This is a genomic window from Micromonospora haikouensis, assembly GCF_000876225.1.
Classification (GTDB): Bacteria; Actinomycetota; Actinomycetes; order Mycobacteriales; family Micromonosporaceae; genus Micromonospora; species Micromonospora haikouensis.
This window is the reverse complement of sequence record NZ_JXSX01000001.1, coordinates 3,044,786-3,102,456: the sequence shown is the minus strand read 5'-3', so window position 1 is coordinate 3,102,456 and position 57,671 is coordinate 3,044,786. Positions and strand designations below refer to the sequence as shown.

The 57,671-nt window shown below is 72.3% G+C and carries 48 protein-coding genes (2 of these 48 running past the window's edge); 32 read left to right on the top strand and 16 right to left on the bottom strand.

Translation table 11 applies throughout. From position 1 onward, the window contains the following. The 4 genes from TK50_RS12895 to TK50_RS12880 form a co-directional block, all read right to left on the bottom strand. A protein-coding gene (locus TK50_RS12895; RefSeq protein WP_082106410.1) for a family 43 glycosylhydrolase crosses the window boundary here: on the bottom strand, positions 1-1,810 show its 5' portion. It extends 5 nt beyond the left edge of the window; 1,810 of the gene's 1,815 nt are visible here — the first part of the coding sequence; the start codon lies at positions 1,808-1,810; its stop codon lies off the left edge, out of view. A 40-nt stretch (positions 1,811-1,850) separates the two neighbouring features. Beyond that, positions 1,851-3,221, bottom strand: coding sequence for a glycoside hydrolase family 43 protein (locus tag TK50_RS12890; protein ID WP_199486013.1), 1,371 nt, complete (start codon positions 3,219-3,221; stop codon positions 1,851-1,853). A gap of 571 nt (positions 3,222-3,792) precedes the next feature. Then, entirely contained in the window at positions 3,793-4,506 is a 714-nt protein-coding gene (locus tag TK50_RS12885) for a hypothetical protein (RefSeq protein ID WP_043962969.1), read from the bottom strand. Positions 4,507-4,540: 34 nt separating this feature from the next. After that, on the bottom strand, positions 4,541-5,134 hold the full coding sequence (locus TK50_RS12880; RefSeq protein WP_063838598.1) for a TetR/AcrR family transcriptional regulator: 594 nt from the start codon (positions 5,132-5,134) through the stop codon (positions 4,541-4,543). 519 nt (positions 5,135-5,653) lie between these two features. Between TK50_RS12880 and TK50_RS12875 the strand changes: the two genes are divergently transcribed. From TK50_RS12875 to TK50_RS12835, 9 genes are all read left to right on the top strand, one after another. After that, complete coding sequence (locus TK50_RS12875) at positions 5,654-7,909, top strand: alpha-L-fucosidase (protein WP_043962968.1); 2,256 nt, start codon at positions 5,654-5,656, stop codon at positions 7,907-7,909. A 97-nt stretch (positions 7,910-8,006) separates the two neighbouring features. Beyond that, the gene (locus tag TK50_RS12870; protein ID WP_043962967.1) at positions 8,007-9,077 is read left to right on the top strand and encodes a sugar ABC transporter substrate-binding protein; all 1,071 of its coding nucleotides are present in this window, start codon (positions 8,007-8,009) and stop codon (positions 9,075-9,077) included. Continuing rightward, positions 9,074-10,615 carry a sugar ABC transporter ATP-binding protein gene (locus TK50_RS12865; RefSeq protein ID WP_043962966.1) on the top strand — a complete coding sequence of 514 codons (1,542 nt, stop codon included), beginning with the start codon at positions 9,074-9,076 and terminating at the stop codon, positions 10,613-10,615. The genes TK50_RS12870 and TK50_RS12865 overlap by 4 nt, the downstream gene beginning before the upstream one ends. Continuing rightward, a complete protein-coding gene (locus TK50_RS12860; RefSeq protein ID WP_043962964.1) occupies positions 10,608-11,648 on the top strand; it encodes an ABC transporter permease in 1,041 nt (346 codons plus the stop codon). Before TK50_RS12865 ends, TK50_RS12860 begins: the two co-directional genes overlap by 8 nt. 87 nt (positions 11,649-11,735) lie before the next feature. Then, on the top strand, positions 11,736-13,061 hold the full coding sequence (locus TK50_RS12855) for an enolase C-terminal domain-like protein (protein WP_043962962.1): 1,326 nt from the start codon (positions 11,736-11,738) through the stop codon (positions 13,059-13,061). Then, complete coding sequence (locus tag TK50_RS12850) at positions 13,058-13,963, top strand: amidohydrolase family protein (RefSeq protein WP_043964400.1); 906 nt, start codon at positions 13,058-13,060, stop codon at positions 13,961-13,963. Before TK50_RS12855 ends, TK50_RS12850 begins: the two co-directional genes overlap by 4 nt. A gap of 1 nt (position 13,964) precedes the next feature. Beyond that, the gene (locus TK50_RS12845) at positions 13,965-14,300 is read left to right on the top strand and encodes an L-rhamnose mutarotase (RefSeq protein ID WP_043962960.1); all 336 of its coding nucleotides are present in this window, start codon (positions 13,965-13,967) and stop codon (positions 14,298-14,300) included. Next, complete coding sequence (locus TK50_RS12840) at positions 14,297-15,322, top strand: (R,R)-butanediol dehydrogenase (protein WP_043962958.1); 1,026 nt, start codon at positions 14,297-14,299, stop codon at positions 15,320-15,322. The genes TK50_RS12845 and TK50_RS12840 overlap by 4 nt, the downstream gene beginning before the upstream one ends. Beyond that, entirely contained in the window at positions 15,319-16,080 is a 762-nt protein-coding gene (locus tag TK50_RS12835; RefSeq protein WP_043962957.1) for an SDR family oxidoreductase, read from the top strand. The genes TK50_RS12840 and TK50_RS12835 overlap by 4 nt, the downstream gene beginning before the upstream one ends. Positions 16,081-16,142: 62 nt before the next feature. Here TK50_RS12835 and TK50_RS12830 read toward each other — a convergent pair whose 3' ends face one another. Both TK50_RS12830 and TK50_RS12825 read right to left on the bottom strand, forming a co-directional pair. After that, positions 16,143-18,224: a family 43 glycosylhydrolase gene (locus TK50_RS12830; RefSeq protein ID WP_043962955.1), complete on the bottom strand. Its 2,082-nt coding sequence runs from the start codon at positions 18,222-18,224 to the stop codon at positions 16,143-16,145. Between the two features lie 256 nt (positions 18,225-18,480). Then, positions 18,481-19,884, bottom strand: coding sequence for an RICIN domain-containing protein (locus tag TK50_RS12825; RefSeq protein ID WP_082106275.1), 1,404 nt, complete (start codon positions 19,882-19,884; stop codon positions 18,481-18,483). A gap of 553 nt (positions 19,885-20,437) precedes the next feature. On the opposite strand from TK50_RS12825, the gene TK50_RS12820 reads away from it, so the two are divergent. The 7 genes from TK50_RS12820 to TK50_RS12790 all read left to right on the top strand — a co-directional run bounded on the left by TK50_RS12820 (position 20,438) and on the right by TK50_RS12790 (position 27,391). Beyond that, positions 20,438-21,829, top strand: coding sequence for a glycoside hydrolase family 43 protein (locus tag TK50_RS12820; protein ID WP_043962953.1), 1,392 nt, complete (start codon positions 20,438-20,440; stop codon positions 21,827-21,829). Between the two features lie 426 nt (positions 21,830-22,255). Beyond that, positions 22,256-23,422, top strand: a complete 1,167-nt coding sequence (locus tag TK50_RS12815; RefSeq protein WP_043962952.1) for a glycosyltransferase — start codon at positions 22,256-22,258, stop codon at positions 23,420-23,422. Then, a complete protein-coding gene (locus TK50_RS12810; RefSeq protein WP_043962951.1) occupies positions 23,419-24,741 on the top strand; it encodes an aromatic ring-hydroxylating oxygenase subunit alpha in 1,323 nt (440 codons plus the stop codon). The genes TK50_RS12815 and TK50_RS12810 overlap by 4 nt, the downstream gene beginning before the upstream one ends. Further along, positions 24,738-25,250, top strand: coding sequence for an aromatic-ring-hydroxylating dioxygenase subunit beta (locus TK50_RS12805; protein WP_043962950.1), 513 nt, complete (start codon positions 24,738-24,740; stop codon positions 25,248-25,250). The genes TK50_RS12810 and TK50_RS12805 overlap by 4 nt, the downstream gene beginning before the upstream one ends. Positions 25,251-25,257: 7 nt before the next feature. Beyond that, complete coding sequence (locus TK50_RS12800; protein ID WP_043962949.1) at positions 25,258-26,466, top strand: MFS transporter; 1,209 nt, start codon at positions 25,258-25,260, stop codon at positions 26,464-26,466. Positions 26,467-26,469: 3 nt separating this feature from the next. Then, positions 26,470-26,862, top strand: coding sequence for a carboxymuconolactone decarboxylase family protein (locus TK50_RS12795; protein WP_052503712.1), 393 nt, complete (start codon positions 26,470-26,472; stop codon positions 26,860-26,862). Further along, positions 26,852-27,391, top strand: coding sequence for a hypothetical protein (locus TK50_RS12790; RefSeq protein ID WP_043962948.1), 540 nt, complete (start codon positions 26,852-26,854; stop codon positions 27,389-27,391). Before TK50_RS12795 ends, TK50_RS12790 begins: the two co-directional genes overlap by 11 nt. Here the strand turns inward: TK50_RS12790 and TK50_RS12785 are convergent. The 5 genes from TK50_RS12785 to TK50_RS12765 form a co-directional block, all read right to left on the bottom strand. Continuing rightward, positions 27,334-27,990, bottom strand: a complete 657-nt coding sequence (locus TK50_RS12785; protein ID WP_043962946.1) for a flavodoxin family protein — start codon at positions 27,988-27,990, stop codon at positions 27,334-27,336. The two genes, TK50_RS12790 and TK50_RS12785, sit on opposite strands and share 58 nt — an antisense overlap. 170 nt (positions 27,991-28,160) lie before the next feature. Next, entirely contained in the window at positions 28,161-28,988 is an 828-nt protein-coding gene (locus TK50_RS12780) for an SDR family NAD(P)-dependent oxidoreductase (RefSeq protein WP_043962944.1), read from the bottom strand. Further along, positions 28,985-29,827, bottom strand: a complete 843-nt coding sequence (locus tag TK50_RS12775; protein ID WP_043962943.1) for an amidohydrolase family protein — start codon at positions 29,825-29,827, stop codon at positions 28,985-28,987. Before TK50_RS12775 ends, TK50_RS12780 begins: the two co-directional genes overlap by 4 nt. Next, the gene (locus TK50_RS12770; protein WP_043962942.1) at positions 29,824-31,011 is read right to left on the bottom strand and encodes a mandelate racemase/muconate lactonizing enzyme family protein; all 1,188 of its coding nucleotides are present in this window, start codon (positions 31,009-31,011) and stop codon (positions 29,824-29,826) included. Before TK50_RS12770 ends, TK50_RS12775 begins: the two co-directional genes overlap by 4 nt. After that, a complete protein-coding gene (locus tag TK50_RS12765; protein ID WP_043962941.1) occupies positions 31,011-32,390 on the bottom strand; it encodes an aspartate aminotransferase family protein in 1,380 nt (459 codons plus the stop codon). The genes TK50_RS12770 and TK50_RS12765 overlap by 1 nt, the downstream gene beginning before the upstream one ends. A gap of 237 nt (positions 32,391-32,627) precedes the next feature. Here TK50_RS12765 and TK50_RS12760 point away from each other — a divergent pair, with 237 nt between their 5' ends. The 13 genes from TK50_RS12760 (at position 32,628) to TK50_RS12700 (ending at position 48,314) form a co-directional block, all read left to right on the top strand. Then, on the top strand, positions 32,628-33,443 hold the full coding sequence (locus TK50_RS12760; protein ID WP_043962940.1) for an IclR family transcriptional regulator: 816 nt from the start codon (positions 32,628-32,630) through the stop codon (positions 33,441-33,443). A gap of 278 nt (positions 33,444-33,721) precedes the next feature. Beyond that, positions 33,722-35,821 carry a hypothetical protein gene (locus TK50_RS12755; RefSeq protein WP_043962939.1) on the top strand — a complete coding sequence of 700 codons (2,100 nt, stop codon included), beginning with the start codon at positions 33,722-33,724 and terminating at the stop codon, positions 35,819-35,821. Between the two features lie 26 nt (positions 35,822-35,847). Beyond that, entirely contained in the window at positions 35,848-38,070 is a 2,223-nt protein-coding gene (locus tag TK50_RS12750; RefSeq protein ID WP_199486012.1) for a hypothetical protein, read from the top strand. Positions 38,071-38,102: 32 nt separating this feature from the next. Next, positions 38,103-39,365: a Gfo/Idh/MocA family protein gene (locus TK50_RS12745; protein ID WP_043962938.1), complete on the top strand. Its 1,263-nt coding sequence runs from the start codon at positions 38,103-38,105 to the stop codon at positions 39,363-39,365. Between the two features lie 23 nt (positions 39,366-39,388). Continuing rightward, positions 39,389-40,624, top strand: a complete 1,236-nt coding sequence (locus tag TK50_RS12740; RefSeq protein ID WP_043962937.1) for an ABC transporter substrate-binding protein — start codon at positions 39,389-39,391, stop codon at positions 40,622-40,624. 91 nt (positions 40,625-40,715) lie between these two features. Further along, on the top strand, positions 40,716-41,618 hold the full coding sequence (locus TK50_RS12735) for a carbohydrate ABC transporter permease (RefSeq protein WP_043962936.1): 903 nt from the start codon (positions 40,716-40,718) through the stop codon (positions 41,616-41,618). Then, positions 41,615-42,508, top strand: coding sequence for a carbohydrate ABC transporter permease (locus TK50_RS12730; RefSeq protein WP_043962935.1), 894 nt, complete (start codon positions 41,615-41,617; stop codon positions 42,506-42,508). Before TK50_RS12735 ends, TK50_RS12730 begins: the two co-directional genes overlap by 4 nt. Then, the gene (locus TK50_RS12725) at positions 42,505-43,536 is read left to right on the top strand and encodes an NAD-dependent epimerase/dehydratase family protein (RefSeq protein WP_043962934.1); all 1,032 of its coding nucleotides are present in this window, start codon (positions 42,505-42,507) and stop codon (positions 43,534-43,536) included. Before TK50_RS12730 ends, TK50_RS12725 begins: the two co-directional genes overlap by 4 nt. 2 nt (positions 43,537-43,538) lie before the next feature. Continuing rightward, complete coding sequence (locus TK50_RS12720) at positions 43,539-44,546, top strand: dihydrodipicolinate synthase family protein (protein WP_199486011.1); 1,008 nt, start codon at positions 43,539-43,541, stop codon at positions 44,544-44,546. Continuing rightward, positions 44,530-45,609, top strand: a complete 1,080-nt coding sequence (locus TK50_RS12715) for a hydroxyacid dehydrogenase (RefSeq protein ID WP_082106274.1) — start codon at positions 44,530-44,532, stop codon at positions 45,607-45,609. The genes TK50_RS12720 and TK50_RS12715 overlap by 17 nt, the downstream gene beginning before the upstream one ends. A gap of 72 nt (positions 45,610-45,681) precedes the next feature. Beyond that, positions 45,682-46,512, top strand: coding sequence for a fumarylacetoacetate hydrolase family protein (locus tag TK50_RS12710; RefSeq protein ID WP_435822981.1), 831 nt, complete (start codon positions 45,682-45,684; stop codon positions 46,510-46,512). Further along, positions 46,509-47,453 (top strand): GNAT family N-acetyltransferase, encoded by a 945-nt coding sequence (locus tag TK50_RS35425; RefSeq protein WP_043962931.1) that lies wholly within the window; start codon positions 46,509-46,511, stop codon positions 47,451-47,453. The genes TK50_RS12710 and TK50_RS35425 overlap by 4 nt, the downstream gene beginning before the upstream one ends. Positions 47,454-47,588: 135 nt before the next feature. Then, positions 47,589-48,314 (top strand): alpha/beta fold hydrolase, encoded by a 726-nt coding sequence (locus TK50_RS12700; protein WP_043962930.1) that lies wholly within the window; start codon positions 47,589-47,591, stop codon positions 48,312-48,314. Between the two features lie 15 nt (positions 48,315-48,329). Here TK50_RS12700 and TK50_RS12695 read toward each other — a convergent pair whose 3' ends face one another. The 3 genes from TK50_RS12695 to TK50_RS12685 form a co-directional block, all read right to left on the bottom strand. After that, on the bottom strand, positions 48,330-48,701 hold the full coding sequence (locus TK50_RS12695) for a UBP-type zinc finger domain-containing protein (protein WP_229404442.1): 372 nt from the start codon (positions 48,699-48,701) through the stop codon (positions 48,330-48,332). Between the two features lie 152 nt (positions 48,702-48,853). After that, positions 48,854-49,723 (bottom strand): NAD(P)-dependent oxidoreductase, encoded by an 870-nt coding sequence (locus TK50_RS12690; RefSeq protein WP_043962928.1) that lies wholly within the window; start codon positions 49,721-49,723, stop codon positions 48,854-48,856. An 81-nt stretch (positions 49,724-49,804) separates the two neighbouring features. After that, a complete protein-coding gene (locus tag TK50_RS12685) occupies positions 49,805-52,936 on the bottom strand; it encodes an AfsR/SARP family transcriptional regulator (protein ID WP_052503711.1) in 3,132 nt (1,043 codons plus the stop codon). A 143-nt stretch (positions 52,937-53,079) separates the two neighbouring features. On the opposite strand from TK50_RS12685, the gene TK50_RS12680 reads away from it, so the two are divergent. Further along, the gene (locus TK50_RS12680; RefSeq protein ID WP_144420225.1) at positions 53,080-54,036 is read left to right on the top strand and encodes a hypothetical protein; all 957 of its coding nucleotides are present in this window, start codon (positions 53,080-53,082) and stop codon (positions 54,034-54,036) included. Between the two features lie 66 nt (positions 54,037-54,102). Here the strand turns inward: TK50_RS12680 and TK50_RS12675 are convergent, their stop codons facing one another. After that, positions 54,103-54,687 (bottom strand): hypothetical protein, encoded by a 585-nt coding sequence (locus TK50_RS12675; protein ID WP_052503709.1) that lies wholly within the window; start codon positions 54,685-54,687, stop codon positions 54,103-54,105. 225 nt (positions 54,688-54,912) lie between these two features. Here TK50_RS12675 and TK50_RS12670 point away from each other — a divergent pair, with 225 nt between their 5' ends. After that, positions 54,913-56,097 carry a nucleotide disphospho-sugar-binding domain-containing protein gene (locus TK50_RS12670; RefSeq protein ID WP_043962927.1) on the top strand — a complete coding sequence of 395 codons (1,185 nt, stop codon included), beginning with the start codon at positions 54,913-54,915 and terminating at the stop codon, positions 56,095-56,097. Between the two features lie 81 nt (positions 56,098-56,178). Here the strand turns inward: TK50_RS12670 and TK50_RS12665 are convergent, their stop codons facing one another. Further along, positions 56,179-57,432, bottom strand: a complete 1,254-nt coding sequence (locus tag TK50_RS12665; protein ID WP_144420224.1) for a cytochrome P450 — start codon at positions 57,430-57,432, stop codon at positions 56,179-56,181. 167 nt (positions 57,433-57,599) lie between these two features. Between TK50_RS12665 and TK50_RS12660 the strand changes: the two genes are divergently transcribed. Continuing rightward, positions 57,600-57,671 carry the start of a cytochrome P450 gene (locus tag TK50_RS12660; RefSeq protein ID WP_063838566.1) on the top strand. The gene runs 1,167 nt beyond the window's last position, so 72 of the gene's 1,239 nt are visible here — the first part of the coding sequence; the start codon lies at positions 57,600-57,602; its stop codon lies off the right edge, out of view.

Here is a 57,671-nt window from a genome sequence, read left to right as displayed (position 1 = left end):
CGCGGGACCACTGCATGCTGGTCGCGGAGCCGCAGGTCCGCTGCTCCAGGGCAGCGCCCGGGGTGGTCGAGCCGCCGACCACGTTGAGGCACTTGTTGCTGTTGAGATTGACCAGCTGGTAGTAGCCGTCGCCGGTCGACCGCCAGGTGAAGACCTGGTTGGCCCCACCGTGGCAGGTGTACTGGACGATCCGCGCGCCGTCCGCGGTCGAGAAGTCGAGCACGTCGGCGCACTTTCCGCTGTTGACGCTCTGGAGGGTGACGTTGCCGTTGCCGGCGTCGTTGAACCTCCACTGCTGCCAGGCGTTGCCGTTGCTGGTCCACTGGCCGATGACGGCCAGGTCGTTCAGGTTGGGCGACTGCACGTCGATGACCTGCCCGCTGTTGCGGTTGGTGACGCGGTAGGACGTGGTGGTGCCGGTCCCGGCGGTGAACTGCCACCAGTCGAGGTTGAACAGGTCGCCGCTGCCGCCGGTGAACCGCAGGTAGAGGTCGCGGGTGCCGGTCGCGCCGGTCACCGCGCACGACGTGTTGGCCCAGGTCTGCCAGCCCCCGGTGCCCGCGACCCGGCAGGTCCCGACGAGGGGCCCGGTGGTGCTGTCCAGCCGCAGCTCGATCGTGCCGCCGCTGGTCGCCGACGCCGTCCGGGCCGTGAACGAGGCCGCCCCGGTGCCGAACGCGACGCCCTTGACCTTGATGTAGTCGCCGTTGTTGATCGACCACACGTTCTGCGTGCCGCCGCTGGCGGGTTGCGTCTCGACGCCGACGGACCAGGCGATGGTCTCGGCCTCCTGCCGCACGTACGGGTTCAGCGTGCCCACCTGCGGCGCCCCGGTCGTGGTCATGTTCATGGTCGGGATCGTGCCGTCGCTGTTGTAGGTGAACTTCTCCACCGCCACCGACCGGGTGAAACCACCACCACCGGGCAGCGCCCCGTTGTGGTAGAAGAAGTACGACCCACCGTTGAAGTCGACGATCCCCGGGTGGTTGGTGAAACTGCCGCCCTGCCGAGGCATCACCGTCCCCCGGTACGTCCACGGCCCCGTCGGACCCGGCGCCGTCGAATAGGCGATGAACTCCGAGCAGCACTCCGCCGCGAACACGTTGTAGTACAGACCGTTGCGCTTGTACACCCACGGCCCCTCCTCATACAAGGTGGGACGGCTCGCGTTACCGGTACGGGTACCGAACCCGGCCGTGGTCAACGGGATCTTCGTCGGGCTGCCCGAGTAGGAGATCATGTCCTGGTTCAGCTTCACGTACCACAGGTTCGGGTTACCCCAGTACAGGTACGCCTGCCCGTCGTCGTCGATCATCACGTTCGGATCGATCTCACCGTTACCGACCAGGGGACGACCGATCGCGTCCCGGAACGGACCGGTCGGGCTGTCGGCCACCCCGACGCCGATCACCATCCCGCCGCCACGCTGCTTTACCGGCACATACCAGTAGAACTTGTTGTTCCGAGCCACCACATGACCCGCCCACGCATCCGACTCCGCCCACGAGAACGTCGCCAGACTCATCGGCGAACCATGATCAGTCCAGTTCACCATGTCCGCCGACGAGAACACCCGCCAGTCCTTCATCGTGAAGTACGTCGACCCGTCCTCGTCATGACCGGTGTACAGATACACCCGACCGTTGTGCACCAACGGCGCAGGATCCGCCGTATAGATCGTCTGCACGATCGGGTTGTCGGCGTGGGCCGGGCTCCCCGGCAGCAGCGTCGCGATCAGGAACAGGCTCACGAGCCAGGCGCCGGCGCGTCTGATCCGGGCCCTGGTCGCGGGGGGGCTTGCGACTGTCATCGTCATCTCCTGGTGGTGGTGTATGGGGCCGGCGACGCGGTCAGTAGCCGACCCGGAAGGTCGCGTTCTCCCGCTCGGTGGCGGTGGTGATCTCGTGGATGTAGAGCTGGTTGCCCTGCTGCCGCAGGTACCTGGTGGGGAAGTTGTACGAGCGGAACGACGACCAGCCCGAGTTGGCCAGGCCGGCGACCCGGTAGAAGGTCGCGTCGGCGCGGAAGATCGCGGTGTTGTCGTTGGCCGCGAGCACCATGCTGTAGTTCGAGTGCCGCAGGTACCGTCCGGGCTGGTTCACCGACTCGAACGACACCCCGGCCGGGTCCGCGAGCCCCGGCACGATCCGCCACTGCGAATCCTGGTACGGGTCGAACGGCATCGCGTCGACGCGGCCGACGCCGTTGGCGTGGCGGACGTACGACCCGGGGTTGGTCCAGGACTTGATCCGGTTCCACTGGGTGGTGCCGCCGTAACGGTTGAGCAGGTTCGCTCGGTCGGTGGCGCTGATCGGGTGGATCGAGTTGTGCTTGGCGTTGAGCGGGGGCGTGTAGTTGCGCTGGTTGACCGCCGTCCAGGTGCCCGCGACGATGTCGCCCTGCCAGGCGAGGAACACGCTGTTCGGGCAGAACGTGTCGCCCCAGAGCCACCACGTCGACGAGTTCAGCGACTTGACCACCGTGGGCGCCTCGATGCATCCACCGCCGGTGCCGTTGGTGTAGCGGACGAAGCTGCCCGGGTTGAGCGACGTCGACCGCGCACCGTACAAGGTGGAGGGAGAGTTGCTCTTGTAGTAGAGGTAGTTCAGCCCGTTGACGCCGGTGACGACGTGCGAGTCGATGACACCGCTCGGGCCGCCGTCGAAGAGGACCACGGGCGAGGTGACGGTGGTGAAGTTGCTCGTGTACACGACCATGATCACCGAGTACGTGTAGCCGGCCGGCACGGTCGAGTAGGTGATCGCGTACTGGTTGCGGGACGCGTCCCAGTAGATCGACGGGGCCCAGGTGAACGAGTTCGGGTTGGGCCAGTTGATGTTGAGCAGGCGGTCCGACGACCAGTTCACCAGGTCGGGCGAGGTCCAGATGTGGATGTTCGGGTTCGGGGCCCAGAAGTTGCCGCCGACCGGGATGTCGGTGGCCGCCAGCACCCAGGTGCCGTCGTTGAGCCGGAACAGGAACGGGTCGCGGATGCCCCGGGTGCCGACCGTCGGCGTCAGGATCGCCTCGTTGTTGTTGAGCGGCGTCCACTCCAACGCGTCGGAACTGACCGCCAGGTGCACGCTGTTGACGTTGCCGGCCCCGCTGACGGACTCCTTGAAGTACGCCATCACGTAGGCGGAGTCGGCGGCCATCGCGGGCGCGGGGGCGACGACCACCGCTGCGAGGGCCGCCAGCAGCGTGGTCACCACCGTCAGCACCGACGCACGCAGCGGCCTCGATCTTCTTCGCGTTCCTCGCGCCACAGCCTTTTCGGACACGGGGCATCTCCTTTCAGGACGGGTTGCGCCGGCTCGACAGGCCACCGGATCCGACGGGGAACGGAGGGCAGGGGTGGACGAGGGCGCTGTCAGCCCGCTGCGCCCCTCCGTGCCGACCCCGACACGTGCTCTGGACGGGCGCGCCGATATGCGGGCGCGTGAGCGCTCTCAGGTGACCTGCCACCTCCGGGTCAGCTTCCTGCGATGACCGGAGGAGGCGGGGCCGGCCGGCGTTCCCACAACTGTGAGCGATAACATAGCCGCCCGTCAAGATTTAACAGCACGGATGCAAGGCGGAAACCTGGACCCCCTCGGTGGCGCACCCGCCGCAGCACGCGACGCGGTCGAGCCGCACCATCCCGCCACCGGACACCGGGATGTTATCGCTCACACCAGGCCACGCGAGTCGGCCCGGCCGCCGGTCGGACCGAGAAGCCGGGCAACTCCCCCGCTTCGTCGCGCGTTGTGAACGCTCACCCACGGGTGGAAGCCGCCATGGCCCGGTGGCCGCTCAGGCGGAAGCCGCCTCGATCCAGTTGGCGAACTCGCACGCGAGGTGCCACCGGTGACCCGCGACCATGGCGGGCAGCGTCGGCAGCGGAAACTCGACGATGAGGCGGGCGTCGAACCCGTCGCCGGTGTCGCGGAACTGGTGGCGCACGCCCCCGATCGCCCTGCCGTTCGAGGCACGCGCCACCCCCGCGATCTGGTGCGGGAAGGCGGGGTCAGCGGGGGTACGCAGGCTGGAGAGGTCGCCGTAGTCGATGACGAAGAACGCGGCCAACGGGCTCGCCCCGTTGGTCTCCAGGACCTCCTGCCCGGCGGAGCCGAGACGGAGCACGAAGTGGTCGGGGCAGGCCCGCATCATCGCGGCCTCGTCCGAGGAGTTCGTGGCGTCCTCGAACCACGCGGTGAACGCGGCGGCGTTGCCGGCGTCGACCCTGAGGTCGGTCACGCTGAACCGTCGGCGGTCGCTCACCCGGGCCTGGGCGCGGGCGACCAGGTCGGCCATCCGGGTATCGCGGGCGAGGCGCCGCGACATCTCCTCGGCACCAAGGTCGAGCTTGGTGCGCAGAAATGCCTCGCGTCGTCCGGCGACGTCCCCGGGCCGGGGTGCTGGGACACCGAGCTTGCTGGCGGCGGCGTCGATGCGGCGGTCCTCCCAGCGGAGGATCGCGGCGCGGTCGACCCGATGCCCGCCGATCTCCGCGACGACCTTCACCATGGCGCCCCCCACTAAAGCAACTAGGGTTGCCATGTTACCGGCGGCTGGAGGGCCGCGCCCTGGCTGTTTCCGCCGCCCGCCTGGCGAACAACTCGATGTCCGCCGGGCCGACGGGCTCGCCGGTGAACATCAGCCGGAAGTAGACCGGGCTGCTGGCCTCCTCCAGCAACAGGCGCGCATCCGTTCCCGGCGGCAGCTCGCCCCGCCGGACGGCCCGCTCGACGATCACCGCGCTGCGGCCGAAGCGCTCGGCCCAGAAGGCGTCGCGGGCGACAGCCACGGCCGGATCCGACTCGCCAGCCACCAGAGCCGCGAGGACGGCCCGCGCGGCCCGGGTGCGCAGGAGCGCCGCGACGTCCGCCAACAGGACGCACAGGTCTCCCACGAGGTCACCGGTGTCGGGAGTCCCGACCTGCTCGGCAGCCTGGGCCAGCAGGATGTCGGACACCAACTGGACCCGGGTCGGCCAGCGCCGGTAGACCGTCGTCTTGTTGACCCCCGCGCGAGACGCGACGTCGGTGAGCACCAGTCCCTCGTACCCCACCTCCTCCAGCAGTTCGACGGCCGCCCGCCGCACGGCGGCCACCACCGCCGCCGCCCGGCCGCCCGGACGCCGCCGAGGCCCCACCTCACCCAGCCCGCTCGCCTCCACCCCTCGGCCCGCCCTTCCCAATCGACGGCGATCCCCACCGTCGGCTCGCACCGGCCCGACAAGCATTACCAGGCCTGCGTACGCAACGACGCGACCCCGCCGCAGACACTTCCGGGCGGTCGAAGATGCGCGGCCGGGCAGTTCGCCGCGTCTGCGGGGTGGGCTGTCGCGAGGCGCACGGCGGAGAGATCCGAGACCCCTCCGATGCCGACGCAGCCCGTGAAACGCAACACCTTCGATGTTAACGTTCATACGATGCCGTACCGCAGAGCGACGCGGCGCTCATGCCGGCCGGCATTGATCTGACGTATCGGCGCCTTGAGGTGCCCAGTACAGCTGCGCGCTCGGGATAAAACGCTACCTTGCCGGACATTGAGACCCATTGACGTTACGCGCCGGAAACCCTTAACGTCTGATGTCTCGGCCGTGAGACAGGCAGCCGCCAGACCACCACCACCGCCACCATCATCCACTCCGCCTTCTGGAGGGAGCTCCATGTCCCGTCCCTCGATCTCCCGACGTTCCCTGCTGGCCGCCCTAGGCGTCACCGGCGCCGCCGCCGCCACCGGCGGCCTGATCCGCCCGTTCCCCGCCTCGGCCGCCATCCCCGGCCCCACCAGCTACTCCGAGTCGTGGGCCTCGGTCGGCCAGCACCCGGCCGCAGCCGAGTGGTTCCAGGACGCCAAGTTCGGCATCTACTACCACTGGGGCGTCTTCAGCGTCCCGGCGTTCGCCAACGAGTGGTACCCGCGCAACATGTACAACAACGGCTCCGGCGAGAACAACCACCACAAGAGCGTCTACGGCGACCCGTCGGTGTGGCCGTACCACAACTTCATCAACGGGGCCAACGACAAGGCCGGCCGGTTCGTCCAGTTCGCCCCCAAGCTCAGGTCTGCGGGCGGCAACTTCGACCCCAACGAGTGGGCCCAGCTGTTCGTCGATGCCGGGGCGAAGTTCGCCGGGCCGGTGGCCGAGCACCACGACGGCTTCTCCATGTGGAACAGCCAGGTCAACGAGTGGAACTCCGTCGCCAAGGGCCCCCGCCTCGACCTGCTGAAGCTGCACACCGACGCGATCCGGGCCCGCGGCCTCAAGGTCCTGGTCGCCATGCACCACGCGTTCAACTTCACCGGCTTCTACCAGTGGGCGCCGCAGCAGTCCGACGCGAGCCTGCGCAAGCTCTACGGCCAGCTCGGCACCGCCGCCGAGGAGCAGCTCTGGTACGACAAGCTCCGCGAGATCATCGACCAGTCCCAGCCGGACATCATCTGGCAGGACTTCGACCTGCGCCGCATCAGCGAGGCGCAGCGGCTGAAGTTCCTGGCGTACTACTACAACCGGGCCGTCGCGTGGGACAAGGAGGTCGTCGCCACCTACAAGGACGGCCTGGAGTCCGGGGGCGCGGTCTTCGACTACGAGCGCGGCGGACCGGCCGACCTGCGCACCCCCTACTGGCTGACCGACGACAGCATCAGCAGCTCGAGCTGGTGCTACACCACGGGAATCGGCTACTACACGCTCAACCAGATGCTGCACTCGCTGATCGACCGGGTCAGCAAGAACGGCAACATGGTGCTCAACATCGCGCCGATGGCCGACGGCACGATCCCGTCCGGGCAGCAGACGATCCTGCGCGGCATCGGCGACTACCTGCGCCGCTTCGGCGAGTCCGTCTACTCCACCCGGGCCTGGACGACGTACGGCGAGGGCCCGACCCAGATGGGCGGCGGTTCCTTCACCGAGCCGCGCGCGGGCACCCCCCAGGACATCCGGTTCACCCGCAGCAAGGACAACCGCGTGCTGTACGCGACGATCCTCGGCTGGCCGGGCAGCTCCGTCAACATCACCACGCTCTCGTCCAGCCGGATCAACCTCAGCTCGCTGGCCGGCGTGCAGCTGCTCGACACCACCGCCGGCAGCTACGTCAACCTGCCCACCCGCACCCAGGACGCCAACGGGCTGCGGATCACCCTGCCGTCGGCGAGCGCGCCGTTCAGCGCGCCCGCGTACGTGGTGAAGCTGACCTTCAACGGGACGATCCCGACCCCCGGCGGTGGGCCCACCACCTCCGCGCCGGTCAGCGTCTACGCCAACACCGGCTACGACGGCGGCGCCAACCTGTCGGTCGGCAGCTACACGGCGGCGCAGCTGCAGTCCGCCGGCATCGGGCTGCGGACCATCTCGTCGGTGCGGGTCACCGCCGGCCACCAGCTCGTCGGGTACGCCAACGACAACTTCTCCGGCACCAGCTGGACGTTCACCGGTGACAACGCCGACCTGCGCAACACCGGCAACAACGACGCCATCGCCTCCCTGCGGGTCACCTTCAACCCGGCGACGTACCAGCGGATCGTCAACGTGACCAACGGCCTGGCGCTGGACAGCGGCGGCAACGTCGCCTCCGGCTCGCCGCTGAAGCAGTGGACCTGGGACAGCAGCGCCAACCTGCAGTGGCAGCTCGTCGACCTGGGCACCGGCTACCACCGGATCGTCAACCGCACCAACGGCATGGTCGTCGACGGCTTCGGCCTCACCACGAACGGGGCCGCCGCCCAGCAGGCGGCGTGGAACGGCGGCAACAGCCAGCAGTGGCAGGTCACCGACCAGGGCAACCGGCGGTACCGGATCGCCAACCGCGCGACCGGGCTGGTGCTCGACGGCGGCGGCCAGGTCGCCTCCGGCTCGACCGTCAAGCAGTGGAGCTGGGACGGCAGCACCAACCTGCTCTGGACCATCACCACCGCCTGATCCCCGCAGCACACCACCCGGCGCGTGTGTCGCCGCGATCCCCACGGGTCGCGGCGGCGCACGCGCCGACCACTCCCCAGGGACGGAGAGAAACACGATGAACCGAAGGAACCTGCTGGGCACCGGGCTGACGTTGCTGCTCGGCGCGACGGCCGCCCTCACCGCCGGCTGCGGCGACCAGGCGGGCGACGGGGCCGCCTCGGGCGGCGGCAAACCGCTCGTCGGGGTCGACTACCCACGCTCGGACACCGACTTCTGGAACTCGTACATCAAGTACGTGCCGAAGTCCGCCGAGGAGCTGGGCGTCGAGGTGAAGACGACCAACTCGCAGAACGACGTCGCGAACCTCATCTCGAACGCACAGACCTTCATGAGCCAGGGCGTCAAGGGGGTGGTGATGGCCCCGCAGGACACCGCCGCCATCGCGCCGACCCTGGCCCAGCTGGAGAACCGCAAGATCCCGGTGGTCACCATCGACACCCGGCCGGACACCGGCAAGGTGTTCATGGTGGTGCGCGCCGACAACCGCGCCTACGGCACGAAGGCGTGCCAGTTCCTCGGCACCAAGCTGGGCGGCAAGGGCAAGGTCGTCATGCTCCAGGGCGGCCTGGACTCGATCAACGGCCGGGACCGCACCGAGGCGTTCAACGAGTGCATGGGCAAGGAGTTCCCCGGCATCAAGGTGTTCGGCGAGGCCACCGACTGGAAGGCCGACGTGGCGGCGTCGAAGCTGCAGACCCGCTTCGCGTCGGACCCGGACATCAAGGGCATCTACATGCAGTCCTCGTTCGCGCTGTCGGGCACGCTGCAGATCCTCAAGCAGCGGGGCCTGCAGGTGCCGCCGACCGACCCCAAGCACGTCTTCGTGGTCTCCAACGACGGCATCCCCGAGGAGCTGAAGAACATCGGCGACGGCCTGATCGACGCCACCGTCAGCCAGCCCGCCGACCTGTACGCCCGGTACGGGCTGGAGTACGCCAAGGCGGCGATCGAGGGCAAGACGTTCCAGCCGGGCCCCACCGAGCACGGCAGCACCATCATCCAGGTGCGCGACGGCCTGCTGGAGGACCAGCTCCCCGCGCCGCTGGTGACGCTGGACGGCGCGCCGGTCGCGGGGCAGCCGACCCTGAAGTTCGACGACGCGTCGCTGTGGGGCCGTAAGGCATGAGTGCCGCCCCGCACCGCCCCGGCGACGGGCTGGCCGGCGACGGCCGGCCCGTCGTCGAGGCCGTGAACATCACCAAGCGCTTCGGGTCCACGCTCGCCCTGTCCGAGGCGGGCATCCTGGTCCGCCGGGGTGAGACGCACGCCCTGGTGGGGCGCAACGGCGCCGGCAAGTCGACGCTGGTGAGCATCCTCACCGGGTTGCAGGCCGCCGACGCCGGCGCGGTGGCCTTCGACGGGCGTCCGGCGCCACCGCTGGGCGACCGCGACGCCTGGCGGCAGCGGGTCGCATGCGTCTACCAGAAGTCGACGATCATCCCCACCCTCACCGTGGCGGAGAACCTGTTCCTCAACCGGCACGCGCGGGGGCGCAGCGGACTGATCCGCTGGTCGAGCCTGCGGCGGGAGGCGGAGCAGCTGCTGGCGACGTGGTCGGTCGACGTCGACGTACGCCAGCCGGCCTCGACGCTCACCGTCGAGCAGCGGCAGTTCGTGGAGATCGCCCGCGCCCTGTCCTTCGGGGCCCGGTTCATCATCCTCGACGAGCCGACCGCCCAGCTCGACGCCGCGGGCATCAACCGGCTGTTCGCCCGGATCCGGGACCTGCGGGCGCACGGGGTGACGTTCCTGTTCATCAGCCACCACCTCCAGGAGATCTACGAACTCTGCGACCGGGTGACGGTCTTCCGCGACGCCCGGCACGTCGTCACCGCGGACGTGGCCGAGTTGAGTCGCCAGGCGCTGGTCGCCGCGATGACCGGCGAGGACGTGACGATGCCGGAGGCGGACCATCGTCCCCTGCCGTCCGACGCGCCGGTGCTGCTGTCGGTGCGCGACCTGGTCACCTCGTCCGGCGCCGAGTTCTCGCTGGAGGCCAGGGCGGGCGAGGTCGTCGGCATCGCCGGTGGCGGCGGCAGCGGCAAGGTCGAGGTGGCCGAGGCGATCGTCGGTCTGGCCCGCCCGGCGGGCGGGACCGTCGCCCTCGGTGACCGGGTGCTGCGCCCGGGCAGCGTGCCCGACGCGCTGGACGCCGGCGTGGGGCTGGTGCCGCAGGACCGGCACCGGGAGGGCCTGGTGCCGTCGATGTCCATCGCGGAGAACGTCACGATGACCGTGCCGCACCGCGTCGGGCGCTACGGCCTCATCTCGTCGGCCCGCCGCGACGCCCTGGCCCGGGACACGATCGCCGGCCTGGCGATCAAGGCGTCCGGGCCGCACGTGCCGGCCGCCGACCTGTCCGGCGGCAACCAGCAGAAGGTCGTCATGGGCCGGGCCCTGGCCAGCGATCCGCGGGTGCTGGTCCTCATCACGCCGACCGCCGGGGTCGACGTGCGGTCCAAGCAGACCCTCCTCGGCGTCGTCGAGGACGTGCGCAGCCGGGGCACCACCGTGCTGGTGGTCTCCGACGAACTCGACGATCTGCGGATCTGCGACCGCGTGCTGGTGATGTTCCAGGGCCGGGTCGTCGGCGAGATGGCCCACGGCTGGAGCGACAACGATCTGGTAGCCGCCATGGAAGGGGTGGACCTCCACCATGTCTGACACGCTGTCCACCACCAAGACGCCGTCCCCGGCGCCCCCACCGTCGGCCGCGCCGTCGTCGCGGAGCCTGGCCATCGCCCGGCTGCGTGACCTGGCCCTGGTGCCGGCGATCATCGCGGTCGCGATCGTCGGGTCGATCGTCAATCCGGTCTTCCTCAGCTCCGACAACATCATCAACGTGCTGCAGAGCATGTCGGAGATCGCCATCCTCGTCCTCGCGCAGACCATCGTGCTGATCACCGGCAAGATGGACCTGTCGCTGGAGTCCACGTTCGGCCTGGCGCCCGGCATCGCCGCCTGGCTGATCGTGGACCCCGCGCTCACCCGGGGCCTCGGGCTCGGCGTGCTGCCGGACGGCTGGGCGATCCCGGTGGTCCTGCTCGTCGGCGCCCTCGTCGGCGCGTTCAACGGGCTGCTCATCGTCCGGTTCGGCCTCAACGGCTTCATCGTGACGCTGGGCATGCTGATCATCCTGCGCGGGCTGCTCACCGGCATCTCCGGCGGGCAGACCTTCTTCGCGCTGCCCGAGTCGATGACGTACCTGGGCTCCGCGAGCTGGTTCGGGGTGCCGGCCTCGATCTGGGTGTCGCTGCTGTTGTTCGCGGCCGGGGTCGTCGTCCTGGGTCACACCCGTGCCGGCCGGGCGCTCTACGCGATCGGCGGCAACGAGGACGCGGCCCGCGCGGCGGGCATCCGCACCGACCGGGTGCTGTGGATCGCGCTCATCGTGGCCAGCGTGCTCGCGGCGCTCGCCGGCCTGCTGATCAGCGGGCGGCTCGCGGCGGTGCCGTCGGCCCAGGGCAGCGGCGCGATCTTCCAGGTCTTCGCGGCGGCGGTGATCGGCGGCGTCAGCCTCAACGGCGGCAGGGGCAGCGTGTTCGGCGCCTTCACCGGCGTCCTGCTGCTGTTTATGATCATCAATGTGTTGACCCTCGCCGGAGTGCCCGCGCAGTGGACCAACTTCCTCAACGGCGCCGTCATCCTGGTGGCCCTGGTGGTCTCCCGCATCACCGGGGGGAAGGCGCAGACGTAAGACGACCGGCCCGCCGGGCGGGCCCGTCGCGAGGCAGACCCACGAGCCGGGCACCCCGGCCGACGTTCTATCCCTTCAGGAGTTCAGGTGACTGAGCGCATCACGTCCGTAGCAACCATCGACGTACGATTCCCCACCTCCCGGCACCGCGACGGGTCGGACGCGATGAACCCGTTCCCGGACTACTCCGCGGCGTACGTGATCCTGCGGACCTCGTCGGGCGCCACGGGCTACGGCCTCGTCTTCACGGTGGGCCGCGGCACCGAGATCCAGGTCGCGGCCGTGCAGTCGCTCGCCCCGATGGTGGTCGGCCAGTCGGTCGACGAGCTGACCGCCGACCCGGGCGCGCTGGCCCGCCGGCTCGTCGGCGACAGCCAGATCCGCTGGCTGGGCCCGGAGAAGGGCGTCGTGCACATGGCCGCCGGCGGCCTGGTCAACGCCGTGTGGGACCTCGCCGCCCGGCGGGCGGGCAAGCCGCTGTGGAAGCTGCTCGCCGACCTCACCCCGAAGCAGCTCGTCGCGCAGGTCGACTTCCGCTACCTGCGCGACGCCCTCACCGAGGACGAGGCGCTCACGCTGCTGCGCGAGGCCGACGACGGCCGGGCCGAACGCGAGCGCCGGCTGCTCGCCGAGGGCTACCCGGCGTACACCACGACCCCCGGCTGGCTCGGCTACGACGACGAGAAGCTGGCCCGGCTCTGCGCCGAGGCGGTGCGCGACGGGTACGGGCTGATCAAGCTCAAGGTCGGCGGGAACCTGGCCGACGACGTCCGCCGGATGGGCATCGCCCGGCAGGCCGTCGGGCCGGACGTCCGCATCGCGGTCGACGCCAACCAGATCTGGGGCGTGCCGGACGCGATCCGGTGGATGCGCGAGCTGGCCGCGTTCGACCCGTACTGGATCGAGGAGCCGACGTCGCCGGACGACGTGCTCGGGCACGCCGCCGTGCGCAAGGCCCTCGCCCCGGTGAAGGTGGCCACCGGCGAGCACGTGCACAACGCGGTGATGTTCAAGCAGCTCCTGCAGGCCGACGCCGTCGACGTGGTGCAGATCGACGCGTGCCGGGTCGCCGGGGTCAACGAGAACCTGGCGATCCTGCTGCTCGCCGCGAAGTTCGGGGTGCCGGTCTGCCCGCACGCGGGCGGGGTCGGGCTCTGCGAGCTGGTGCAGCACCTGGCCATGTTCGACTTCGTCGCGCTCAGCGGCAGCACCGACGACCGGTCCATCGAGTACGTCGACCACCTGCACGAGCACTTCGTGGATCCGGTACGCATCAGCGGCGGGCGCTACCTGGCGCCCACCGCGCCCGGGATGAGCGCGGAGATCGTCGCGGCGTCCGTGACCGACTTCCGCTACCCGGACGGGCCGCAGTGGACGCGCCGGCCGGCGGCGGCGGGAGCGCCGACGGCATGATCATCGACGCGCACCACCACCTGTGGCGGCCGGAACGCGGCTACGCGTGGCTCGACGCGCCCGAACTGGCGACCATCCGCCGGCCGTTCACACCGGCGGACATGACCGCCGAGCTCGCCGCGGCCGGCGTCGACGGCACCGTGCTGGTGGAGGGGGGCCGCTGCCACCCCGACGAGGCCGCCGAGTTCCTCGGCTACGCCGCCGACACCGCGCCGATCCTCGCGGTGGTGGCCTGGCTCGACGTCGCGGCCGGCGACGTGGCCGCCACCGTCGAGCGCTACCGCGGGCTGCGGGGCGGCGACTACCTGGCCGGGGTGCGCTCGCAGGTGCAGGGCGAGGCCGACCCCGACTACCTCGACCGGCCCGACGTGCGACGCGGGCTCGCCGAGCTCGCCGCCGCCGGGCTCGTGTTCGACCTGGTAATCCGCGCCGACCAGCTGCCGGCGGCGGCCCGGGCGGCCCGGGCGCTGCCGCAGCTGCGGTTCGTGCTCGACCACCTCGGCAAGCCCCGGATCGACGAGGGCGGGGCGGGGCTGCGCCGCTGGCGCGGGCCGCTGTCCGACCTGGCCGCCTGCCCCAACGTCACCGCCAAGCTGTCCGGCCTGGTCACCGAAGCCGGGCCCGACTGGACGCCGGACGACCTGCGCCCGTTCGTCGAGGTGGCGGTCGAGGAGTTCGGACCGCAGCGGCTGATGTTCGGCTCCGACTGGCCGGTCTGCCTGCTCCGGTCGGACTACGCCGGCGTGGCCCGGGCGTTGGCGGCGGCGCTGCCCCCGCTGTCGGCCGCGGAGCGGCACGAGATCCTCGCCGGCACCGCCGTGCGCGCCTACGACCTGGCGCGGCGGGTCGCGCAGCTCCCCCCGGCGCCGGCCGGGGAGCCACACCCCACCGGAAAGGCATGACGTGCGACGCTACGGCTGGGTGATCCGGCTGCGACCGGACCACCGCGACACCTACCTGCGGCTGCACGCCGCCGTCTGGCCCGGCGTCGAACAGACGCTACGCGAGGCGAACATCCGCAACTACAGCATCTTCCTGCACCGGGACCTGCTGTTCGGCTACTACGAGTACGTCGGCGAGGACCACGACGCGGACCAGCGCCGCATCGCCGAGGACCCGCAGACGCGGGAGTGGTGGAAACTGACCGATCCGTGCCAGGAGTCGCTCGCCGAGCCCGGCTCGGGGCACTGGTGGGCCCCGATGCACGAGGTCTGGCACCTGACCGAGGAGGCGTCGTGAACCGCAGCGCGCAGTACGTCGGCGACAACACCTTCGTGGTCGCCGAGGCCGACCCCGTGCCGCCCGGCCCCGGCGAGGTGCGCATCGACGTCGCGTACACCGGCATCTGCGGCACGGACCTGCACGTCGCGCACGGCGCGATGGACCGGCGGGTCCGGGTGCCCGCGGTGATCGGCCACGAGATGGCCGGCCGCATCGCCGAGGTCGGCGCGGGCGTCGAGGGCCACCGGGTCGGTGACCCGGTGACCGTCATGCCGCTGGACTGGTGCGGCGAGTGTCCGGCCTGCCGGGCCGGCCACAGCCACATCTGTCACCGGCTCAACTTCGTCGGCATCGACTCGCCCGGTTCGATGCAGCGTTCCTGGACGGTGCCCGCGCGGCTGCTGGTGCCGCTGCCCGCGGACCTGCCCCTGACCCACGCCGCGCTGGTCGAGCCGACCGCGGTCGCCGTGCACGACGTGCGGCGCTCCCGGCTCGCCGCCGGCGAACACGCGGTGGTCATCGGCGCCGGCCCGGTCGGGCTGCTCATCGGCACGGTCGCCAGGGCGGTCGGTGCCGAGGTGACGGTGCTCGAACTCGACCCGCACCGCCGCGAGCTCGCCGCCGAACTCGGGCTGAGCACCCTGGATCCGGCGGCGGTCGACGTCGTGCGGCACGTCCACGAGGTGACCGGCGGGGCCGGCGCCGCCGTGGTGTTCGAGGTGTCCGGCTCCGCCGCCGGGGTCCGCACCGCGACCGACCTGCTCGCCGTACGCGGGCGGTTGGTGGTCGTGGCGATCCACCCCAACCCGCCGGCGGTGGACCTGCACCGCGTCTTCTGGCGCGAGCTGGAGCTGATCGGCGTGCGGGTGTACGAGCGCGACGACTACGCCGAGGCCGTCCGGCTGGTGCACGGCGGGCAGGTGCCCGCCGAGCGGCTCATCACCCGGATCGTGCCGTTGACCGAGGTGGCCGAGGCGTTCCGGGCGCTCGCCGCCGGCGGCGAGGTGAAGGTCCTCGTGGACTGTGGAGGTGCGGCGTGAACCCGTTCGACCTGAGCGGCCGGCTGGCCGTGGTGACCGGCTGCCGGCGCGGGATCGGCCTGGCCATGGCGGAGGCCCTGGCCGCGGCCGGAGCGGACATCGTCGGCGTCAGCGCGGCGTTGGAGGAGTCCGGCAGCGAGGTCGGCCGGCGGGTGGCGGCCCAGGGCCGGTCGTTCGAGGCGTACCGGACGGACCTGTCCGACCGCGTCGCCGTCCGCGCGCTCGCCGAGCGGCTCGGGCAGCTGCCCAGACCGGTCGACATCCTGGTCAACAACGCCGGCACGATCCGCCGCGCCCCCGCGGCCGAGCACTCCGAGCACGACTGGGACCACGTGCTGGAGGTCAACCTGTCCGCCCCGTTCCTGCTCGCCCGGGAGGTCGGCCGGGAGATGGTCCGGCGCGGCACCGGGAAGATCATCTTCACGGCGTCGATGCTCAGTTTCCAGGGCGGCGTGACGGTGCCGGGCTACGCGGCGGCGAAGTCGGCGATCGCCGGCCTGACCCGGGCGCTGGCCAACGAGTGGGCCCCGCACGGGGTCAACGTCAACGCGATCGCGCCGGGCTACATCGACACCGACAACACCCGGGCGCTGCGCGAGCAGCCGGAGCGCAACCGGGCGATCCTGGAGCGGATCCCGGCCGGTCGGTGGGGTCGGCCCGACGACCTCGCCGGGGCCACCGTCTTCCTCGCCTCCGACGCGGCGGCGTACGTCAACGGGGCCGTCATCCCGGTCGACGGGGGCTGGCTCGCGCGCTGAGTTGCCGAGGGCCGCAAGGCCGTGGTGCCGGGCCGGGGGCGTCGCCCCCGGCCCGGCGTCTGTCACGGGGTGGTCAGGTCGAACCGGCGGACGGTGACCGCGCCGCCGAGCGCCTGGGTGGCGTAGTTGAAGATCGCGAAGCGGTAGCCCATGAAGAACTGCCAGGCGTTGTTCAACGTCAGCGCGTTGCCCAGCGGGACGAAGTTCACCCCGTCGGTGCTGTAGGAGAAGGACGCCTGCCGTCCGCTGCCCGGCCTGATGTCGGCCTTGGCCCGCAACCAGATCCGGCCGCCGCTGACCGCCGCGCTGGCGATCTCGGTGCCGGTGCTGGTGGTCCGCCAACTGCTGTCCATGGTCAGGCCGTTGGTCATCACCACCCGGGTGGCCCCGTTGTCCCGGCGTACGCCGATCCAGGCCGAGGAGTCGCGGAGCATGGCCAGCCCGGAGCGGTCGCCGTCGCGCATGGTCGAGTAGTCCAGCTCGATGGTGGCCGTGGAGGTGGGCCCCTGGATGCGCCGGGTCGCGGTGTTACGGGCGCTGTAGAGGTCGTTGGTGACGGTGGCCGTCTGCAACCGCAGGCCGCTGCCGGCCGACCACTTCGTGTTGTCCGGGTTGTGGTTCCACTCCCAGTGCGGGCTCAGCGTCGTGCTGGTGAAGGTGTCCGCGCCGGTCATCGGCGCGACCGGCCGGGCCGGCAGCGGCGACGGGTAGCTGCTGCCCCAGGCGCCGTTGACGGTCTGGATCTGCGGCCAGCCGTCGGCCGTCCAGGTGATCGGCGCGAGCGCCGGCACCCGGCCACCCGGGTACGCGTCGACGAACGCCATGTAGTACCACTGGCCGTTCTGGGTCTGCACCAGGCCGCCCTGGTGCGGCACGCCGCCGCCGGAGATCGGGCCGGGCATGTTCAGCAGCACCTGGCGCGTCTCGTACGGGCCCCAGGGGCTGGTCGAGCGCAGGATGTACTGCCCGTTGGCCGGCTTGGTGACGAAGATGTAGTAGTAGCCGTTGCGCTTGTAGAACCGCGAGCCCTCCAGCGTGCCGATGTTCGACGGCGTGGTGTACACCTGCTGCGTGCGCACCTGGCTCAGGCCGTCCGCCGACAGCTGCGCCACGTGCAGGGTGCTGTTGCCGTACGCGACGTACATCGTGTCGTTGTCGTCGACGAGCAGACCCGCGTCGTAGTAGCAGTTGTTGATCTCGGAGCGCTTCTGCCAGGTGCCGCTGACCGAGGTCGACGTGTACACGTACGACTTGTTGAAGTCGATGCAGCCGATCCAGTAGAACGTGCCGTTGCTGGCGCGGTAGTTGAGCGTCGACGCCCAGATGCCGTTGACGTAGGCCCGGGAGGTGGAGCTGGGCAGGTCGTACTTGCTGCCGAAGTCCAGCCGGGGCACCGAGTGACCGGCGAACTCCCAGTTGACCAGGTCGTACGAGCGCAGCACGGGCGCGCCCGGGGAGTAGTGCATGGTGGACGAGGAGAGGTAGTAGGCGTCACCGACGCGGATGATGTCGACGTCGGCGAAGTCCTGCCACAGGACCGGGTTGGTGTAGCTGGAGCCGCCGGGGGTGCCGGGGTCGCCGACGCGGACGAGCTGCCACTGCTGGTTGTTGCCGCCCCAGTCGGCGTACTGCACCACGTTGCCGCCGTCGGCGGTCGAGGCGTTCTGGATCTCCACGGCCTTGTTGGAGTGCCGGGCGATCAACCGCACGTACCCGTCCGCGGAGTCGGCCAGGCGGAACTGCTGGTTGGTGCCGTTGACGTCCGACCACTGCACCACCGCCGCGCCATCGGCCGCCGACACGCCGGAGACGTCCAGCACCTTGCCCGAGTGCCGCGACTTCAGCCGGTAGTAGCCGCCGCCGGAGTCCACGAACTGCCACTGCTGCCAGGCGCCGTCGTTGCGCGTCCACTGGGTGATCCGCGCCCCGTCGTTGGTCGCCTGGTTGTACAGGTCCAACGCCTTGCCGCTGTTGCGGTTCACCAACACGTACGACGCGGTGGTGTCCACCGTCGCGGCCACGGCCGCCGACGGCACCACCGCGACGATCCCGGCGCCGAGCAGCATCGCCAGCATGGCGGCGGCGACTCGGGGCAACCGGCCACGCCGTCGCGCGCCCGGCACGACCTGTTCGATGAGTGCCATGTCCCTCCTTCGTGGACGGTCGACGGACGGCCAAGGCCGCCGACACCAACTCCTGTTAGCGCTCACATCGAGCACATTGACTGTGGGCGATAACACTCCGGACGTCAAGCCGTAACATTCGCCGGGCCCCCGGTCGACGGGGCGTGGGAACGCGCACACCGCGAGCCCACCGACGACGGCCACGGCCGGTGCCCGCCCGGCGGTCGGCATGACCCGCCGGGCGGCCCGTCACGGCCCGTTCACTGCAACGGCCCGGTCACTGGAACTGCGTGATGAAGCTCCACGCCGTCGCGGGGACCCAGGTCCGGGGTCCGCTGTCGCCGGGTGCGCCGTCCTGGGGCGCGGCGATGTGCCCGCCGTCGAAGGCGGCCCAGACCACCGGGTACCCCGAGCGGCAGCCGGAGTAGGTGGTGACGACGTGGGTCAGGCTGCCCGCCGACGGCTCGCGGGGCGACTGCGGGGTGCAGCCGTTGTTGGCGACGAAGCGGTCGCGCAGGGCACGCCCGCTGGCGGGGTTGTCACCGATGCCGTGCACGCCCAGGTACGCGACGGGCTGGGTGCCGCCGCTGCAGCCGCTGAGCGTGCCCGGGGAGGACTGCACCACGACCGCGCGGAAGATGTTCGGGCGGGAGCAGGCCAGGGAGAAGCTCATCGCGCCGCCGTAGCTGAACCCGATGGAGAAGCGCTGGCGCGGGTTGACGCAGAGCGCCCCCTCGATCCGGCTGAGCATGTTGTCGACGAAGGTGACGTCCTCGCCGCCGGCGTTGGCCCAACCGTTGTCGATGCCCTGCGGGGCGACGAAGATCGTGGAGTTGTTCGCCAGCCGCTGGAGCCCGTAGTAGGACCAGGTGTTGCGGTCCACGGTCTGACCGGTGTCCACGTCGACCGCCGTGCCGCCCCACCAGTGGAACCCGAAGACCAGTCGGTACGGGGTGCTCTGGTGGTAGTTGGCCGGGATCCGCAGGATGAAGGTGCGGTTCTTGCCGCCGCTGGAGATGGTGTGCGTGCCGCTGGCGATGCCCGGCGCCTTGCCGCAGCCGGCGGTGCCGTTGCCCGGCGGTGGCGTGGTCGGCGTGGTGCCGCCGTTGACGCGGACGAGCTGCCACTGCTGGTTCGACCCGTTCCAGTCGGCGTACTGGACGACGTTCGCGCCGTCGGCGGTCGAGGCGTTCTGGATCTCCACGGCCTTGTTGGAGTGCCGGGCGATCAACCGCACGTACCCGTCCGCGGAGTCGGCCAGGCGGAACTGCTGGTTGGTGCCGTTGACGTCCGACCACTGCACCACCGCCGCGCCATCGGCCGTCGACGCGCCGGAGACGTCCAGCACCTTGCCCGAGTGCCGCGACTTCAGCCGGTAGTAGCCGCCGCCGGAGTCCACGAACTGCCACTGCTGCTGGTTGCCGTCGTTACGCGTCCACTGGGTGATCCGCGCCCCGTCGTTCGTGGCGAGGTTGTACAGGTCCAACGCCTTGCCGCTGTTGCGGTTGAGCAGCACGTACCAGGCGCCGGTGTCCACGGTCGCCGCGGCGGCCGGTGTCGAGTTCACCGCGACGACCGCGCCGCCCACCAGCACTGTCGCCGCGGCCGCGGCCGTGACCCGGGCCAGCCACCCGCGTCGTCGGAACGACGCGGGTGACAGGAGCCCTGCGAGAGCAACCATGTTTCCTCCAATGACGACGGTCGGACCGATCGGTCCCGGGCGGGCACGCCACGCCGAGGCGCGACCGCCGAGACCAGCTGATTGAGGGCGCTCACCAGGGCAAATGCGTGCCCCGGCCAGAGCGACATCCTGAGTCGAGGCACAACGACCGGCCGCCCTCGGGCCGCCTCCCGGCACCTCGCCTATCGACTGTGAGCGATAACATGATGTTCGTCAAGTCGTCACCGCCGACACCGGGGCGCTCCGGCGTCCAGGGCTGCGAGCAGCGGTGATGCGCGACAGCGCCGCGCAGCCTTGCGGCGACGTTACGGCCACGTTATGTTATCGATAACATCCAGACCGATGCATGGATGTGCGACACGCGTCTGCCCTCAAGCCCGGGTCACGGCACCGATCCGAGGCCCGGTCCGACGACGCCCAGTGCCTGGTGGCGCCGTCGGATCCCCCGCTCGGCCAGGTCCGCACCCGGCAACGGGCCCGGCACGAGCACCGGGGGCCACCCCTTCGTCCCGAGTCCATCCCGCGACGCTGCGACCAGAAAGGCCGACACACCATGGCGTTGACCCGACGGCAGTTCACCCTGGGGGCGCTCGCCTCCACCGCGCTCACCACGACCGGGCTGTCGCTCGGCGCGCGGCCAGCCCTGGCGGCCACCTACACGGCCTACGCCATGACCTACTTCACCGAGTCGCCGAGCTTCACCGGGGCCAACTACGGCCTGCACGTCGCCGTGAGCCGGGACGGCCTCAACTGGACCCCGCTCAACCAGAACAACCCCGTGGTCACCCCGACCGCCGGCGACCTCGGCCTGCGCGACCCGTACATCCACCGCAAGCAGGACGGCACGTTCGTGGTGGTCGCCACCGACCTCTACGGCACCAACTTCGGGCGCAACAGCCAGTACCTGCACGTGTACGACTCGACGGACCTGACGAGCTTCACCGGCTACCGGCGGATCCAGATGCACACCTACAGCAACGTGCACACCTGGGCCCCGACGGTGTTCTGGGACGCCGGGCGCGGCCAGTACGCCATCGTCTACTCCGCCAACACCAGCACGGACCTGTTCCTGGTGAACTACACCTCCGACTTCCGCACCGTGAGCGCGCCGCAGACCTACTTCAGCCCGGGCTTCCCCATCCTCGACGCGGACATCCGGGTCAGCGGCGGGGTCACGTACCTGTTCTACAAGAACCTCTCGAACGGCAACCTGTACGGCGCCCGTTCCAGCACCGGCGCCCCCAACAGCTTCACCACCTACACCAGCGGCCTGCGGCAGGGCAACGCCATCGAGGGGGCGCACCTGGTCCCGCGCAACGACGGCGGCGCCTGGTGGCTGTGGGGGGACTCGTTCTCCCCGGTCAACAACGACATGTACATGTGGTCCACCAGCAACGTCGGTGGCAACTCGTGGTCGGTCATGAACCAGCGCGACTACACGCCGCCGCTGAACTGCAAGCACGGCTCGATCACCGGCATCACCGACGCCGAGTACAACGCCGCCGTCAGCCGCTGGGGCGCCCCGAACTGGGTCCGGCTGAAGTCCTCCAACCTGCCCGACTACTTCGTCCGGCACTCCAACGGCGCGGTCCGCATCGACCCGTATCCCTTCGACCCGTACCAGGACCAGATGTGGCGGATGGTGCCCGGCCTCGCCGACTCCTCCGCGGTGTCGTTCGAGTCGGTGAACCGCCCGGGCAACTACCTGCGGCACAGCGGCTACGTGGCGCGGCTCGCCGCCAACGACAACACCTCGACGTTCCGGGCCGACGCGACCTTCTACCGCACCGCCGGGCTGGCCGACAGCTCCTGGTCGTCGTTCCGCTCCTACAACTTCCCCGACCGCTACCTGCGGCACAGCAACTACGTGCTGCGCATCGACCCCCTCAGCGCGGGCTCGTCGGAGGCGGACCGCCAGAGCGCCACCTTCCGGGTCACGTCCTAGCGACGCCGGGTCCCCCGCCGCCGCGCCGACCCCGTCCCGGCGCGGCGGCCCGACCCGCGACACACCGCGACACCCGCGACACGCACAGGCATTGACATCGATTGCACATCCCGGCAGGCTTTGTGAAACCGTCTGCGGGCAGGCGGCGAACCGGGTTGTTCGAGTTGTGCCGAGTAACGTCAATCGATGTTCCCCTCAGCGATGAGGGAAATGCGTAACACCTCGTAGTAGTACCTGGACGTCGACGGTCCCTTTCGCCTGCCGGGCGTCTTCTCGCCTGTCCGGGGGCAGAGTTCTGCCGTTCGTGCGTCGCCGTCCCGACTCGTTGCCGAAGCCAGGGGGTGTCGCGGTCGTGGCTGCGCCGATTCGTCCGGAGCCAGATCCCGGGTCGACCTGGTCGTCATCTCTCGATGGATCGGAGATCTGATGCGCGTCGCCCTGCTCACCACGACTCAGCACGGCCATCTGAACCCGTATGTTCCGGTGGTCAACGCGCTCCACGCTGCTGGCAGTGAGGTCGCGCTGTTGCTGTTGTCCGCCGACGGCGGCGCGCTCGACGAGCAGCGCCGCCAGGCACTGGGCAAGGCACAGGTCCACGGGGTCGGGCAGGTCGAGATGGCGCCGTGGAGCGGCGACCCGGCCAGGATCGGCCCGATGCTCCGGTCGTCGCCGGTGGCGGACCAGACCGCCGAGGCGATCCGGGCCGCCGAACCGGACTTCGTGCTCGTCGACTCGCTGCCGGTCACGGCGTCGGCCATGGTCGGCGCGCACGTGTCCGGCGTGCCGTACGGGATGATCTGGGCCAACCTGGGCGGCGTGTGCCCGGCCGAGCACCGGCGGGGCCGCTGGCCCTACGACGAGCAGGTCGGCGCCTATCTGACCGGGCACGGGGTGGGGTGGTCGACCCGGACCCACTCCGCGCGGTCGCCGATCCTCAACCTGATGCCGACGATTCCCGCCCTCGTCGGGGCGGACGCGGTGACCGACGACGGTGTGCAGCTTGTCGGACTGCCGGGCGCGGCGGGCGCGCGCGGGGACGAGGTCGCCTTCGCGGGCCTGGACCGGCTCGACCCCGAGCGCCCGGTGGTGTACGTCTCCTTCGGCACGATCTTCTACCGGCGGCCGGACCTGCTGCGCACGGTGATCCTCGGGGCGGCCGCGACCGGCGCCCAGGTGATCGCCGCGGTGGGCGACCTCGCCGCGGAGCTGGCGCTGCCCGACGACGTGCTCACCGCCCCCTACCTGCCGCAACGTGAGGTGCTCGAACGCGCCGACGTGTTCGTCACCCACGGCGGCTACAACTCGGTGGCGGAGTCGGTCCGGGCGGCGACGCCGATGCTGGTGATCCCGCTGGCGGTGGACCAGCCCATCCAGGCGCACTTCGTGGGCAGCGCGGGCTTCGGCACGGCGTTGCAGCCGGCCGACGTCACCGGGCAGGCGGTCGCCGCCGCGGTCGCCGACCTGCTCGATCCCGCCCGGGACTACCGGGCCCGGCTGCGCGCCGCGCAGCCGGAGTGCGGCGACTCCGCCGCACGCACGGCCGAGCTGGTCGTCGGCACGGTCGAGACGCTGCAGCGGCAGGGGGCGCGGTGACCATCGAACTGCAGCGGCCGGTCGGCGACCCGATCGTGCTCGACGATCCCGGGCGCCACTCGTTCCGGGTGGACCGCCGCGCCTACACCGACGAGGACCTGGCCGCCCGGGAGCTGACCCGCATCTTCGACCGGTGCTGGCTGTACGTCGGGCACGAGTCGGAGGTGCCCGGGCCGGGCTCGTACGTGGCCCGCGACGTCGGCGGGCGTCCGGTGGTCATGGCGCGCGGGTCCGACGGGGTGATCCGGGTGTTCGCCAACAGTTGCACCCACCGTGGAGCCCTGATCTGCTCGCAGCCGGCCGGGCAGGTCAGATCGTTCCGGTGCCCGTACCACGACTGGACGTTCTCCAATCAGGGCGACCTGGTCGGGGTCCCGATCCCGGACGGATACGGGCCGGGTTTCCGGAAGGCGGACTTCGGCCTCGCGCGGCACCGCAGTGACACCTACCGCGGTTTCGTGTTCGTCACTTACGATCCGCAGCAGCCGCTCACCCTGACCGAATACCTGGCGGGTGCGACGGAATACCTCGACCTCGTCGACGACCAGTCCGAGGTGGGGATGGAGGTGATCCGCGGCGCGCAACTGCACGGGGCCCAGGCCAACTGGAAGCTCATGATGGAGAACAGCGTCGACATCTACCATTTCCGGGCCCTGCACAAGCGGTACGTCAGCTACATGGAGTCGCTCGGGTCGGTGCCACCCCGACGGCGGGGCGGCTTCGGCCGCGCCCTCGGCCTGGGTCACGGCGCCAACGAGCTGCCGCCGGCGGCGGCCCGGCCGCTCGCCTACTGGACGCCGATGTTCGGCACCGAGGTCCGGCCCCGGATCGAGGCGACGGCCGCACGCTTCGTCGACCGGTTCGGCCCCGAACGCGCCCAGCGGATCACCGGCACCAACCGCGCGCTGCTCGTCTTCCCCAACCTGATGATCATCGACGCGATCGCGATCACCATCCGCAAGATCGACCCGGTCGGCGCCGGCCGGATGGCCATCACCTCGGTCGCCCTGGCCCCCAAGGACGAGGATCCGGACATCCGGGAACTCCGCAAGAGCCACTACCTCACGTTCCTCGGCCCCGCCGGCTTCGCCACCCCCGACGACATCGAGATCATCGAGTCGTGCCAGCGGGGCTACCTCAACCGCACGGTCCGCTACTCCGACCTGTCCCGGGGCATGAACAAGGAGGTCCCGGAGACGACCGACGAGCTTCCCGCCCGCGAGTTCTGGCGGCAGTGGGACCGGCTGATGCACGGCGACGACGGCCACCACGTCGAGGTTGCCCACCCCGGCGGCGCACATGGGACGGGACCACGATGACCATCGAGCTGAGCGTCGACGAGGCGGCCCAGGTCCGGCTGTGGCACCGGGTGAGCCAGTTCCTGTTCCGCGAGGCGCGCCTGCTCGACGAGTGGCGCCTGCGCGAGTGGTACGACGAGATGCTGACCGACGACGTCCGCTACGCGGTGCCGGCCACCGACGTCCGAGACGGGACGACCGACGCCCTCGGGCTCGTCGACGACGACGCCGCCCGGCTGCGCCAGCGCATCGAACAGCTCCTCAACGACGAGGTGTGGTGCGAGAACCCCCGGTCGCGGACGAACCGGATGATCGGCAACGTGGAGATCCTGGCCGACCGGGGCACCCACCTCGACGTGGCGGCGAACGCCGTCGTGCACCGGTTCGGGCACGGGCGCTCCGACGCCTACGTCGGGAAGTACCGGTTCGAGCTGGTCGTGGCGGGCGAGTCGTTCCGGGTCCGGCGACGGGTCGTGGTGCTCGACCACGAGACGTTGTACGAGCACGGCAAGCTCAGCATCATCCTGTGACCGGGCAGTGACGGCGGCCGGCACCGGCAACGCCCCACCCGTTGCCACCGCCCAGCCGGATCTCCCCCGCGAGGTCTACGTCCTCAGTGTCGTCGGTGGCTGCGTCATGCTCGGCCTGGGGCTGGTGCTGCCGGTGCTCCCGGTGTACGCGGCGACGTTCGGGGCGGGGCCCACCCGGATCGGCGTGCTCGTCGCCCTGTTCGCGTTGCTGCGGCTGGCCGCCAGCCCGTTCTGCGGCCGGCTCGGCGCCCGGTTCGGGGAACGGCGGGTCCTCGTCGGCGGCCTGCTGCTGTGCGCGGTCTCCTCGGCCCTCACCGCGTTCGCCTCGTCCTACGGGCAGCTGCTCGTGTTCCGGGGTCTCGGCGGCGTCGGTTCGGTGCTGTTCTCGGTGTCCGCCCTGGCGACGCTCCTGGCGGTCGCGCCGGCCGACCGGCGGGGCCGGGCCAGCGCCGTGTTCGAGGCGGGCTTCCTGCTCGGCGGGGTCTGCGGACCGGCGCTGGGCGGGCTCCTCGCCCTCGTCGACCTGTCCACGCCGTTCCTGGCGTACGCCGTGCTGTTGCTGGCCGCCGCGGCGCTGACCCTGGCGGTGCTCCGCACCGGCCGCACCGCCGGCGCGGAGCCCGGCCGGGAGGCGGTCGGGCTGCCGGTCCTGTTGCGGGACCGCCGCTACGTGGCGGCGTGCCTCGCGGCGCTGGCGCAGGGCTGGGTCCTGTTCGGGCTGCGCGGCGCGCTGGTGCCCACGGTGGTGGTGGCCTGGCGGCACGACGTGACGTGGGTCGGGTGGGCGTTCACGACGTCCGCCGTCGTCCAGGCGCTGCTGATCGTGCCGGCGGGCCGGGTCGTGGACCGCGCCGGCCGCCGGCCCGCCATGGTCGCCGGCACCGGGGTGGCCGCGTCGGCGGTCGCCGCCCTGGCGTTCGTGGACAGCTACGCCTGGCTCGTCGTGCTGCTCTGTGTGTACGCGGCGGGTTCGGCGCTGCTCAACGCCGCGCCGGCCGCGCTGATCGGGGACGTCGTCGCGGGCCGCGCCGGCAGTGGCGTCGCTGTCTTCTCGATGTGCACCGACGTCGGCGCCGTGGTCGGGCCGGTCGTGGTCGGCCTCGTCGCCGAGCGGGTGGGCGTGCCGGCCGCCTTCGGCAGCGGCGCGGCGCTCCTGGCCGCCGCCTTCGTGGCGGCGTGGACGTTGCCAACTGTTCGGCCAATGCGAAGGAGTTGATCGATGAGCCAGCCGGATGTCCGCCACGAGCAGGGCGTGGCGATGTTCCAGCAGGTCTTCGGCCGCGAACCGCGCCCGGGGTCCTACCCGGAGTTCCTGCGGATCACCGTCGACCACCTGTTCGGCGAGATCTGGACCCGCCCGCACCTCAGCGTCGAGGAGCGCGAACTGGTGGCGCTGACCGCGGTGGCGCTGGCCCGGACCGACTGGGAGCTGCGCGGCCACATCGGCGCCGCCCTGCACCTCGGGATGTCGCGGGAGAAGATCGTCGAGGTCATCATCCAGCTCGCCTACTACGGTGGCTGGCCGGTGGCCAACAACGGGCTGCGCGTCGCCCAGGAGGTCTTCGCCGAGCTGGACGCCGCCGCGGGCAAGGACGCGGACCGTGACCGGTGAACCGTCCCCCCTCGACCCGGCCGAGAAGGTAGACCTGTGGCGTCAGCGGTTCTTCGAGGCCCAGGCCGCCGCGGAGGAGTTCATCCTGGGCGAGCACGGCGAGGAGGGCCTCGCCGCGTGGATCCAGGCGAACTCCCGGATCACCGCGGAGCTGCTGCGGGCCCAACGGCCCGCCGGGGTGTCCGCCACCGACCACTTCATGGCCCGGCTGCGCAACCAGCTGATGCTGTACGACTCGGCGGTCAGCAGCGAGCCCCAGCCCTCGGGCACCGTCCTGCGCAACGCCGACTGCGGGATCCTGCGGTACCGCAAGCGGGCCGCCCGCGCCGGCGTCGTGCTGACGTTCTCGTCGCCGTGCGCGTACTGCCAGGAACTCAACACCGCCATCGCCGCCCGCTACGTGGAGCCGGACGTCACGGTGACCTGTGACCAGGCGGGCGACGGGTGCACCTGGCGCGCGGAGTCCTCTCCTCACGCACCGGCGGGGGACGCGGCCGGATCGCCGCAGCGGGGACGGGCCGGCGTGTGAACCACCGGCAGGGCCGTGCGGTCGGAGGCCGGCGACCGGCTGTTGTCGAGCGTCATGCCGAGTTGCCGGCCCACGGCCACGCACAGGTCGATCGCCGCGGTGCGGGTCAGGTCCTGGTGCTCGTTCTGGGTGACGCACGCCGACGCCACGTTCCTGTTCCGTAGGCGCAGATACCACGGGAACAGCGCGCCCAGCGCGGGCTCGGTCAGCATCGTGCGCGAGTGGACGATCGTGCCCACCAGCAGGTTGCCGAACGGGCGGTGCCGGGCGTTCATGAAGCTCTTCAGGCGTTCCTGGAAGATCTTCAGCACGGCCGGCACGTTCCCCGCGTACACCGGCATGGCGAGCAGCATCGCCTGCGCGCCCTCGGCCAGGTCGACGACGTGCGCGAAGTCGTCGTCGAGGGTGCACCGGCCCACCTCGGGATCGAGGCAGGTGTCCTCGCCCTCGCACATCGCGATGCGGTGGTCGATCAGCCGGATCCGTTGGATCTGCGCGTCGCCGACCTCCCGGACGACACCGGTGATCGCCGCTTCGAGCAGCGCGTCGGTCACCGACGGCAGACGTTTCTGCGTGCAGGACAACGCGACGATCTTCATTCGAGGGGCCTCCCCTGTCCGCTCGGCGCCAACCCGGGGCCGGCCACCTGACGAAGCCCCGTGGCCGTCACGCGGAGGCAGCCTCAACCTACCGACAGTGGGGCACCGCCGGAAGCGGTCGCACCGCTTGCGCTCCCGGCCCGGGACACCACGGCGGGACCGGTCGCGGGTCAGAGGCTGCTGCGGTAGGGCGGCATGAACCGCAGCCGGGGCATCTGGTCGGCGAGCACTCCGCCGTCGACGACCAGGTGGGTGCCGTTGATGTAGCGGCCGGCGGCGGAGGCCAGCAGCAGCAGCGCGCCGACGCAGTCGGCCGGCGTGCCGTAGCCGCCGCGCAGCGGGATCCGCTCCGCCCAGGCGGCCTCGAACGCCTGGCGGTCCAGGGGGAACTCGCCGTCGATCGGGGTGGCGATCATGCCGGGGGCGATCGTGTTGGCGGTGATGCCGTGCGGCCCCAGCTCGGCGGCGAGCGACCGGGTGAGCAGCTCGACGGCGGCCTTGGAGGCGTTGTAGTGGGCCAGCCCGGCCTCGGCCATCAGCCCGTTCTTGGAGGAGACGTTGACGATCCGGCCCGCCACGCCGTCGGCGATCATGTGTTCGGCGGCGCGCTGGGCGAGGAAGAAGACGGCGTCCACGTTGACCCGCATCACCTCGCGCCAGGCGGCGACGGTGATCTCGTTGAAGTGCTCCAGCCGGGCCACGCCCGCGTTGTTGACCAGGACGTGCACCGGGCCGCGGTCGCGGCGTACCCCGTCGAACCAGGCCGCGATCGCCTCGGTGTCGGCGAGGTCGAAGGGGTACGGGTGGCAGGCGCGGCCCTGCTCGGTCACCGCGGCCACGACCGGGTCGAGGTCGACACCGGGCCGGTCGACCACCACCACGTCGGCACCGGCCGAGGCGAGGCCGGCGGCGAACGCGGCGCCGAGCCCGCGCGCGGCGCCGGTCACCACGGCCAGCCGGCCGGACAGGTCGAAGGAGGGCGGTACGCAGGAGGTCATGCCAACCCCAGCAGGTCGAGGGACGGGCGGTGGATCAGCCGCTCGATCTGATCGGTGTCGAGCGGGTCGAGGCCGGGGATGCCGGGCACCCGTCCCACCGCCCGCAGCCCCTCGATCGAGGCGTCGACGGTGGTGAAGGGGTAGTCGCTGCCGAACATGAGCTTGTGCCACACGCCGTAGTCCTGCACGAGCCGCAGGCTGTGCCAGAGCTGGAAGGGGCGGTAGTGCAGCGCGGACACGTCGGCGTAGACGTGCCGGTGCTTGCGGACGACCGCGATGCACTCCCCCTCGTACGGGTGGCCGAGGTGGGCGAGCACCATGCGCAGCTCGGGGTGGCGGATGGCCACCTCGTCGAGGTGCACCGGAAGCGCGTACCGCAGCGGCGCCGTGGAGACGAACGTGGTGCCGGTGTGCACCAGCAGCGGCAGCCCGTGCCGTTCGGCGTAGGCGTACAGGTCGTCGTAGGCGGGGTCGGCGGGGTCGAACCCGGCGTACATCGGCATCAGCTTGATGCCGCGCAGGCCCAGGTCGCGGTGCCCGTGCTCCAGCTCGTCGCGCCAGCCGGGCTGGGTGGGGTCCAGGGCGAGGTAGCCGACGAGCCGGTCCGGCCGGGCGGCCACGTACGCGGCCACCGCCGCGTCGTCGACCCACAGCCCGGACCGGCGGGCCTTGCCGCCGACGACGACGGTGCGGGTGTCCGCCGGTGCGGTGGCCGCGTACTGCGACCACCGCACCGTCAGGTCGACCTCGCCGCCGTGGGCCCGCGCCGCCTCGGCGGCGAACGGGTCGCCGACGTGGTCGGGGCAGTCGAACAGGTGCGAGTGCACGTCGACGATCATCGGCGGTCCCGCTTCTCCCACCCCTCGGCGAACATGTTCCAGAAGCCGTGGCTCGGCGGGTGCTCGGCGAACACCTCGTCCACCAGCTCGATGCCGAGGCCGGGCGCGGTGGGCAGGTCGATGTGCCCGTCGACCACCGGCAGGGCGCCCCGTACGGCGTCGAAGACGTAGTCCTCCAGCAGCCCGTCGAAGGTCTCCAGGATCTTGAAGTTCGGCATCCCGAGGACGGCGTGCACGGAGGCGGTGGTGCACAGCGGCGAGTTGGAGTTGTGCGGGGCGACCACCATGGCGTGCTGGTCGGCGATGGCGGCGAGCTTGCGCACCTCGGTGAAGCCGCCGGCCATGGAGAGGTCGGGCTGGATGATGTCGACGGCGTCGGTGGCGAACAGCCGGGCGTACTCGTAGCGGTTGTGGAAGTGCTCGCCGCCGGAGATCGGCATGGTGGCCCGGGCGCGCAGCTCGGCGTACCGCTCGATGTGGGTCCACGGCAGCGGCTCCTCGAACCAGCCGAGGTCGAACGGCTCCAGCTCCCGCACCAGCCGGGCGGCGGTGTGCATGGCGAAGCGGGCGTGGCCCTCGACGTACAGCTCGATCTCTGGCCCGACGGCGGCGCGGACGGCGGCGACGATGTCGATCGAGCGGCGCAGCTCGGCCCGGGACAGCTCGCCGAGGCCGGCGCCGAACGGGTCGAACTTCAGCGCCGTGTACCCCTTGGCGACGGTGGCCCGCGCCCGCTCGGCGAACGCGGCGGGCTCCCGGTCGCCGGTGTACCAGCCGTTGGCGTAGACCCGGACGCGGTCGCGGCAGGCGCCGCCGGTGAGCCGGTACGCGGGCACCCCGAGGGCCTTGCCCATCAGGTCGTAGAGGGCCTGGTCGACGCCGGAGACGACGATCCCGCCGACGTCGCCGCCGCGCAGGAAGTCGCCCTGGTACATGCGCAGCCAGATCTCCTCGACGTCGAACGGGTCGGCGCCGATCAGGTGCCGCCCGGCCATCGCCTCGGCGAGCTGGCAGGTCTCCCGGGCCCGGTACGGGTGGGTGATCTCGCCGACGCCGGTCAGCCCGGCGTCGGTGTGCACCCGCACGTAGGAGAAGTCGCGCCAGGCGGTGCCGAGGGTGAGGGTCTCCACCCGGCTGATCCGCCCGGCCGGCCCGACCGGCCGGGTGTTGTCGACGGTGAGCATCAGCGGCCCTCCCCGCCGGCGACCGCGCCGCCCATGGTGGCGGTGCCGGCCAGCTCGGTCGTCCCCCCGGAGGCGAGGGTGTCGCGCACGGCCGCCCGGGTGGCCTCGACGAGGTGGTCGATGTCGGCGTCGGTGTGCGCGTAGGAGATGTGGTTGCGCTTGAGGTTCAGCGGCAGCTCGAAGATGCCGTGCTCGGGCATCCGCCGACGGTAGCCGATGAACATGCCGGCATCGTTGCGCAGCAGGTCGTCGTAGCTGCGGGGTGCCGGGCCCGGCATGAAGTAGGTCACGAACACGGAGCCGTGCCCGGTGACCACGGCGGGGACGCCGAGGTCGGCGAGGGCCTCGGCGATGCCGGCGCGGGCCCGCTCGCCGAGGCGGTAGACGTGCTCGTGCACGGGCTCGGCGCGCAGCTTGCCGAGGGTGGCGAGGGCGGCGGCGACCACCGCCGGGTGGCCGTTGTAGGTGCCGGCGAAGAAGGCGGGCGCGCCCGGACGGGTGCTGAACAGGTCCATCAGGTCGGCGCGGCCGCCCAGGGCGCCGATCGGGTAGCCGTTGGCGATGGCCTTGCCGAGGGTGGTCAGGTCGGGGGTGACGCCGCTGATCCGCTGCCAGCCGCCCAGGTCGTGCCGGAAACCGGTGATCACCTCGTCGAAGACCAGGACGCTGCCGGCGCGGGTGCACTCGTCGCGCAGCGCCTGCAGGAACTCCTGGTCGGGCAGGAGGCAGCCGACGTTGTGCGGCACCGGCTCGACGATGACGGCGGCGATGTCGTCGCCGTGCGCGGCGAAGGCGGCCCGGACGGCGGCCACGTCGTTGAAGCGCAGCACGAGGGTGGCGTCGAGGACCTCCGGCAGGATGCCCGTGGAGATCGGGTCGGGCACGCCGACCCGGTCGGGGGCGGAGATCACGTTGAGGCTGACCGAGTCGTGCCAGCCGTGGTAGCAGCCCTGGAACTTGACCACCAGGCGTCGGCCGGTGGCGGCGCGGGCGACCCGCAGGGCGTGGAAGGTGGCCTCGCTGCCGGTGCTGGTGAGCAGCACCTTCTCGATGCTCGGGACCAGCTCGGCGAGGGTCTCGGCGAGTTGGATCTCGCCGTGGGTGACGGCCACCCCGCACAGGTCGACCCGCGTGCCGGCCTCGGCGACGGCGGCGTTGACGTCCGGGTCGTTGTGGCCGAGCAGGGGCGGCCCGAAGGCCGCGTGGTAGTCGGTGTACTGGCGTCCGTCGGCGTCCCAGAAGCGCGCGCCGGAGGCGCGGGCGATCACCATCTCGGTGAGGCCCGGGATGCTGCGCTGCCCGCTGTTGACGCCGCCGGGGATGACCCGGCGCGCCCGCTCGGCGAGGGTGACGCCGGACGGGGCCGATCGTGAATTCACACCTTCTCCTCATCGGTGCGGCGCGGCGACCCAGCCCGGTCGCGGCGCCGCGGTTTGTCCGCCGCGGGAGGAACCTAGCAAAACTTCGAACAGTGTTCGGCTATACCAAACGATGTTCGGCATACTAGGCAGGCTAAATCGCGAAGGTCAACAGCGAGGGGCCCGATTTCCGAACGGGTTTGTTACGCTGTTCGGCCTTGGCGAACAGCTTCGGCTTCCCTGCCCGAAAAGAGGACCATGACCACCACCGAAGACGGCGACAGCTCCCGCTACCTGGTCCGCAGCGTCAGCCGCGCGGCCGAGGTGCTGGAGGCGCTCTCCGCCACCGCGCCGGGCGAGGGGCTGAGCGTCACCGACGTCGCCCGCGCCTGCGGCCTGTCCAAGAGCGCCGCGTTCGCCACCCTGCACACGCTGTGCCACCACGGCCTGGCCGCCGACGACGGCGAGGGGATGAACCGCCGCTACCGGCTCGGCATGGCCCTGGCCCGCCTCGGCGTCCGCGCCCAGGAGCAGCTGTCGCTGCGCGACATCGCCCGCCCGGTGCTGACCGCGCTGACCCGCGACACCGGGCTCAGCTCCCGGCTGGCCGTCCCCGAGGGCGCCCACGCGGTCGTCATCGACCAGGTCAGCAACGGCGAGCGCATCCAGATCGAGCTGCGGATGGGCACCCGCGAGCTGCCGCACTGCACCGGGCTGGGCAAGGCGTTGCTGGCCGAGATGACCCCGGCGCAGGTGGCCGAGCTGATCGGCCGGGTCGGGCTGCCCCGGCGCACCGACCACACCATCACCGACCTGGACTCGCTCGTGGCCCACCTGCACGACGTCCGCAAGGCCGGGTACGCCCTCGACGACGAGGAGGACGCCGAGGGGGTGTTCTGCATCGGCAGCGCCCTGCGCGACCACAGCGGCGGGTGCTGCGGCGCGATCAGCGTGACCGGGCTGAAGCTCGGCCTGCCCAGCTGGCGCTACCAGGAGCTGGGCCGGCAGGTGCGCCAGGCCGCCGAGGCCATCTCCGTCCGCCTCGGCCACGTCCCGGCGGAGCAGACCCCTTGACAGCCGGTTCACCTGCTGTTTAACGTTCCCGCCAACGTCACGGCCCCGGTCGTGGCAGGTCGCGGCCCTCGGCCGCGACCGTCTCGGGCGAACAGCTGACTCCCGTCGCGCCGCAGCCCCGGCGCCGGGCGTTCCGGTCAGCAGCTCCGCCGCCTGCGCGCCTCGCGCGTTTGCCCGACCTTCCCCCGCCCTGCGTACGCCCCGTGGCGCCCGCAGGCCCCCAGCACCGCCGCCCGGCGCCCCGCCGGACGGCTGGACCGCGAAGGTTGAGGCTCTCCATGGGTCTACTTGGCACGTCCACGCCCACCCCCCACGACCAGATGCTGCGCGTCGACACCGTCGCCGACCTGGCCCGGCTCGCCCCCGCCACGCTGGCCGCCCGCGCCCTGGTGCGGGTCGCCGGCTACCACCGCCCCGGCGACGGCGGCGGCGGCCTGCTGCGCTGGGACCCCACCAGCACCGCCGCCGGCAACGGCGGCACCGTGCACGACCCGTACCCGGGCCGCGGCGACCGGCGCGGCCGGTGGCTGGCCGTGCACGACGGGGTCGGCGACTTCCGGCGGTTCGGCATCTTCGGCCGGGAGACCCCCGCCGACGCCGCGCTGGACGCCATGGTCGGCGACCCGGCGATCCGCCGGGTCGAGGCCCACACCGACCTGCGCTTCGTCAAGCGGCACACCTTCGGCCGCAGCGACATCGAACTGGACTTCGGCGGGCACACCGTGCACACCGACGGCATCGAGCGCAACACCCACGACAACCCGTTCGGCGCGGTGCTGTACTTCCGTGGCAGGGTGACCGACACGGTGATCACCCACACCCTCACCGAGACCGTCCCCGAGCTGACCGACGTCTTCCAGGTGCCGGACTCGGGACGGTTCGCCGTCGGCCAGTGGTGGACCGCCACCAGCAACGCCCTCACCGGCGCCGACGAGCGCGAACTGCAGAAGATGGTCCAGGTCACCCAGATCGTCGACGGCACCCACATCCGGGTGGGCTACCTCAACGGCTGGACCCTGGAGCCGGGCCGCCGGATCACCTGGCAGCGGGTGGAGCCGGTCCAGCGGGCCCACGTGCGCGACATGGTCTTCCTCGGCCACGTCGCCTTCACCGGCGAGTACCCCGGGTCGGGGCCCGACGACCGCGAGTACAGCGGCTCCCACCCCGTCGCCTACGAGTACGCCGTGCGCTGCGACGTCTCCGGCATCGACGCCACCGGCACCTGGTGGCCGGTGATCATGCGCCGCTGGTGCACCCACTTCACCACCGCGAACTGCACCCTGAAGAACCCGCCGGCCGTGATGTACGGCGGCGCCGGCTACCTCACCCAGCAGATCTACTGCCTGTACGGGCACGTGGTGGACTGCCGCAGCAGCAACGCCCGGCACCTCAACGACCTCACCGCCTCGGCGTACTGCACGGTGGAGAACTGCCACGGCGACGGCGACGACGCCGGCGGCAACCCGTTCACCACCCACGGGCAGTACGAGCACGACCTGGTCTTCACCGGCAACTCCGGCCTGATGGACATCGCCAACAGCGGTGGCCAGTGGGGCATCAGCGCCAAGCGGATCACCGTCCGGCGGCACGTCTGCTCCTGGTTCGTCGCCGGCACCAAGATCACCGACCTGACCCTGGAGGACGTGCGGGTCATCCCCCGCTCGACGTTCGACCCGGCCGGCACGCTCCAGGTCAACGCCGACGGCGCGCAGCTGCGCGGCTGCTCGGCGCGGACGCTCAGCATCGCCCAGCGCTCGGCCCGGTCGGGCCGGCCCACGATCATCGCCGACTGCGACTTCGACCAGCCCGCCGGCACCGTGATCGTGCAGACCCCGGTGAGCAACCCGGTGCACTTCGTCCGCACCACCTTCCGCGGCCTCGACGGCGCGATCCTGCGCGGCTCGGGCCCGGTGCGCTTCACCGAATGCACGCTGACCGGGGCGCCCGGCGCGGCGCCGCTGCTGATCGGCGCGGCCGAGGTGGTGGTGCGCGGCGGCACCCTGACCGACACCGGCATCGAGCTGTCGGCCGTGCGCGACCAGCGCCTCGTCGTCGACGGCGGCGCGGCGGTCACCGGCACCAACGCCCGGCGGGCCCTGCTGACCCGGGCCGCCGGCACCGGGGCCGTCCGGATCGAGCTGGGCGACTACCGCAGCGCCGCGGCCGACGCGCAGACCGCGCACGTGCGCATCGACACCGGGGTCAACCGGTACCGCGCCGTCGGCGCCCGCTTCTCCGGCGGCCGGCTGACGCTCGCCGAGGCCGCCTTCGGCGCCGGCTCCACCCTGCTGCACACCGGGTGCGTCGAGGAGGGGGTCGCCCGCGAGCTGCCCGCCGAGTCCGCCCGCGTCGTCACCCGCGACAACCTCGCCCTCTGAACGCCCCCGCAGGAGGAGACACCCCCATGCACGCCGACAACGCCAACCCCGACGGCACACCCACCCACCGCCTCGCGCCGGCCTCCCGCCGCGCCGTGCTGCGCGCCTCCGGGCTCGGCGGGCTCGCCCTCGCCGGCACCGCCCTCGCCCTCTCCCCCGCCACCGCCGCCCCCGCCGCCGCCAAGCCGGACGGCCCGCCCGCCCCGCCGACCCCGCTGGCCCCCGGCCTCAACGGGGTGCTGCACGTGGGCACCGTCGCCGCGCTGCTCGCCATCAAGCCCCAGACCCTGCGCGCCGGGCAGGTCGTGCACGTCGACGGCTACCACGCCGCCGGCGACGGCGCCGCCCGCCTGCTCCGCTGGGACGCGGCCAGCACCGCCCCCGCCAACGGCGGCACCGTCCTCGCCCCCGACGGCGACCGGCCCGGGCGTTGGCTCCAGCTCCACGACGGCGTCGTCGAGTTCCGGCACTTCGGCATCTTCGACGCCGGCACCCCCGCCGACGCGGCCCTCGACGCGATGGTCACCGACCCCACCGTGCACCGCATCGAGGCCCACTCCGACCTGCACTTCGTCCAGCGGCACCGGTTCACCCGCAGCGACCTGGTGCTCGACTTCGGCGGGCACACCATGTCCACCGACGGCATCGCCGACGCCGGCCGCGACGACCCGTTCGCCGCCGTGCTGTTCTTCCGGGGCAAGGTCACCGACGAGGTACGCACCCACACCCTGACCGAGGCCGTCCGCGAGGGCTGGGACTCGTTCCAGGTCGCCGACTCCGCGGCGTTCGCCGTCGGCCAGTGGTACGCCGTCGAGGTCAACCGGCTCGCCGGCACCTGGGAGCGGGAGCTGCAGAAACTCGTCCAGGTCACCCAGATCGTCGACGGCACCCACATCCGGGTCAACTACAAGAACGGCTGGGAGCTGGCCGCCGGCCGCACCCTCACCTGGACCCGGGTCGAACCGGTCAGCCGGGTGCACGTGCGCAACCTCGTCTTCACCGGCAACGGCGCGGACCAGTACACCGGCTCCCACCCGGTCGCCTACGAGTACGCGGTGCACTGCGACGTCGCCGACATCGACGCCACCGGCACCTTCTGGCCGGTGATCATGCGGCGCTGGTGCACCTACTTCCACACCGCCCGGTGCACCCTGAAGAACCCGACCTCCGTGACCTGGGGCGGCGCCGGCTACCTCACCCAGCAGATCTACTGCCTGTACGGGCACGTCGAGGACTGCCGCACCTCCAACGCCCGGCACCTCAACGACTGGACCGCCTCCGCGTACGGGTACGTCACCAACTGCCACGGCGACGGCGACGACCAGGGCCCCTTCGTCACCCACGGCCAGTACGAGCACGACCTCGTCTACACCGGCAACTCCGGGCTGATGACGTTCGCCAACTCCGGGGCGGCCTGGGGCTCGGCGGCGAAGCGGATCACCGTCCGCAAGCACGTGTGCTCCTGGTTCGTGGCCCGGGTCAAGGTCACCGACCTGACCCTGGAGGACGTCCAGGTCATCCGCAAGGCCGGGCTGGCCGGCTCCGGGATGCTGTGGGTCAACGCCGACGGGGTGCAGCTGCGCGGCTGCTCCGCCGACGACACGCTGATCATCTCCCAGCAGTCCACCCGGTCGCAGCGGCCCAACGTCATCGAGGGCTGCTCCTTCACCCTCGCCACCGCCGGCACCGACGTGGTGCAGGCCAACGTCACCACGCCGGTGCACCTGGTCCGCACCACCATCCGCGGGGTCGACGGGCACACGTTCAGCGGCACCGGGCGGCTGCACCTGACCGACGTGACCCTCGTCGGCGCGCCCGACGCCGCGCCGGCCACCGTCAAGTCCGCCGACCTGCGCGTGCACGGCGGCACCCTCACCGACACCGGCATCCGCCTCGCGGGCACCGCCGACCAGCGGATCACCGTCGGCGGCGGCGCGGTGCTCAGCGGCACCAACTCCGCCGGGGCGCTGCTGTCGCGCGCCGCGGCCACCGGCGTCGTGCGGTGGGAGCTGGGCGGCTACCTCAGCACCACCGCCGACGCCGGCACCGCGCACGTCGCCGTCGACGCCGGCACCAACCGGTACTCCGCCGTCGGCGTCCAGTTCACCGGCGGGAAGCTGCGGCTGGCCGACGCCGGCTTCGGCGAGGGCTCGTACCTGCACCACACCGGGTGCGTCGAGGAGGGCGTGTCCCGGGAGCTGCCCGCCGCCGGCCCGCGCGTCCGCGACGCCGGGAACCTCACGGTCTGACCACCCCACGACAAGAGAAGGCGAGGAGCCAGGTGCGACAGCAGGACCGGCCGGTGCGGGTGGCGCTGGCGGGCGCGGGCAACCGGGGCCAGACGTACGCCCGCTGGGTGGCCGCCAACCCCACGCGGGCGCGACTCGTCGCGGTCGCCGACCCGCGTCCCCACCAGCGGGGTCTGATCACCGCCGCCCACCCGGGCGCGGCGGAGTTCGCCGACTGGCGGGACCTGCTGGCGGCGGACCTGGCGGCCGACGCGGTCGTCGTCGCCACCCAGGACCGGATGCACGTCGAGCCGGCCGTCGCGTTCGCCAGGGCCGGCCGGCACCTGCTGGTGGAAAAGCCGCTCGCGCCGACGGCCGACCAGTGCCGCGAGATCGTCGACGCGGTACGCGCCACCGGCGTGCTCTTCGCCGTCTGCCACGTGCTGCGGTACACCCCCTACACCGACCTGGTGAAGCGGGTGGTGGACAGCGGGGTGCTGGGCGAGATCGTCAGCGTCCAGCACCTCGAACCGGTCGGCTGGTGGCACTACGCACACTCCTACGTGCGCGGCCCCTGGCGGCGGGAGGAGCTGGCCACCCCGATGCTGCTGGCCAAGTCCAGCCACGACCTGGACTGGCTCGGCTACGTCACCGGCCGGCGCATCGAGCGCGTCGCCAGCTTCGGCGGGCTTCGCCACTTCCGGCCCGACCAGGCGCCGGCCGGCGCGGCCACCCGGTGCCTGGACTGCCCGGTCGAGCCGGGCTGCCCGTACTCCGCGCCGAAGCTGTACCTGCCGGTGCTGCGGGAGCACGGGCCGGTCTGGCCGGTCAGCGTGGTCACCGACGGCACCGACGAGGCCGCGCTGGTCGAGGCGCTGCGCACCGGCCCGTACGGGCGGTGCGTGTACTCCGGCGACAACGACGTCGTCGATCACCAGGTCGTGGCGATGGAACTGACCGGCGGCGTCACCGCCACCTTCACCATGGCCGCCTTCACCGAACAGACCCACCGGCAGACCCAGCTGTTCGGCACCCACGGCTCCCTGTCCGGCGACGGCGAGCGGGTCCGGGTGCACGACTTCCGCACCGACCGGATCGAGGTCCTCGACGCCGGCACGGTCGGCGGGTCCACCGCCGCCGACGACCACGGCGGCGGCGACACCGGGCTGATGGACGCCTTCGTCCGCGCCGTGGCCACCGGCGACCGCCACCACATCCGGTCCGGGCTGGACGAGACCCTCGCCAGCCACCTCGCGGTCTTCGCCGCCGAGACGGCCCGGCACACCGGCACGGTCGTGACCGTGCCCGCGCAGTGAACCACTTCGAGAGGAACGCACAGATGAGACTTCGCAGGTTCGCACCGGTCGCGGCCGTCGCGCTGGCGGCCGGGCTGCTCACCGCCTGCGGCGGCGGCTCCGAGGCCGGCGGCGACAGGCAGAGCGTCACCATGTGGATCTACCCGGTGGTCCCCGACGAGGCCACCCACAAGGGCTTCTGGGACAAGCAGGTCGCCGCGTTCAAGGCCGACCACCCGGACGTCGACGTCAAGGTCGAGATCTTCCCGTGGGCCAAGCGGGAGGAGTCGCTGACGGCGGCGATCGCCGGCGGCAAGGGCCCGGACGTCGTCTACCTGATCCCCGACCAGCTCGGCAAGTTCCAGAAGATGATCGAGCCGGTAGACGACTACCTGCCCGCCGACGCGAAGGCCGACTACCGGGAGAACGTCCGGACCGCCGTCACCCTCGACGGCAAGATGCTCGGCGCGCCGCTGCTGACCAGCAGCAACCCGCTGATGTGCAACGCGAAGGTGTTCGCCGCCGCCGGGCTCACCGAGTACCCGAAGACCTGGGCCGACCTGCTGGCCCTCGCGCCGAAGCTGAAGGCGAAGGGCTTCGACGCCACCAACTACTACGCCGACCCGAGCGCCACGCTCAACCAGTCCTTCTACCCGCTGCTCTGGCAGGCCGGGGGTGACGTGTTCACCGCCGACGGCACGTCCGTGGCCTTCGCCGGGCCCGAGGGCGTCAAGGCGCTGACCTTCCTCAAGCAGCTCGTCGACGGCGGCTACGTGCAGAAGGACCTGATCACCAGCATCCCGGCGTTCGAGCAGACCAACGTGGCGAAGAACAAGGTCGCCTGCACCTGGCAGCACGTCCCCGCCGACGTGGAGCAGTTCTGGGGCAAGGAGAACATCAAGATCTTCCCGCCGCTGAGCGACGTGAAGAGCGTCGGCTACGGCACCGTGGGCAGCCTGTCGATCCTCAAGGGCAGCAAGGCCAAGAAGGCCGCGGGCGAGTGGATCACCTTCGTCACCGCGCCGGCGGTCGCCTCCGCGTACGACGTCGCCGGCGGCTACTTCTCCGCCAAGACCTCCGCCGGGTCGCTGTACCCGCAGGACCCGGTGAGCACCGAGATGGAGAAGACCCTGGGCAGCACCACGGTCGGCCCGCTCCACGAGAAGAGCCGCGAGGTGATGGGCGTGCTCGCCCCCGAGATCCAGGCCGCCCTGATCGGCAAGAAGACCCCGGAGCAGGCGCTCGCCGACGCGGCGAAGGCCGCCGACGCGCTGCTCTGAGCCCCGCCGGCCCGCCGCGGTGCGGCGGCGGGCCGGGCACCACCACACCGGCCCGACCGGCCGGTGTCGAACCTGCGAAGAGGATGGCGAGATGGCCGTACCTGCTCAGCTGCCGGCCCGCGGAGCCCGGCGGGTGATCGCCCGGCGCGAGGCACGATGGGGTCTGCTCTTCGTCCTCCCCGCGTTCCTGCTGTTCCTGGCGTTCCGCTTCGGCCCGGCGATCGCCGGCCTGGTGCTCGGCTTCATGGACTACACGATCGGCGGCGACGCCGAGTGGACCGGGCTGGAGAACGCCCGGCGGCTGGCCGACGACCCCGTCTTCTGGCAGGCGCTGCGGGTCACCGCCGGCTACACCGTGCTGTACGTGCCGCTGACCGTCGCCGCGTCGGTCGGGCTGGCGCTGCTGGTCCGGCGCGGCTTCCGTGGCGTCGGCCTGTTCCGGTCGGTGTTCTTCCTGCCGGTGGTCACCAGCCTGGTGCTGGTCGCCACCATCTTCTCCTGGGTGTTCTCCTCCGACGGCCCGTGGTCGCGGATCCTCGGCTGGGTCGGCCTGCCCGACGACTCCTGGCTGGCCTCCAGCACGCTGGTGCTGCCGGCGCTCGCCCTGGTCGGCGTCTGGTCGCACTTCGGGTACGGCATGCTGATCGTGCTGGCCCGCCTCCAGGACCTGCCCCGCGAGCAGGAGGAGGCGGCGCTCACCGACGGCGCCGGCCCGTGGCAGCGGTTCCGCTGGATCGTGCTGCCCCAGCTCAAGCCGGTGCTGTTCTTCCTGCTGGTGATCGAGACGACCGCCTCGTTCCAGGTCTTCGACCTGGTGTACGCGATGACCGGCGGGGGCCCCGCCCGCGCCAGCTACACCCTCGTCATGGCCCTGTACGACCAGGGCTTCAAGTATTTCGACCTCGGCTACGCCAGCGCGATCGGGGTGGCCCTGTTCGTGATGACGCTGGTCGTCGCGCTGATCCAGCGGCTGACCCTCGGGAGGGACAAGTGACCGCCACGACCACCGCCCCCGCGCCGACCCCGGTGCCCCCGCCGCGCCGCCGGCGGCGCTCGTACCGGGCGCTGCAACCCGGGCCCGGCGGCGTCGTGCTGCGCTACGTGCTGCTGGCCGTGGCCAGCGTGGTCACGTTGTTCCCGTTCTACGCGATGGTGGTGCTGAGCCTCAAGCCCGCCGCCGCCGTCGAGTTCCCCGGCAGCCTGCTGCCCTGGCCGATCGAGTTCGACGCGTACGCGACGGTGCTCGACTCGCGGGACATCCTGCGCTGGCTGCTGAACACCACCATCTACTCGGTGGTCAGCGTCGTCGCGGTGCTGCTGCTGGCCGCCATGGCCGGGTACGCGTTCGCGAAGAAGCGCTTCCCCGGCCGGGAGACCATGTTCTGGTCGTTCCTGGCGATGGTCATGGTGCCGTACCACGTCACCCTCATCCCCACCTTCATCCTCATCGCCAAGGTCGGCGGGGTCGACACGTACTGGGGGCTGATCCTGCCCACCCTGGCGAACGCGCAGGCGGTGTTCCTGATGCGGCAGTTCATCCAGGGCCTGCCCGACGAGCTCTTCGAGGCGGCGAAGATCGACGGCGCGTCCGAGTGGCGGATGTTCGTGCGGATCGTGCTGCCGCTGTGCAAGCCGATCCTGGCCACCCTCGGCGTGTTCGTCTTCCTGTGGCACTGGAACGACCTGCTCTGGCCGCTGATCATCGGGCAGAGCGGGGACATGCGCACCCTTACCGTCGGCATCGCCTCCCTGCAGAAGGAGCAGGTGCCGCTCAACGTCATGCTCGCCGGCTCGGTCGTCGCGTTCGTGCCGATCTTCGCCGCCTACCTCGTGGGCCAGCGGTACTTCACCGAGGGCGTCACGATGTCCGGAATCAAGGGATGAGTGCAGTGTTCAACAGTCAGTCCGAGTTGGAGGAGCGGCTCGCCCGGCCCTCGGCGGCGCTCGTCGCCGACCTGGCCGGCGGCACCGGCGACCTGGTGGTCCTCGGCGCCGGGGGCAAGATGGGTCCGTCGCTGTGCCGGCTGGCCCGCCGGGGGCTCGACGCCGCCGGCCGCACCGGCGACCGGGTGTACGCCGTGTCGCGCTGGTCGGACCGGGAGAGCGCCGCCGCGCTGGCCGCCGACGGGGTGGAGCCGGTCGCGTTCGACCTGCTCGGCGACGGCGACCTGGCCGGGCTGCCCGACGCCGCCGACGTGGTGTTCATGGTGGGCGCGAAGTTCGGCACCGCCAGCGCCCCCTACCTGGCCTGGGTGGTCAACGCGGTGCTGCCCGCGGCGGTGGCCCGGCGTTACCCGGCGGCCCGGATCGCCGCCTTCTCCACCGGCAACGTCTACCCGATGGTGCCGGTGGGCACCGGCGGCTGCGTGGAAACCGACCCGACCGGGCCGCTCGGCGACTACGCGATGAGCTGCCTCGGCCGCGAGCAGGTGTTCGCGCACGCCGCCGCCACCCGGGGCACCCCGGTCGCGGTGCTGCGGCTCAACTACGCGGTCGACCTGCGCTACGGCGTGCTCGCCGACATCGGCCACGCGGTGCTCGCCGGGGAGCCGGTCGACGTCACCACCGGCCACGTCAACGTGGTCTGGCAGGGCTATGCCAACGAGGTGGCGCTGCGCTCGCTCGGGCACGCCAGCACCGACGTGTTCACCCTGAACCTGACCGGCCCGGAGACCGCCCCGGTGCGCCGGATCGCCGCCCGGATGGGCGAGCGCCTCGGCCGGCCGGTCGGCTACACCGGCGAGGAGGCGTCGACCGCGCTGCTCAACGACGCCACCCGCTGCCACGCGCTGTTCGGCTACCCGGACGTCGCGCTGGGCACCCTGATCGACTGGCAGGCCGACTGGCTGGCCGCCGGCCTGCCCACCTCGGGCAAGCCCACCAAGTTCGCCGTCCGCGACGGGAGGTTCTGACCGTGTCCCTGGACCTGCTGCGCGCGGGGACCGTCATCCCCGCGCACCCGCTCGCGCTGACCGCCGGCCGCCGCCTCGACGAGCGGCGGCAGCGCGCGCTGACCCGCTACTACCTGGCCGCCGGGGCCGGTGGCCTCGCCGTCGGCGTGCACACCACCCAGTTCACGATCCGGCAGGCCGGCCTGCTGCGGCCGGTGCTCGCCCTGGCCGCCGAGACCGTCGACGCCGAGGCCGGGCGGCCCGTGGTGAAGGTCGCCGGGGCGTGCGGTGACACCGCCCAGGCCGTCGCCGAGGCCGAACTCGCCGCCGGTCTCGGCTACCACGCCGTGCTGCTGTCCCCCGTCGTGCCGGGCGCCGACGAGGCGTACCTGCTCCGGCGGGCCCGGGCGGTCGGCGAGGTGCTGCCGGTCGTCGGCTTCTACCTCCAGCCGGCCATCGGCGGGCCGCGCCTGTCCCCGGCGTTCTGGCGGGCGTTCGCCGACCTGCCGTCGGTGGTCGCGGTGAAGCTGGCCCCGTTCGACCGGTACCGGACCCTGGAGGCGGTGCGCGGGATCGCCGCCGCCGACCGGGGCGCGGAGGTGGCCCTGTACACCGGCAACGACGACCACATCGTCGGCGACCTGCTCGGCGAGTTCGCCGGCCGCCGGTTCGTCGGCGGGCTGCTCGGCCAGTGGGCGGTGTGGACCCGCGCCGCCGTCGGGCTGTTCGCGCGGGCCCGGGCGGCCCGGGACGGCGACGCGGCGGCGCTGGCGGAGCTGACCGCCCGGAGCGCGGCGGTCACCGACGCGAACGCGGCGGTGTTCGACGCCGCGAACGGCTTCCACGGCTGCATCGCCGGGGTGCACGAGGTGCTGCGCCGGCAGGGGCTGCTCGACGGGGTGTGGTGCCTCGACCCGGCCGAGGGGCTGTCGCCCGGCCAGGCGGAGGAGCTGACCCGGGTGAGCGCCGCCTACCCGTGGCTGACCGACGACGACTTCGTCGCGGAGCACCGCGATGGCTGGCTCCGGTGAGCCGCCGACGGGAGCCGGGCCGGCGGGCGGCCCACCGGTGACCCCGCCCACCGGCGCGCGCCGCCCGGTCACCGTGGTCAGCGTGTCCGCCGCGCTGCGGGCCCAGTTCTTCCCCGACCGGGTCGGCGACCGGCTGGCCGCGACCACCGACGCCACCCTCGTCGACGACCACGCGGCGCTCACCGGCGTCGACCTGGCGTCGGTGCTGGCCCGGGCCGAGGTGCTGGTCACCTCCTGGGGTGTGCCACGGCTCGACGCGGCCCTGCTCGACCGGGCCCCGGCGCTGCGGCTGGTCGCGCACACCGGCGCGTCGGTCAAGCCGTTCGTGACCGCCGAGCTGTTCGCCCGTGGCGTCACGGTCACCCAGGCCGGGCAGGGCATGGCCCGGTCCGTGGCCGAGGTCGCCCTCACGTTCACCCTGGCCCTGCTGCACCAGACGCCCCGCTTCGACCACGCCCTGCACGCGGGCACCGAGTGGCACCGGGCGGAGCAGGCGCCGCCCCGGCACGAGATCCTCGGCTGCCCGATCGGCGTCGTCGGCGCGTCCCGCACCGGGCGGGCGTACCTGGAACTGGTCCGTGCCCTCGGCGCGGAGGTCAGCGTCTGCGACCCGACCCTGACCCCGGCGGACGCCGCCCGGCTCGGCGCCCGGCTGGTCGGCCTGGACGAGTTGCTCGCCGGCAGCCGCATCGTCGCGCTGCACGCGCCGACCCTGCCGGAGACCCGGCACCTGCTGGGCGCCCGCGAGCTGGCGCTGCTGCCCGACGGCGCCGGGCTGGTCAACACCGCCCGGTCCTGGCTGGTCGACGAGGCGGCGCTCGTCGCGGAGCTGACCCGCGGCCGGATCGACGCCGCGCTGGACGTCTTCGACGAGGAGCCGCTGCCCACCGGCCATCCCCTGCGGGCGCTGCCCAACGTGCTGCTCACCCCGCACCAGGCCGCCGGCACCGTGCAGGGCCGGCGGCGGCAGGGCGAGATCGTCGTCGACGAGATCGTCCGGTACGCCAGCGGGCGGCCCCTCGCCCACGCGGTCACGCCCGAGCTGCTCGCCCGGACGGGCTGACCGGCGCGGCCACCCCCACCGGGGCCCGTCGAGGGGCCCACCGCACCATCTGGAGAGGACACCATGAAGTTCATGCGGATCGGCCCGGTCGGCGCCGAACGGCCGGTGCTGTTCGACGGCACCGACCACTTCGACCTGAGCGGGGTCACCGCCGACATCGACGCGGCGTTCCTCGCCGGGGACCCCGTGGCGCGCGTGCGGGCGGCCGGCCCCCTGCCGCGTCTCGACGTGACCGGGGAGCGGGTCGGCGCGCCGATCGCCCGGCCCGGGGCGGTGCTCTGCATCGGGCAGAACTACGCCGCGCACGCCGCCGAGTCCGGCGTCGCCCCGCCCGAGCGGCCGATCCTGTTCCACAAGTCGCCGAACACCGTCGTCGGCCCGTACGACCGGGTGCTGATCCCGCGCGGCTCGACCAGGACCGACTGGGAGGTCGAACTGGCCGTGGTGATCGGCAGGCCGGCCCGCTACCTCGACTCCCCCGCCGACGCGCTGGCCCACGTGGCCGGGTACGCCGTCGCCAACGACGTCTCGGAGCGGGACTACCAGTTCGCCGACCCCGGGGGCCAGTGGGCCAAGGGCAAGTCGTGCGAGACCTTCAACCCGCTCGGCCCCTGGCTGGTCACCCCGGACGAGGTGGCCGACCCGCAGGCGCTGCGGCTGCGCTCGTGGGTCAACGGCGCACCACGGCAGGACTCCCGCACCGCCGACATGATCTTCGACGTGGCGTACCTGATCTGGCACCTGTCCCAGTTCACCGTGCTCGAACCCGGCGACCTGGTCAACACCGGCACCCCGCAGGGGGTGGCGCTCTCCGGCCGGTTCCCCTACCTCGCGGCCGGCGACGTGATGGAGATGGAGATCGACGGGCTGGGCCGGCAGCGCACCGCGCTCGCGCCGGCGTGACCGCCCCGGTCGCGTACCGTCCGGCCACCGCGGCGGACGTGCCGTCGCTGCACGCCACCTGGGCGGAGGCGTTCGACGACGCGCACGTCGTGCGGCTGTGGTCCGGCGACCCCGGCCGCCTTCCGCGTACCTTCGTGGCGGTGCAGGCCGGGACGGTCGTCGCCGCCGTCTACTACCTGCCCCGCCGGATCCGGGACGCCGCCGGCGGCGTCGACCTGGTCGGCGGCGTCGCCAACGTGGCCACCCGGGTCCGGGCGCGGGGGCGGGGGCACGTCCGCCGCCTGCTCGACCTGGCCGTCACGGCGATGGCCGCGGACGGCTGCGCCTGGTCGCTGCTGTTCACCGGCACACCCGGCGTGTACGCGTCCAGCGGCTACCGGCCGTTCACCCTGCGCTACCCGACCGGGCGGCCGGCGGCAGCCACGGCCACGGCCCCACCGGCGGGCTGGACGGTGCGGGCGGAACCCGGGGTGGACTGGGCGGAGCTGGCCCCGGTGCACGCGGCGTTCAACGCCGACCGGCCGCTGAGCACCGTGCGCGCCGCCGACGACTGGCGGCTCCGGGTGCCGGTCTGGTATTCCCCGCCCACCGAACTGCTGGTGGCCCGCCACCGGGGCCGGGTGGCGGGCTACCTGGCCGCGCACTGGGCTCCCGGGCGCGTCCGGGTGGTCGAGACCGCCGCCCTGCCCGACCGGCCGGACGCCCTGCCCGCCCTGTTCCGCGCCGTCGCCCGCGCCGCCGCCGCGCGCGACGTACGGCACTGCGTGGCCCGGCTGCCCGCCGACCCGGCGATCGACGCCGCGCTGCCGTGCCTGCTGGTCGCCCCGGTGGTCGAGGCCGACACCACCGGGATGGTCCGGCCGATCCACGCGACACCCGACCACCTCGCCGCGATCACGGCGGCGCCCGGGGCGTTCCACTGGCCGGCCGACTACCTGTGACGGCACGCCGCACCCGGCCCCCGCCGCCGCCCGATGGTCTCTGCCGGGTGAGCCGGCCGGTGGACGTACGACGCGGTGCGCCGGTGGCCCGAGGATGGGGTTGACGTTCGAGCCACTATTCGGAGGTACCCGGCGATGTCCATCACCACCGCACAGCCCGGCAGGCCGACGGTCGTCCTCGTCCACGGCGCCTTCGCCGAATCGGCGAGTTGGGACGGCGTGATCGCCGAACTGCTCGACGGCGGCTACCCGGCGGTGGCCGTGGCCAATCCGCTGCGCGGCGTCCGGCACGACGCCGACCACCTGCGCGCCGTGCTCACCGGCATCGACGGGCCCGTCGTCCTCGTCGGGCACTCGTACGGCGGAATGGTGATCTCCAACGTACCGGCGGGGGCCGCGGACGTCACCGCCTTGGTCTACGTCGGGGCGTTCGCCCCCGCGTCCGGTGAGAGCGCCGCCGACCTGGCGGGGCGGTTCCCCGGCAGTTCCCTGGGCGAGACGCTGGCCGCCGTCCCGCTTCCCGACGGCGGCACGGACCTCTACATCCGGCAGGACCGCTATCACCACCAGTTCGCCGCCGACTCGCCGGCGCAGCGGGCCGCCGTGATGGCGGTGACCCAGCGGCCGATCACCGAGGCCGCCCTCAACGAGCCCTCCGGCGAGCCCGCCTGGCAGTCGCTGCCGTCCTGGTTCCTGTTCGGCAGCGAGGACCTCAACATCCCGGTCGCGGCCCACCGGTTCATGGCCGAGCGGGCGGGCTCCCGGCAGACGGTGGAGTTGCCCGGCGGCTCACACACCGTGGCCATCCCGGAGGCAGCCGCCCTCGTCGACCTCATCCGTGCCGCCGTCGCGTCGACGTGATCGTCGGCGGCGGGGTCAGTGCAGGTGGCGCTGCCAGTCCTGCGGCACCCGGCCGGCGGGGCCGGGGGCGGGCTGGTCGAGCGGACGCGACTGCGGCCCGGCCAACTCCGGCCCCTCGGCATGGAACTGGTCCTCGGAGTAGTCCCAGAACCACGACTCACCCGGCTCGAAGCTCCGCACGACCGGGTGCCCCGTCGCGGCCGCGTGCGCGGTCGCGTGCTGACTCGGCGAGGAGTCACAGCAGCCGACGTGACCGCAGGCCGCGCAGCGGCGCAGGTGGAACCACCACCCGCCGGAGGACGCGCACTCGACGCAACCCGGGCCGCTCGGCGGCACCGCCGGATCGATCGCCGCGACCATGGCTGGCGGCTCGGGCTGCTCGTCCACGACACGCTCCCTCTCGACTCGCGGCCGGCCGGCCGGGCCGGCCCGCCGGCGCCCTGCCACGTGATCCCGGCCCGCAGTCTGACACCCACGACCGTCACCCGCACCCACCGGGCCCACGCCCCGCCCGCGCCGCCGCGCGGGGCGGTTCCGGGTCAGGGGGTGAAGCTGGCGTAGTAGGACGCCCCCATGTCCTTCCCGCCGTGTCCCTGGGCCGCCGCGCGCCGGAACCGTTCCGCGCCGGCGGCCACGACGTCGAGGCGTACGCCGTGGTCCTCGCCCGCCGCGACGATCAGCCGGGCGTCCTTCTCGGCGGTCTCCACCGCGAAGCTCGCCGGCGACAGCCGGCCCTGCCGCACGAGGTCGGCCTTGGCGTGCAGGTAGCCCATGTCGAGCGGGCCGCCCCCGATCACCTCGAAGAAGCGGTCCGGGTCGACGCCGAGCGCCCCGGCCAACGCGAGCATCTCCGCCGCGCCGTGCGTCACCGTGAGCACCCAGCTGTTCGCCACCAGCTTCAACCGGGTGCCGTCGCCCCGCGCGCCGTCGTCGCCCAGCCACACCACCCGGGCCGCGATCGCGTCGAGCACCGGGGCGAGCCGCTCTTGGCCGGCGTGCGGCCCGGCGGCGAGCACGGTCAACTGGCCGGCCTCGGCCGGCTGCCGGGTGCCGAGCACCGGCGCGTCGTAGAAGGCCACCGAGTGCTCGGCGGCTGTCGCGGCGAGCGCGGCCACGTCGCCCAGGCTCGCGGTGGTCGTCTGCAGCCAGAGCGCGCCCGCCTTCAGCCCCGGCGCGGCCTGCCCGATCACGTCGCGCACCGTGCCGCCGTCGTACAGCATCGTGATGATCACGTCGGCGTCGCGGACGGCGTCGGCCGGCGACTCCGCCACGGTCGCGCCGGTCCCCGCCGCCTTCTGCGGGGACCGGTTCCACACGCGCACGGCATGTCCCGCCCCGACGAGATTGCGGGCCATGGCGGCGCCCATGATGCCTGTGCCCAGCACGCTGACGGTCAACTCCTCGGTCATGGACCCATCCTTGCGTACGGCCGGTCCCCGTCGGTCGCGCCGGCGCGACCCGCAGGGTGGGTCCGGGCCCTCCTGGTACGGCTAGCCAGGCGAGGGGACCGGGGAGAGAACGGCGAGCAGCTTCTCGATCCGATCGGCGCCCGGCTGGTGTCCGGTCGCGGCGTGGGACTGCGCGGCGAGCCGCGCGCTGTGCCAGGCGGTGGCCCGGTCGCCGGCCCGGTACGCGGCTGCGGCGCGGGCGGCGAGCGCCCGGCCTTCGAGGAGCCGGTAGCCGCACTGCCGCGCGACGGAGAGCGCCGCACGGCACCAGGACAGCGCCGCGGACTCGTCGAGCTCGGCGAGGCTGACGATGATGTCGGCCTCGATGTAGCGGTCCGCGGACGCGCGCGCGTGCGTCAGCGCGTCCACCAGGAGGCCGACCTTCCCGTCGACGAGGCCCAGGACGTGGAGTGCGACCGCTTCGAGCCGGGGTTCGGCCGGCTCGCGCGCCATGTCGAGCGCCTGACGGGCGAGCGCCGAGGCATGCGCGTCGTCGCCGCGGTCGTGGTGCACCCGCGCCAGCGCGCACAGTGCGGTGGCCCGGCCCCGGCTGCCCGTCTGCTCGTGCAACTCCAACGCGGTGGTCAACGTCCGCGCCGCCTCGTCGAGGCGACCGAGAAGGTGGTAGACCGCACCCAGGTTGTTCAGGATGAGCGCGCGGCTGCACACCGACCTGTTCTGGTCTGCCAGGGTGAGCGCCGCGTGGTGGTGGTTCGCGGCTTCGCTGAGCCGCCCGAGGTCGGCGCAGACCAGTCCGAGGTTGTTGTGGTTGACGGCGACGCCAGCCGTGCGGCGGGTGCGGCGGTTCAGCTCCAGCGCCTGTTCCATGACCCGCAGGGCTTCGCGCGGCTGGCCGGTCATCCGGAAGACCGGGCCCAGGTTGCCCAGCGCCGCCGCCTGCCCGTCGTGCCATCCCGACCGGTTCGCCGAGCGCAGCGCCAGCCGGTAGTCGTCGGTCGCCTCCGGGAACCGTTCGAGACGCCAGTTCAGGGCCGCCAGGCTCAGTCGGGCCGCCGCCTCGGCCTGCTCGTGGCGCGCAGCCTGGGCCGCGGTGAGGCCGAGCCGGGCGACCTCGGACCATTCCGCGGTGTGCATGCCCAGCCACAGGTATCCCCGCAGCGCGTCCGCCAGCGCCCAGGCGTACGCGTGCAGTCCCCGGCGGGTCGCGTGCCGGGTCGCGGCGACGAGGTTGTGGCGTTCCGAGTCGAGCCAGGCGAGAGCGTCGACGTGGCTGGTGAACCGCAGGGGACGGGCGGGGACGGGCAGTTGCAGGGGCACGCGGAGCACCTGCGGGCACAACCGGTCGGCCGCGGAGTGCACGCTGAACAGGTACCAGGAGAGCAGGTCGGCCAACGTCCGCCGGTCGTCGTCGAGTGCCGCGAGCTCGACGACGTAACGGCCGAGCAGGTCGTGGGTGCCGAAGCGACCCGGCGTCCGCTCGTGCACCAGGTGCGCGTCGGCGAGGCTGGCGAGCATCCCGGCCGCCTCCGCGGTCGGACAGCCCATCCTCGCGGCGGCCGACTCGGCTGTCACGTCGGCGCCGGGCACGAGGCCGAACAGCCGGAAGAGCCGCTGCAGTCGCGGCGGCAGGGTCCGGTAGGAGGCGGCGAACGCCGACCGCACCGCGATCTGCTCGTCCTCGCGTACGGCCAGCATGGTCAGCGGGTCGCCGGCGCGGAGCCGGGTCAGGTAGTCGCTGATCGTCTCGTGCGGACGGGTCTGCAGGTCCGCCGCGGCGATGCGCAGCGCCAGCGGAAGGCGGGCGCAGTCCCGGGCCAGCTCCGCGAGCGCGGCCTCCTGCCCGGTGATCCGGTCCGCGCCGATGACGCGGGCCAGCAGTTCCGTGGCCTCCGGGGGCGCGAGCACGTCCAGCGACAACCGCTGCGCGTCGTGCCGGGTGGCCAACCCGCCGAGGCGGCCCCGGCTGGTCACGATCACCAGGCAGCCGGCGCCGCCGGGTAGCAGCGGTCGGACGTGCGCGGTGTCCCGGGCGTTGTCGAGGACGAACAGCATCCGCCGGTCCGCGACCACGCTGCGGTAGAGGTTCGCGGCCTCGTCGACGTCGTCCGGGACCTGCGCGGGCGGCACGCCGAGCGCGCGGAGGCAGCGTGACACCGCGTCCAGCGGCGTGAGCGGCTCCCCGGGCGAGTATCCGCGCAGGTCGAGAAAGAGCTGCCCGCCGTCGAACAGGGGCCGCACCCGGTGCGCCCACCGGACTGCCAGCGCCGTCTTGCCGACCCCGGCGGTGCCGATGATCGCGACGACCGCCAGGGCGGCGCTCCGCCGGGCCCGGTCCAGCATCGCGTCCAGTTCGGCGAGCGCGTCGACGCGGCCGGTGAAGGTCGACAGGCCGGCGGGCAGTTGCGCCGGGCGCAGGCCCGGTCCGGCGTCCCGGGCGGCGGGCGCGGTCGGGGCGGGCGCGGGCCCGGTCGGCGGGACCTGCTGCCGCAGCAGCCGCAGGTGGGTCTCCGCGAGCCGCCCGCCCGGCTCGACGCCCAGCTCGTCGGCGAGCCGGCGGCGGGCCCGCTCGAACACCCGCAGCGCCTCGGCCTGGTGCCCCACCCCCGCCAGGGCCGTCATCAGCCGTACGACGAGGCCCTCGTGCCACGGGTCGGCAGCCACCAACCTGCGCAGCGGCGCCACCGCCTCGGCGTGCCGGCCGAGCGCGAACTCGGCGTCGAACAGGTCCTCGGACGCGGCAAGCCGCCTGTCGTGCAGGCTGGCGGCGGCCCCCGGCACGAAGACCGCGGACGCGCCCGCGAGCGCCGGGCCGCGCCACAGCGCCAGCGCCTGGCGCAACAGGCCGGCGGCCGGCTCGTGCTCCCCGGCATCGGCGTGCCGGCGGGCAGCCGCGACGAGGCCGGAGAAGACCCGCGTGTCCAGGTCGTCACCGTCGAGATCGAGACGGTACCCGCCGGATTCCGAGAAGATCATTTCCGGCAGGTCGGCCGCGCGGGTCAGTTGCCGCAGGCGGGAGACGCACACCTGGACCTGCGCGCGCGCCCGCGCGGGCAACGCCCCGCCCCACAGCGCCTCGGCCACCTGTTCCGCCGACACCAGCACATTCGCATTCAGCAGCAGATAGGCCAGCACGGCGCGCTGTTGGGGCCGACCCAACGGCAGCCGCTCGCCCCGCACCACGGCCTCGACCGGACCGAGCAGGCGCCATCTCATGCAGCCCCCCTCAACAGATCGATCACATTTTATTCGTCGAAGCCGGGGTGGCTATCGGACGGCTAGCCGATGGCAAGGCGGCCCGCGCAATCTCGATGGAAAGGCCGGGCGGATGACCCGGATCAATCGGTAAAGGAGTTTCAATGGGAGGAAGAATCCGCGCCGTCGTGGTCGCCGCGGCGGCACTCGGCCTGGTCATCGCCGCAGCCGGCGTCGCACAGGCCGACTCGTCGTCGCAGCCGTCGATGCGGGATGCACGGGCCGCCGCGACGGCCTCGGGCGAGCTCGGCGCCGCCGCGAAGGGCGGGTTCGGCACCGCCGCGACGTGGTTCACCGGGACGGTCGCGGCGGGCGGCACGCAGGGTTGGACCTGGACCAACGCCCCGGCTGACGCCGCCTACGTGGTCGGCTACAACCCGGTCGGCGCCACCACCTCGTCCATGTGCCAGTTCGAAACGATCAGCAGCCAGTACGTCCAGCTCTGGGGCGGCCAGCGGCAGTTCCAGTTCACCCTGAAGAACGTCGGCTCGATCGCCTGCGGCGCGACGGTCCAGCTCGCGGCGGTGAGCAGCTCGGTCGCGACCTCCACCGGCGGGGTCAGCCCGGGTGGCACCCAGACGCACCTGTGGAACATCCCCTGGCACACCAACTGGGTGGTGGGGCTCAACCCGAGTGGCGCCACCAGCTCGGCGGCCTGCCAGTTCCAGGTGACCCGCACCTGGTTCGTGCAGCCTGCCGCAGCGGGCGCGGTCCGCCAGTTCTACGTGGAAGTCAAGAACGTGGGGACCATCGCCTGCCAGACCGACATCCGGCTCGGCTCCACCGCCGTCTCCTACAACTTCACCATCGCCACCATCGCCTCCGGCACCACCTGGTCCACGGTCTGGTTCAACGCGAACCCCGTCACCTCGGTCTACCTGGTCGGCGCGTCACCGCAGGGCAGCGCGCCCATCACCTGCCAGTTCGAGGTCACCCGCATGATCTACCGCCAGAGCATCAACAGCGACGGATCGTCCCAGCGCCAGATCCTGATCTCGTTCAGGAACGTCAGCGGCACCACCTGCGGCGGGCTCGCCGAGCTACAGACCATCGCGGCCTGATCCACCCGCCCTCGCGGCCATCGCGCGGCGACCACCGTCGTCGCGCGATGGCCGTTGCGGGCCCGGCTATCCGTGGGACGGGGCCGCGTGGACGCCCGTGCCGTGCTCGTGTCGCAGGCCGCCGTCTGCGATCAGCCGCCCGGCGTGCGGCAGCACGGGGTGCGAGCCGATCCTGCTCACGGCCATCCGGCGGATCACCCGGTTCAGTCTGCCGGAGGCGCTGGTGACCGCCGCCCAGTCCCACGCGGCGGGATCGCCCAGGCGCGGCACGGCCGCCGCCCACGTCGCGGCGCGCTTGGCCGAATTGTGGTTGGTGTGGCTCCAGCGCAGCTCCCGCGTCCCGAATGGTCCGCCGTAGTAGAGCTGGACGAGCCCCCAGCCTTCGCAGCAGTGTCGAAACGTCGGATCTCCCGGCGAATCTGCGGACAGGTCGATCCGACTGACCGTCGGCTGCGGCCCGGAGCCGACGACGAACAACTCCAGGTGTCGCCCCTGCGGCGCCGTCGCAACGTCGGCGGCAGCCCGGAACTCACGCAGCTCGCGGCCCGGCTCCGAGTCGGACTCGAAGACCCGGAACAGGCCCAGATCGAAGACGGACTCGACGACCGCGGCCCAATCATCGTCGGCCGCGTAGAAGTCCAGATTCGGCACCAGCCGATTATCCCGATCGGCCAGGATCGCCGGCCACCGCGTCCTGCGACCCCGCGCGTCAGGCCAGCTCGATGACGGGTCGGGTCAGGATCGTGGCGGCGACCGCCGGCGATCCGAGGACGGGGCCGGGGTCGCCCGACCGGGTGTGCCGGAGCGGCCCGAGGTTCAGTCCCCGTTTAGCGCGGCCACCTTCGATGAGGTACACCATCCCGAGGGGAGAGCCCTGTGCGCGTCCTGTTCATCCCTTTTCCCAGCCCGCCGCACCTGTTCTTCATGACGCCGCTGGCGTGGGCCTGCCGCGCGGCGGGGCACGAGGTGCGCGTCGCCGGACACCCGCACCTGACCGAGACGACGCTGCGGACCGGCCTGAGCCCGGTCGAGGTCGGCGGGGACGGCGCGGGCCGGCGGAGGCACGGCCCCGCCGTCACCCAGGCCGGTCTCGCCCGGACGTCCGGCGACGAGCGGCACCGGCTGCTGGACCGACGGTTCGCGCCCATGGTGGACCTGGCCGGCGAGATGGCCCCGGGCCTGGTGCGGTTCGCCGATCGCTGGCAGCCCCAGATCGTCGTCGCCGACTCGCTGGCCTTCGCGGCTCCCCTCGTCTCGGCGGCCCTGGGCATCCCCCTGCTGCGCCACCTCACGGGCCCGGACGTCATGCACCGCACCATCTACCCGATGCACGGGCCGACCACCGGCGACGAGTACAGCCCGAACTGGCCCGAAGGGCTACGTGAACTGTTCGAGGAGTTCGGGGTGGCCACCCACAACGACCACTCGCTCGGCAGCATCGATCCGTGGCCGGGCAGCATTCAGGTGCCGGACGCGCACGCCCGCATCCCGGTGCGGCACATCCCGTACCACGGGGCGGCCCCCTCGCCGGAGTGGGCCTGGGGCCGGGCCGGACGCCCCCGGGTCTGCCTGAGCTGGGGCGAGCCGGGTGACGCGGCCCGCGCGGCGCAGTCCCCCGCGTTGCCCCGGATCCTCGACGCGCTGGCCCGCCGGGACGTGGAGGTCGTCGTCACGGGCAGCGGGATCGACCGGGACAGGCTCGGCGCGCTTCCCGAGACGGTCCGCGTCGCCGGGGACGTGCCGGCCGACGTGGTGCTGCCCACCTGCGACGCCGTGGTCAGCGAGGGTGGTACCCACACCATCCTCACCGCCGCCGCTCTCGGTGTTCCCCAGGTGCTCGTACCGCTGGTCGAGCGCCCACCGAACGCGGCCACCTTCTGCGAGAGCGGCGCGGGGATCACCCTGGACGCGGGCGGCGCCGACCCGGCGGCCGTCGGCCGGGCGGTCGACGCCGTGCTCGGCGACGAGCGGATCCGCGCCGCGGCACGGCGGATCCAGGACGAGATCGCCGAAGCGCCATCGCCCGTGGAACTGGTGCACACGCTGGAGAAGCTGGCCTGACCACCTCGGCGAAAGGGGCCACCGGCGGGTCCGGCGAATGCGGTTCTCACCGCACGCACCGGACCCGTCCGCTCTCTTTGCTCAGGCCCTCCGGACGGACACCGTCATCTCCTTGACCCCGTAGAACTCCGACGGGTGGAAGACGGGATCCGCACTGATCCGCAGATCGGTGAATTCGGTCATCAGCCGGTTCAGCGCGATCTCGGTCTCCAGTCTGGCCAGCGGGGCGCCGAGGCAGAAATGAATGCCGTGACCGAACCCGAAATGCCGGTTGGGATCGCGCTGGATGTCGAACTGCTCGGGCTTCTCGAATTGCCGCTCGTCATGGTTGGCCGAGAGGATCGACGGCATGACGAACGCGTCGGCCGGGATGACCTCGCCGGCGATCTCCACGTCGGTGGTGGCGATCCGGCAGGCCCGGGGAAACGGCGGCCGACGGCGTACGACCTCTTCCAGCGCGGCGGGGACCAGCGAGCGGTCCGCCCTGATCCGGGCCTCGGCGTCCGGGTTGTCGTCCAGGCACAGCAGGGTGTTGCCCAGCAGCAGCGTGGTGGTGATGTGCCCGGTGTTCAGCAGCAGCGCGGCGAACGTGGCCACCTGCAGATCGGTCAGTCGCTCGCCGTTGAGCTCGGCGGCGGCCAGGGCGCCGAGGACGTCGTCGGTGGATCCCTTCGCGCGCCGCTGCCGGACCTCGGCGAGCAGGTACTCGTCGAGCTCCTTGGTGGCTTCCGCGATGGCCTCGACCACCTTCTGCTCCGACTCCCCCTTCTCCGCGCCGATGCCGAGCAGGCGATCGGCGCACCGGCGGAAGAACGCCCGGTCGCCCGGGGAGATGCCGAGCAGTTCGGCGATGACGATGACCGGCAGCGGGTAGGCGAGCTGCTCCACGAAGTCGAACTCGTCGCCGGGCGCGTCGGCGAGCAGCTGGCCCACCACCTCGCCGATGCGCGGCCGCATCCCGGCGACCGTCTTCGGCGTGAATGCCTGACTGACCAGTTGGCGCAGCCGGCGGTGGTCGGGCGGATCCTGCCAGGGCAGATTGGCGCTGAGCTTCTCCGCGCCGAAGACCGGCATGAGCCGGCCGATGTTCGAGGAGAAACGGGCCGGGTCGGAGAACACCGCTTGGACGTCGGCGTACCGGAAGACGAAGTAACGGTTGTGCTCGTCGCGCCAGACCGGCCGGTCGTCACGCATTCCCTTCATCCACTCGAGGATTTCGGCGCCGCCGTCGGTGAACGGCGGCATCCGGACAGGCTCATCGGCACTCATCGCGCCTCCCACGTCGGACCGCGCACGGTCTCGCCGAACCTTACGAAGGAACAACAGCAACGGCAAAGCTAGCAAACAATCCGGTCCTTTGTCCCGACCGTTCAGCCCGACGCAAAAATTAGCAGCATTTTAGCTGCCATCTATAGGATTACCATCGCCGCAAGCAGAGGTGATTCGATGCAATTATCGTGCGCCCGCCGGAGATCCGCAGCGTCCCGAAACAGGAGTTGATCATGACCGAGGCCACGACGGCAGCGCACGTCGGCGACCTTCCCGACGTGCCCGACTTCCCGATGCCACGCGGC

What these genes read in the sequence shown, in the direction of transcription:
- TK50_RS12885 (WP_043962969.1), bottom strand. Translation starts at nt 4,506, where the DNA reads ATGGTGAAGGTCGTCGCGGAGATCGGCGGGCATCGGGTCGACCGCGCC.
- TK50_RS12875 (WP_043962968.1), top strand. Translation starts at nt 5,654, where the DNA reads ATGTCCCGTCCCTCGATCTCCCGACGTTCCCTGCTGGCCGCCCTAGGC.
- TK50_RS12870 (WP_043962967.1), top strand. Translation starts at nt 8,007, where the DNA reads ATGAACCGAAGGAACCTGCTGGGCACCGGGCTGACGTTGCTGCTCGGC.
- TK50_RS12865 (WP_043962966.1), top strand. Translation starts at nt 9,074, where the DNA reads ATGAGTGCCGCCCCGCACCGCCCCGGCGACGGGCTGGCCGGCGACGGC.
- TK50_RS12860 (WP_043962964.1), top strand. Translation starts at nt 10,608, where the DNA reads ATGTCTGACACGCTGTCCACCACCAAGACGCCGTCCCCGGCGCCCCCA.
- TK50_RS12850 (WP_043964400.1), top strand. Translation starts at nt 13,058, where the DNA reads ATGATCATCGACGCGCACCACCACCTGTGGCGGCCGGAACGCGGCTAC.
- TK50_RS12830 (WP_043962955.1), bottom strand. Translation starts at nt 18,224, where the DNA reads ATGGCACTCATCGAACAGGTCGTGCCGGGCGCGCGACGGCGTGGCCGG.
- TK50_RS12825 (WP_082106275.1), bottom strand. Translation starts at nt 19,884, where the DNA reads ATGGTTGCTCTCGCAGGGCTCCTGTCACCCGCGTCGTTCCGACGACGC.
- TK50_RS12820 (WP_043962953.1), top strand. Translation starts at nt 20,438, where the DNA reads ATGGCGTTGACCCGACGGCAGTTCACCCTGGGGGCGCTCGCCTCCACC.
- TK50_RS12815 (WP_043962952.1), top strand. Translation starts at nt 22,256, where the DNA reads ATGCGCGTCGCCCTGCTCACCACGACTCAGCACGGCCATCTGAACCCG.
- TK50_RS12805 (WP_043962950.1), top strand. Translation starts at nt 24,738, where the DNA reads ATGACCATCGAGCTGAGCGTCGACGAGGCGGCCCAGGTCCGGCTGTGG.
- TK50_RS12795 (WP_052503712.1), top strand. Translation starts at nt 26,470, where the DNA reads ATGAGCCAGCCGGATGTCCGCCACGAGCAGGGCGTGGCGATGTTCCAG.
- TK50_RS12785 (WP_043962946.1), bottom strand. Translation starts at nt 27,990, where the DNA reads ATGAAGATCGTCGCGTTGTCCTGCACGCAGAAACGTCTGCCGTCGGTG.
- TK50_RS12780 (WP_043962944.1), bottom strand. Translation starts at nt 28,988, where the DNA reads ATGACCTCCTGCGTACCGCCCTCCTTCGACCTGTCCGGCCGGCTGGCC.
- TK50_RS12775 (WP_043962943.1), bottom strand. Translation starts at nt 29,827, where the DNA reads ATGATCGTCGACGTGCACTCGCACCTGTTCGACTGCCCCGACCACGTC.
- TK50_RS12770 (WP_043962942.1), bottom strand. Translation starts at nt 31,011, where the DNA reads ATGCTCACCGTCGACAACACCCGGCCGGTCGGGCCGGCCGGGCGGATC.
- TK50_RS12760 (WP_043962940.1), top strand. Translation starts at nt 32,628, where the DNA reads ATGACCACCACCGAAGACGGCGACAGCTCCCGCTACCTGGTCCGCAGC.
- TK50_RS12755 (WP_043962939.1), top strand. Translation starts at nt 33,722, where the DNA reads ATGGGTCTACTTGGCACGTCCACGCCCACCCCCCACGACCAGATGCTG.
- TK50_RS12750 (WP_199486012.1), top strand. Translation starts at nt 35,848, where the DNA reads ATGCACGCCGACAACGCCAACCCCGACGGCACACCCACCCACCGCCTC.
- TK50_RS12740 (WP_043962937.1), top strand. Translation starts at nt 39,389, where the DNA reads ATGAGACTTCGCAGGTTCGCACCGGTCGCGGCCGTCGCGCTGGCGGCC.
- TK50_RS12735 (WP_043962936.1), top strand. Translation starts at nt 40,716, where the DNA reads ATGGCCGTACCTGCTCAGCTGCCGGCCCGCGGAGCCCGGCGGGTGATC.
- TK50_RS12725 (WP_043962934.1), top strand. Translation starts at nt 42,505, where the DNA reads ATGAGTGCAGTGTTCAACAGTCAGTCCGAGTTGGAGGAGCGGCTCGCC.
- TK50_RS12715 (WP_082106274.1), top strand. Translation starts at nt 44,530, where the DNA reads ATGGCTGGCTCCGGTGAGCCGCCGACGGGAGCCGGGCCGGCGGGCGGC.
- TK50_RS12710 (WP_435822981.1), top strand. Translation starts at nt 45,682, where the DNA reads ATGCGGATCGGCCCGGTCGGCGCCGAACGGCCGGTGCTGTTCGACGGC.
- TK50_RS12700 (WP_043962930.1), top strand. Translation starts at nt 47,589, where the DNA reads ATGTCCATCACCACCGCACAGCCCGGCAGGCCGACGGTCGTCCTCGTC.
- TK50_RS12690 (WP_043962928.1), bottom strand. Translation starts at nt 49,723, where the DNA reads ATGACCGAGGAGTTGACCGTCAGCGTGCTGGGCACAGGCATCATGGGC.
- TK50_RS12685 (WP_052503711.1), bottom strand. Translation starts at nt 52,936, where the DNA reads ATGAGATGGCGCCTGCTCGGTCCGGTCGAGGCCGTGGTGCGGGGCGAG.
- TK50_RS12680 (WP_144420225.1), top strand. Translation starts at nt 53,080, where the DNA reads ATGGGAGGAAGAATCCGCGCCGTCGTGGTCGCCGCGGCGGCACTCGGC.